Raw genomic sequence first — 57,671 nt, 5'->3', positions numbered from 1 at the left:
GCTTGTTCATGGTGCCGCTGACATTTTATTTTGTGATGAAGGAGAACTGGTCAATGGCGACAGTAGGCGCCGCCCTGACAGCGCTGACTCACCAGATGACCCTGTTATCGCTTGTTGCGGTCATCGCGCTCTACGGAGTATTCCAGCTGGCATATGCGGCATATAAGAAAAAGGACTTTGTCAAGGGTATCAAGTGTTTCATCCCTGTAGTTGCCGCCTGCGCCACATACGGGCTCTGGCAGGTATATTCGCTGGGGACCCTTAACATATTCAATATCGCCCAGGTCGTGAACCGAGAAGGTAATCCCGTGGATATGGGACTTTTCCTCAGGACGGGTCTATTCGTGCTCGTATTCTTCGTGCTTGGGCTGCTTTACATATACCTGAATTCCCGGGCAGGGTCCGATAAAGTCGCAGGTAAAAAGCCTTATCTTCCCGATATCAATATCGATACAAAGCTCATGATAGCGGCATGGCTTATCGCCACTGTGATACTGTCAAAGAATGACCTGTTCGGCATAAGCATCTTTATGGACAGGTTCTTCACGTTCTTTGTCCAGGCGGCCATAATCATCGCGGGTTTCGGCATGTATGCGCTGCTATCGTGGATGGGCCTTGATCTCTTAAAGGAGAAGCCTGAGATATGAAGAGAGAGTACTGGCTTGTCCTGGCGTTCGCCGGGCTTCTCCTGATGATGCCCCTCGGGTGGCTTTCATTTGCACTATTATTGCTATTGCCGGGGCTTTCCGTATTTTTACTGCTCAAGAAAAAATTCTCGGCGGTAGAACTGGCCGCATCCTCTTTCACGCTATCCATCCTGATATTTCCGTTAACTGTCTTTATCACTTCTATGTTCGCGATGCACACGGCGCCCTATCTGCTGGGCATATTCGTGATCGCTACCGGGCTTTATAAGTTTAACAGAAATGACGGCATTGAGCTGGATGTAAATAAAAACGAGTATCAGGTAATGGCTGTTGCCGCATTTATTTTCATCGTCGTTCTCCTGATATCCTTAAAAATGTTCGCGGTGACTGACAACGGGCTAATTTGCGCGACGACACATGCCTCCGACCTTAACTTTCATTTATCAATATCCCAGCATTACATAACCTCGCCTGCAATACCGCCGCAAGACCCGTATCTTCCCGGCACGTCGATAACCTACCAGTGGCTGATGCATGTGTTGTTCGGGGAAATGGGATTCCTCACGGGAGTGGATCTTTTTGTATTGATAAAGATACTGATACCGCTCGTGTCCGCTCTAATCTTTCTTGATACGTACCTGCTTGCCAGGGCTGTTTTCAATTCAGACGTAAAGGCTGCATTCACAGGGGCTATAGTGTACGTGTTCAGCTCCGGCCTTTCCTGGGCTTATATGGCTTATCAGACCATTCAGGGTATCCAGCCGGACGTTTTTAAAGTGCTGGTATACGACTGGCCCGGCATCATGAACCTGAAGTATGACCCGGCTTCATTATTTTTCTTCCTGCCCCAGACTCAGACGTTCGGCATACTGGCAATGATATTCGGGCTATATCTGTATATCCTTACTATACGGGAACGCTCGTTAAAATACGCCGTCGTTGCAGGTCTCGTGCTCGCATCCCTTGTGTTTTTCCACATGATCACCGCGTTCCCAGTGTTCATAACACTGGGACTTTATTACCTGTATATAGTGGCAAAGGAGAAAAAAGCCGACATTGCCATTATAGCAGCCATACCGTTGCTGTTAGGCGGTATTGCAGGCCTTTACCAGGTCGGCATGCTGACGGAAAGCGCAGGGTCGCAGATCATACTGAGCCACCATAAGGATGTAGCTGTTACGCTGCTGGTGACAATAGGTCTGCTGGTGCCTTTCGCACTGTACGGCATGTACCGGCTGAAGGACGTCGACAGCTCGAGGCTTCTGATACTCTTTGCTGCACTGAACTTTTTACTCCTGAACATAGTGGAACTTCCGATGACGGTGAACACGTACCGTTTCCTCGTTTTCCTGGCTCTGCCCGTAGCGCTGTTCGCAGGCTTCATGATGTCGGAATGGCTGTCATCGCCTAAATTTTTGAAAAAGTCGGCGGCTGTGCTTATCATACTTTTAATGGTGCCGTCCACTGCGATACTCGCGCTCTATTACAACGAATCATCTTACACTCATGCGTCGCCGGGGGACATGAAGGCGATGTACTGGCTTAAGGAAAACACCCCGGTCAACGCGATAATCTACGAGGAGCCCAGCCACTTCCCGCGGATACCGGCCGTCACGGGCAGGCAGATAGCATATTCGGGACAACTGTATACCATACAGTATCATAACGTCGACAGACAGGCGGAAATGGAAAGCCTGCTGAAGATGACCGATCCCGCGATGCTATATGGAAAATTCCTGGAGTATGGCGTGAACTATGTGTTCGTCGGCTCAAAGGAATCCTGGCAGCCTTTCACGTCGGCACTGTCCGACGAGTCGTTTTTCAAGGCGGTATACGACCGCAATGGTGTAAAGATCTATGAGGTACTGGGATCAAAGCCCATAGAAGAGGTGAATAACATGGACATAAGCTCTTTTGACTGGCTCGCGTTCGCTGCGGCCTTCATCTACCTGCTGGTATTGCCCGGCGCTAACATAATGAGGACGCTGGGATGGAACCTTAAAAAGTATAACGTCGTAGAGTACATCGTGATAGCTTTCGGCCTTAGCATAGCAGTGCTGACTATCGTGTCGCTGCTACTTGCGCTGCCTTTCAGCATCGGGATAAACTTTTATAGTTTGATAATATTCGTAACTCTTATCATCGTACTTACCAGTAAGGAAGTCGTGAGCAGGGTTAAGCCTGACATTGTAACCGGGTGAAGAATATTGTCGTTAATGGGGTTATTAAAAAAACAAGGCTATCATATCGTAGGCGAACATAGCGCGATCAAGCCATGCCTGTGGCTGGGGCGCTCCATAAAATCCCAGGGGTCTTGCTATAAGGCGCAATTTTACGGTATCAGCTCTCATCGCTGTGTGCAGATGACGCCGTGTATTGCATGTAACCAGAGGTGTCTTCACTGCTGGAGGCCTGTGGAAGAGCCCTACACGGTCGAGTCCTGGGACCGCCCTGAGGTCATTATCGACGGTTGTCTGGCAGAGCAGAAGAGATTTATAACCGGTTACGGCGGCACGAGCGCCACAGATAAGGTAAGATGGAAGGAGGCTTTCGAGCCAAAGCACGCGGCAATATCCCTGGTCGGCGAGCCTACGCTTTACCCGTACCTGGAAGAGCTTGTCGAGATGTTCCGCGCGAGGAACATGTCTACATTTATCGTCACTAACGGTACGAGGCCTGACGTACTGAAAAAAGTTACCCCGAGCCAGCTGTACATGTCGCTAGACGCCCCCGATGAGGAGACTTATTTAAAGACATGCAACCCGGTTGGTGACCTGTGGGGCCGTGTGAACGAGTCTCTCGAAGTCCTCGGATCCAGGGAAGATCTCAGGAGAGCTCTGAGGATAACGCTTGTCAAAGGTTTGAACATGTTAGACCCGGAAGGATATGGCGACCTGATAAAAAAGGCCATGCCGGACTATGTTGAAGTCAAGGCTTACATGCACCTGGGCTACAGCCGGAACCGGCTTCCGAGGGAAGCAATGCCGCACCATGAAGAGGTACTGGAGTTCGCCAGGAAAGTTGCAGATGCATCAGGATACAGGCTGGCCATGGACGTCGAGTTAAGCAGAGTGGCACTGATAAGCAAAGACGGTAATACGAAGCCATTAGATCTTTGATCGCCAAAATTTTTTTGAATAAGGTCTTTAATACCCATCTCCGTTCAACTTAATCAAGCTAATCACAAAGGTAACAAAGAAACACCAACTCCCACCACGAAGCGCTCAAAGGCGAAAAGGTCCACAAATTTTTTTAAAGTATATGATAATCTTCTAAAAAAGTCCTTTGTGTTCCATTATGCCCGTTGAGCGCTCCCATGAAAAACTTTTAGATGGTTTCTTTAAAAGTGGGCATATAACATTTGTTCTGGTATCGATGTTCTGGCGTTGTTCCTGTCGGATGGCAGGTAGACACGTAACCTCACAGAAACACGGAAACACAAAATTTTTTTTAGAATTTAAGGGCACGAAATCTCAAAGATTTACTCACCAAACCACAAAGGGCCCTAGTATCACCGTCAACGCACCAACAGCCCAAACGCTCGGCTCAACGCACCAACCTGCTCTAATTCACCAACGCTAAAACAAGACCCGAACATTCCCCAAACCACAAAAGTCTAATATCCCGGTCTGTGTTCCCCTTGACCTATAGCAGTGATATATTTGTCGTGTAAGCGTCAACCGTGCAGTTAAACCTTCGTGCCCTTGGAGAATGTTCGGGGTTTGTTTTAGCGTTGGTGACTTGGAGAGGTTAGTGCGTTGAGCCGAGCGTTAGGGATATTAGAGCATTGACAGTGATACTAGAGCCCTTCGTGATTTAGTGAGTGAGATTTTGGGGTCTTTGAGCCCTTAAAAAATCATATAAAAAAATTTTGTGTTTCCGTGTTTCTGTGAGGTTATGTGTCTACCTGCCATCCGACAGGCACAAACATAAAAAACTTCATCTCAAAGACCGGGTAAGTACGACACGTTCTTTCATTCTTAAAACCTGAGCAAGACCCCGCTCATCAAAGATTTCGTGGTGGAAACTGGTGTACATTGTTCACCTTGGTGTATTTGTTACAAAAAATTGATTTAATAATGCTCTGCTTTTATGGCACATACATCAAGTAGTACCCGGGGCTGCATCATATTCACGTTTTTCATGGCTAATTGATTAATAAATGCCTATTTTAATCAATCATAAGGGTTTTACAGATGAGATTGTGCAGCATCATTATTGTATTTGCTTTACTTGCAATACTGTTAAGTTCTTCCGGGCCGGCAGCAATAGCTAACGTCCCCGGTATCGCCATCAGTGCCCCTCCCCCTCCGCCAGCGACTAACGTAGCCACGGCGGGGAGCTATCAGATTATAAAGCTGGTCATCACGCACAGGGACACCGGATACCCGCCCATGCATTATGTGGACAGTGTCATGCTTTATGACGGCGGCGAGCTGTTGAAAGAATGGAAATATGATAAAAACACGGCTAAGAAGGAAGAGATATTTACAGAGACTTATTCGAACTACCTCAATAATGACCTTAAGTTAAGGGCGGTAGCGCATTGCACGCTACACGGGTACCAGACAGCAGATGACTATGTTACCGTTTTCCCGGAAGACCTTACCTGGACCGATATGATAAAGATCAACGTCGACCGGGCCGGATTACAATTGTCGGGCTATGCGGATTACAGGAGAGTGAGCGATATTGCCGCAGATCTTAAACAGTTCGTATCCGGACTGCAAAAAGCAGGGATGGAAAACATCATAGCCCATCAGCATGAGCTAAAGAAATGGGTAGCCAGCATCCGTTGATATCCCTATTCCGGGGGAAATCTTTCATATCGATGAACGTCGATTAATCCATATGAGTGATATGAAGGATATATGCGATAAGATCCGGGAAAAGTTCGATGCGATGGATGATGCCAGAGAAGAGTCGCTCGCGTCGTCACGTAAGATCACACGTTACTCGGGAGACGCGATAAAAGCGATACACCGAGAAGAATGGGGCAATGCGGAAGAGATGATAGAAGAGACCAGGAAGCTCATCAAAGAGGTCAACGAGACTTTAGAAGGTTTCCCGGAAATATACTATTCCGGATATGTTGGCAATGCCCAGACCGAGTTTGCCGAAGTCTGCATTCTATATGCTGTGTTGAAGGGGGAGAATGTTCCCGGCCCCAACGAGCTGAATGTCGACAATGCGGCCTATTTGAACGGTATCGGCGATGCGACCGGGGAGTTAAGGCGCCACATACTTGACCTTATACGGAAAGACAGGCCTGAAGAGGGAGAAAAATATCTGGAAGTCATGGATGAGTTCTTTACTGAGATGATGTCGTTCGACTATCCGGACGCGATAACGCGGGGGCTTAGAAAAAAGACAGACGTTGCCAGGTCGATCATTGAAAGGACAAGAGGGGACCTGACCAACGCGCTACAGATCAAAAACCTGCATGAGTCCATGGAAAGGTTCGGGGAAAAATTAAAATAAAAATATGCCGGCCATATCCTTTTATCATTCTATCTTTTCTTTGTTCTTCAGGTACCATATGGTGCCCCAGAATACCCATCCGAGCACAGCCCAGGCGTAAAGCGCGAGCGAGGCAATGATGACTAAAACGCCTATTATCCCTTCGGTAGTGGTCAGGGCTCCTCCCAGCAACCCCTGATCCGGCACCGGCGTCGGATCGACTGACGGAGGCGGGCCGTATTTCGGACCCGGGAAATAGTATGCCATTAATATGATGAAGCCAACGAACCCTTCAACTGTAACGACGACGAGGGCGATAATTGATATCAATACCTGGCTTATGACGCCCGGTATCCGGTTCTTTTTACAGAAGTCGATGATAGACATCGTAAGATAATTAGGGGTTATAAAATATAAGATTAATCATTAAGGGCTTGATCTTTCCAGAGAGTGTATGTGGCATACAACAGGCCTTTCGGAATCAAAGTCCCAGAGGTGCAGGCTATTGCCCCGGCAGAAAGACCACCAGGCACATTTTGCGCACATGCCTTTCTTTTTCCATTCAAGGTTCCGCATCTTCTTGAAGCCGTTATCCCATACTTCCTTAAACCTGTCATTCCTGATATTTCCCTGTATGTACTCCCTGCTCAGGTTGGGGCATGATCCGATACTACCGTCTGCCAGTATGCTGGCTATGTTAATTCCTGCGGGGCAGAAATAAAATCCGTCGCGCACCTTGCCTTCGAACTCCGGTCCGAGGAATCCCTCTTCTTCGAAAGTGGTCTTAAGGCCTTTAAACTTCCTGCGCTCCTTGATAAAGTTCAGGACAGACCTTAGCTGCGCCGGCTTCAAGAATAGTTTCGGGTCTTCCTTCGCCCTGCCTATCGGGTTTATTGTCAGGATGCGCCACTCGTCTATATTGAGATCCTTGAACAGCTCGTAAAGATCAGGAAGCTCGTTGATATTATACTGGCTGACACATGTCGTCGCCTGCACTACCTCGAACTTTCCATCCTTGAAAAGCTTTAAAGCATTTACTGCTTTCTCGAAAGAGCCTTTTCGGCCTCTTAGATGATCGTGGCTGTCCTTTAGTCCGTCAATGCTTACCGTTACTGTGTTCATTCCGGCTTCCTTGCATTTTTTGACGGTCTCTTCGTCTACAAGGGTCCCGTTCGTGACCATTCCCCATTTAAAGCCGAGATCGCTGGCATAGCCCATCACTTCAAAAAGGTCCTTCCTTAATAGCGGCTCGCCGCCTGTGACCGCTATCATGATATTTTTAGGATCGAGATCCTCAGCTATCGATCTAAAAGCTCCTTTGATCTCTTCAGTACTTAACTCGCATTCGGAAGCACTGTCCCTGTCGCTGCCGCAGTCGCTGCCGCAATGTTTGCAATCAAGGTTACATCTGCGCGTGGTCTCCCAGAAAAGATATTTTAAAGGATGCGTTTTTCTCTCCTTATCGATCCTGTCTTGCCACTGTTTTAGCTGTCCCATCAGGATAATATTGTCGAACTTTGGAAGGATCATGATCAGTAAATATATTTATTCACTTTTTTATATTTAAAACTTACATATCGCTTGCTTTATAAGTTTTTGTCCCGGTCTTAATTAAGTTGTAGATTTTCAATATTGTAGAATGAAATCTATTATATATTGTTGTTGACGTCTCATTTTACCCGGTCATATATGCAAATTATTTTATGGCATTATCCGGCCTATGATGCCTTTTTACAGGCAATGGTGTATATTTATGGTATTTATTCATTATTATACAAACCTTTATATCCTTAGTGTGCCGTTGTACTGAGAGCGTGGTCCTATGAAGGGGAATATATTTTCGAGGTATGACAGGCAGATTTGGGTACTTGTCATAGGCTCTTTGATAAACGCTTTCGGCTTTTCGATAGCCTACCCTTTCATCTCGCTTTATCTCTACGGCTATAAAGGAATACCCATGGGAAGCGTAGGGTTCGCACTTATGGTGGCGGCAGTGGCAGGTGCCTTAACTCAGGTCGTAAGCGGAGAACTATGCGACCGTGTCGGCCGAAAAATAATGATGAACATAGGGCTGCTCATACAGATGGTAGCTTTTACCCTGCTGGGGTTCGCTGTGATCTCCGATGCGGGGTACGATGAATTCCTGATATTGTTGACATTGAGGGAGATCGCAGGCGGGCTTTATCGTAACATCCCCCAGGTCATGGTGGCCGATGTCGCAGGGCCCGGAGAAAGGATCGGGGCTTTTAGCCTGATCCGGATAGGAGCTAATCTCGGTTTCGCCATAGGCCCTGTTATTGGCGGAATAATGGCGATGCACTCATACTCGCTGATGTTCTTCATGACTGCCGTCACCAGCGGGATATACATGATAATATCACTGGTGATCTTGAGGGATACGCTGCCCGGTATCACGGGAAAGTTGATACGCCTGGAACATATGTCTCCCTGGATGGACAGGCCATTCATCATATTCTGCGCTGTATCGGGACTGATCATGCTGGTATACTCGCAGATGATGACCACCTTCAGCTCATATTCGGGTATATTCGCAAACGTGCCGGAGTCGCAGATAGGCCTGCTGTTCTCGCTGAACGGGCTTATGATAGTATTCTTCCAGTACCCTGTGGCGCGATATCTTGAACATTTCAGGCTGACGACGTCCCTGGCCGCAGGGTCGTCCATCTATGCGATCGGGTTCGTGATAGTGGGCTTCTGTACGGACTTCCGGGGGCTGTTGTTCGCGATGTTCATCATAAGCGTCGGAGAACTGGTCATCACCCCGCCGTCGATGGCTATCGTCGCGCAGATGGCACCCTCCGATATGCGGGGGAGATATATGAGCGTGGCAGGAGTGCTGAGCAACGGCGGAATAGCGTTCGGGCCGATGGTTGGCGGGTACCTTATGGACTTTTACTCGGCCCGGATAGAGATGATGTGGATCATACTGGGCGGAATAGCTATCCTTTGCATGGCCGGGTTCATATTCCTGCGATCGAGAGTATCATTCGAAGTTGACCGGCCCACGGCCATTTAAGATGGCCGCGCAGGCCATCTTTACGGCATAAAGATCTTTATGATCAGGTATATTACCAGCACGGGGACGAATATCGCTCCCCATTTTACCTTATCCCATTTCAATACTTTATTCCCGTCCATCGGGTCAAATGGCATAAGGCTGTATACGGCGGACAGCAGGTTCATCGAGAATCCCAGCATTCCTATCTCCCAGAATATCCCGCCGAGCGCTGACGCGGCCAAAAATACCAGTGCGATGACGAAGCTCACTGCGGGTCCCGCGAGGAATATGGTGCCCAGTTCATTTTGCTTTAGGTCTTTCTGGTTATTGATCACGGTCCTGGCAGGCAGGGCATAAACTATGCCGAAGAAGAACGCGGTCAGGAACATGGCTATGGTGCCCAGTCCCCAGAACTTGTACTCGGACACAGCCCTGTATTTGTGTGCGAAATACCTGTGTGCCAGATCGTGAAGTATCAGCGCCACTCCGCCTGTGAACACATATATTGCTATAAAGTTCGGCAGAAGCGCCTCGCCTTTAGCTATCATGTATGAAATGCCCAGCATCACTGACGCTATGGCAAAAATGAGCAGTTCATATGAGGAAAAACCTAATAAAAAGGCATGTCTCTGCGTTGCCTGGACTTTCCTCATCTGTGACTCCTTTCGGAATAATAGCGCCTTAACGTGCGTTTTCACGTATCCGAAAACGAAGTCATATACCTTTTTGAAGATATCCGATAACCTACCCTCTATGTTTAACGCGCCCGATATCTTACCCCATAATAGCCCCAGCAACCCTACGCTCGAACCTACCACAACTGCCGCGACGGGTGCGACCGGATCGACAGGGGCGGACGTTTCTTGTTCCTGTCCGTATTTCACCAGAAGCGCATTCGCTGTCGTATTATCGGGACGACTTAGTCCGGTAAGGGCTATCGTATTTTCATCCGCATAGAAACCTGCGCATGCGTCCTCGTATTCAAAACCATATGTGAGGTCCCATATCTGGTTGCCGTTCCCGTCAATCCTGAACACGTAATAGTCCGAACCTCCGTTCCCTTTTGAGGAAGTACTTCCTGCTACTATGAAATGATCTTTAACGGGCATAATGGTACAACCGACATCGGTACCGGCACCCCCGTATGTCTTTTCCCAGATGACGCTGCCGTCGTTCTTCCTTATCTTCAGGAGGTAAATATCATCCATGCCCGCTCCCATGGATGCCGTGTGCCCGCCGATAAGATATCCGTCCGATGTCTCGATACCGCAGTATCCCATATCATTGGCAGTACCTCCATAGTTCTCCTGCCACACAAGGTTGCCATCCTTATCTGTCTTTATGACATATACGTCACGGTCCCCTGTGCCGAATGACTCAGACCAGCCGGTGATGAGGAATCCTCCTTCAGAGGTCTGTACTATGTATTTACCCCAGTCGATCGAACTTCCGCCATAGGTCTTTTTCCATATCTGGTCGCCGTTCTTATCAACCTTTATCAAAATGACCTGAGAATCTCTGTTGTTACGGGGATCCGGGTAGATATATCCCGTGACAACGTAATTATTATCCGAAGTTTCTGCGACGTTAAAAGCTACCTCGATATAGTCGGTATCATATTCCTTTTGCCAGATGATGTTCCCGTTATCGTCGAATTTTATTAACAGGACGTCCCAGGTGGCGGCGGGTTTAGAGGACATGGCGGTGCCCGCCAGCACATAATTTCCGTCAGAATCCCTGATGAGATGATAAACCCACTCATGCCTGGGCCCGCCTATTGTCTTGTTCCATATAATGTTCCCGTCGCTATCTGTCTTTAAAATAAATATGTCAGTAGAGCTGCTGCTGTCCTTGACTGTCGTTCCGACACTGACATAACCCCCGTCAGGTGCTTTTACTATGCCGAAACCCCTGTCTTCGTAAAGCCCGCCGAAGGTCAGGTCCCATGCCTTTTCAGGAACTGCCTGGCTATATGCCACTGATACCCATGAGAATAAGATTATAAAAATTATTACCGGAATAAGTGCCGATGATCTTTTCATGATTACTTGCCCCACAAAGATAAACGCTTTCTAATCTGAATTATTGTGTAAAATTTAAACCTTTCGATATTATATTATCCTGGAAACGCTCCGGTCATGTTATTGTATTTATGATGTGAAAGGCATACATTGGCCTGGTAATTAAAATGATAGGTGAAAGGATCTATCTAATAAAATTAAAAATATAATTTTTAAAACGTGTCATAAAATCAATTAAGACTATTCGATATCTGTAATAATAACAAATAATTATGTTATGTGATTTTTATAAATTGTATAATATCGACTTAAAATTATTTGTATATTTTTTAATTTATTAAATTAAAAACGGATTGCGTAAGTGCTAAATTCTTTAAATATCAAAATTTTTCTTTCACCTCTTTAGGAAAATTATAAATAAGGTCAGGTTTAACGTTCATGAGACGTGGAGGTCAATATATGGAAATTTTTTCAAACACACAGAAAATGATAGCAAAGAAAATCGATGCCGACACGGTCATTTCTAACTGGAAAGACTGGAAGTGGCAGGTAAGGCATACGATACGCGACATCCCCACGTTCGAGGAATTACTCGGAATAAAATTTGACGATGAGGAAAGGGCGGAGCTGGAAAAGACCATTAGTATATTCCCGCTCAGCATAACCCCCTATTATCTTTCGCTGATCGATGCAGCCGATTACAAAAACGATCCCGTGTACAAACAGAGCTTTCCCTCACCTTCGGAACTTCTGGTCGAACAATGCGATATGGAAGACCCACTGGCTGAAGACAAAGACAGCCCGGCTCCATGCATCACCCACCGGTACCCGGATCGTGTGCTGTTCCTCGTCAGCAATGTCTGCTCAATGTATTGCAGGCACTGCACGAGAAAGAGAAGGGTGGGGAACATCGACTCGATACCAGATAAGTCTGAGGTCAGGAAGGCCATCGAATACATTAAAGACCATACGGAGATACGAGATGTTCTTCTCTCGGGAGGGGACCCGTTCATGCTCCCCGATGATCATCTTGACTGGATACTGACCGAGCTGGATAACATACCCCATGTTGAGATAGTGAGAATAGGCACAAGGATGCCCGTCGTATTGCCTTATCGGGTGACGGACGAGCTCGTTGATATGCTAAAAAAGCACCAGCCATTATGGATTAACACTCACTTTAACCACCCCAAGGAACTTACGAACTCTTCACGCGAGGCGCTGAGGAAGCTTGCCGATGCAGGTATCCCTCTCGGGAACCAGACAGTGCTGCTGGCAGGTGTAAACGACTGTCCGGTGATCATGAAACAGCTTTGCAGGAAGCTCGTCAAGAACCGGGTCAGGCCATATTACATGTACCAGTGCGACCTATCGGAAGGGCTGGCACATTTCCGCACGTCCGTGGCCAAAGGGATAGAGATCATAGAGAACCTTATCGGTCATACAAGCGGCTTCGCTGTCCCGACATACGTTATAGATGCGCCGGGAGGGGGCGGAAAGATACCTGTGATGCCCAACTACCTGATATCCTGGTCTGCCAACAAGGTCGTGCTCAGGAACTACGAAGGTGTCATAACCACCTATACGGAGCCTGAATCATACAAGCCCCCATATTGCGACGGCCACTGCTCTGGCTGCAACATGCACATGAGCATTGAAGGCGGGGATGAATCAAAGTCCGTAGGCATAGCGAAGCTGATGTGCGATCATGATCCGGTCATCTCTCTTGTCCCGGAAAACACGGCACGCATGGAGAGAAGGGCAGATGAGTGATACTGTTACGACGATAGGTAAGAGCGTCATACAACACGGCCATTATAATGACCGTATATATCTGATGAAGCTTTCATTTGAAGACATTCCTGATATAATACCCGTACTGGACGGGCTCGCAAGAAATAACGGCTATACGAAGATATTCGCAAAGGTGGTAGGTCTTGCCATTAATAGATTTTTGAAGAACGGATATGTCGTCGAGGCCAGGATACCTAAATTTTACAATGGCAGGGAAGACGGATATTTTCTCGCCAAATATCTGGATCCAGGCAGAGCAAGGCTTTCCGGGGATCCTGCCATAAAATCTTCACTGTCGACGGCTTTAAAGGTCGCTTGTGAAGCCAGGCCCCGTTCGCTGGACCCCGGCTATACATTCGGACTGGCGGAGCCCTCCGATGCTGACGACATTGCCGGGATCTATAAAAAAGTGTTCGAGACTTATCCCTTCCCTGTATTCGATCCTTCCTATATTCTAAGGACAATGCAGGAGAATTTTAAGTATTTCTGTATAAGGGAGAAAGGTAAGCCTGTCGCAGTATCTTCTTCAGAGATGGACATTAAGCTAAAGAACGTGGAAATGACTGATTTTGCGACACTGCCGGAGCACAGGGGAAAAGGGCTCTCCACATATCTTCTCGGAGCGATGGAAGATGACATGCGAAAAATGAGTATGAAAGTGGCTTACACTATAGCCCGTGCCGTATCGGGGCCCATGAACTGCACCTTCTCAAGGTCAGGATATAGGTATGGCGGGACCTTGATCAACAATACTAATATATGCGGCTCATTCGAAAGCATGAACGTCTGGTATAAATCATTATAAGCTTCGTATCTATACCCGATAGCATAGTAACCTTTATACTATACTAGCCACGTATACTGGATTTAGTTCGTTTATAACTGATCAGTATCTTAATGACATAAACATATAGAGGAGAATATTAATGTCAAACTTCCCTTGCAAACAACCAGTATTGGTGACCTGCGGGCTGCCGTACGCCAACGGCTCCTGTCACATCGGCCACCTCAGGACGTATATACCGGCTGACATGTTCGTGAGGACCTTAAGGAAGATGGGCCAGGATACGGTTTTCGTTTGCGGTTCTGACACTCATGGCACCCCTATCGTGGTCAATGCGGAGGAACAGAAGATCACGCCGGCTGAACTGGTTAAAAAATATCACGTTCATTTCGATGAGATATTTAAAAAGATGGGTATAAATTTCAACAGGTATGGCAGCACCGACGATATTACCAACCATGAAAGGACCCGTTCCATCGTCCTTGACCTGGAGGAGAACGGCTACGTCTATCCTAAAAACATCAGCATAGCATACTGCCCCAAATGTGCCAGAGGGCTGCCTGACCGCTACGTCGAAGGCATATGCCCGTACTGCGGCCAGACCGCCAGGGGCGACGAATGCGATATCGGCTGCCAGCGCCATCTGGAGCCCGGAGAGATCAAGGATCCGAAATGCAGGGTATGCGGCTCAAATGCAGAAATGAGGACACAGGAGCATTTCTTCTTTAAGTTATCCGAGTTCGGGCAGTTCCTGACGGAGTATCTTGATACGCTGCACGCGACACCCAATGCAGTAAACTATGCGAAGGAATGGGCGAAAGACCTTAAAGACTGGTGCATAACCAGGAACCTTGAATGGGGTGTCAAATACCCCGGGCATGATGAGCTTGTCGTATACGTGTGGGTGGATGCTCCGATAGGGTATATCGCCTTCACCGAGGAATATATGAGATCGGCGGGCAGGAACTGGGAGGAGATCTGGAAAGGCGACTCCCGTATCATACATTTCATAGGCGGGGACATAATCTACCACCACTGCATATTCTGGCCCGCGATGCTAAAGGGGGCGAACTACACTCTTCCGTGGGGTGTTGTCGCTTCGGGAATGATCAAGGTCAACGATAAAAAATTCTCTAAGAGCAGAGGCTACATAGTATGGGTCCAGGACGACTATCTCGCACACGGTTTCCATCCCGACCTTCTCAGGTACTATATCCTTAGCTACACGTCCCATACCAAAGACATAAACTTCTCCTGGAAAGAGTTCCAGATGAAGGTCAATAAAGAGCTTGTAGGAAGCTTCGGCAATTTCGTGAACAGGGTGCTCACGTTCATCGAGTCTAAGAACGTCGACATCAAGGGAGAGATAGAGCCGGGCGTCATGGACGCTATAAAGATCGCAGCGGATGTGACAAAGTCAGAGCTGGATAACTACGAGTTCAAGAAGATCTGCGACTCGATAATCACTCTGGCGGACTTTGGAAATACCTATTTCCAGAGCCATGAGCCCTGGAAACTCATAAAAGAGGATCCCGCGGCTTGCGAGGCAGTACTGTATAACTGTATGCAGATAGTAAAGGCACTGGCTATACTTGCAGAGCCGACCATACCTGAAAAGGCAGAAGAGATATGGACGATGATCGGCTATGAGAAAGGCTCGCTGGTCAACGCTACGATCGACGATGCTTTAGTTCCGTATGATGCCGGCTTAAAGAGAGGCAAGCCTGCCATTCTGTTCTCAAAACTGGAGGATAAAAAGATAGCGGAGATGGAAAAAATACTCGAGGACAGGGTCAGGGCGGCGGACGCGAAAGGCGCAGGCAAGAAGGCCGAAGAGGAGCAGAAGCCGGAGATCATAACCATCGACGATTTCGCGAAGATGGACCTTAGAGTGGGTAAGATATTAGCGAGCGAGCGTGTCAAGGGAAGCAAAAAGCTCTTGAAGAACATGGTCGACCTCGGTGAGCCTCAGCCCCGCCAGATACTGTCGGGAATAGCAGAACAGTACACGCCGGAAGAGATGGTCGGCAAGACCGTGATAGTCATCGCCAACCTGAAGCCTGCAAAGATCATGGGCATTGAATCGAATGGCATGATACTCGCGGCTGATTCCCATGGCGCGACTCTGCTTGTGCCGGAGAAGTCTTCAGAGCCGGGCGCTAAAGTAAGGTAAAATGTTGGGCATCTCTTGATGCCTTTATTTTTTATTATAGTCTCATTTTCCACTTTTCTATCAAAAGAGCAGGTCATAGAAAATGCAGTGAAAAATGAAAAAGCGGTACAGGACATCATTAAAGAGTCAATCACCCGGATACCTGAGATCAGCTCCTGCAGGTGCCAGAGCGCGCTCTGCGGTGCCATAGCCACGAGCCCTGATGCGATACCCGTTGAGACCAGGCGAAAACTATCAGATATATTAGATAAATATCATTAAATTCCTTAGAACATGTCATAGTGTAAACGCTGAATATTTGCATAAGCGGGGGAAGTATCACGACAGCTGAGATAGATACAAAGACCGACACGACGCTTTATATCATGGAGCGTCATGATAAGAGTGCCCGTATCACCTGTACGATCGGCAAGGTCACGATATATCTCAGGAAGGATGTCGAAAGGGACACCCTCGCAAGCATCCTTTTATCATTTTCAAAGGTCGATTCGACACTTTTCTATGAGTATGAGACTATCTGCCCTTACTCAGACATTAACCGCTACCGGATGGATGATTATGTCGTGGTCTCCTATTCAAAATCCGATGAGGGCTATAAGACGATATTCAATGTGCCTTTCTCCAGGAAAAAAGCACTGAGAAGGCTTGCGATAAGCATCATCGAGAAACTGAAGGCCGCCGACACTGACCTTTCCCTGCTGTGGGACGGTAACGAGCCAAAGATAAACCAGCTGTTTGAAGAGTTAAGCGCATGCAATAGCTGGCGGCTTCAGGTGATAGAGGCTAACAAGGAAAACTAACGGTCTATTTTAGAAGCGTTACGGGAAAATAATTTACAATAGATTATAAATGTGCGTCTATTTTATTCGTTTGTCCTGCAGGGTGTTTTTATGGAAAAGCTATTTAAAGGAGTTCTTCAAATAATTGCACAACCATCGACGCACCCTAAACGATTAGAGGCCGTAATATGCAAGATTTGACCGTTAAAGCACCTCAAGACCCCAAGTATATTGATAATAAATCATTAGATTCTAACCGGATAATGCATGCGACTATTAATGTACTGGCCGATCATCTCAGGAATATGTCCGAGTCCATCGATGATGAGACCATGGATGAATTTGCGAACCTTTTAAACTCCGCCAATCGTATTTTTGTAATGGGGGCCGGGAGAAGCGGCCTTGTAGCAAAGTCCTTTGCCATGAGATTGATGCATATCGGGTACCAGGTATATGTCGTAGGCGAGATCATAACCCCTGCTGTATCGGCAGGCGATGTCGTGATCGCGATATCCGGCTCAGGTAACACCCGTACAATATCCGAGTTCGGAGAGATATGTAAGAAGCTAAATGTAAAGGTCATAACGGTAACGTCTAACAGGGAGTCCGTGCTCGGAAGGATGTCAGACCTTGTCGTATTGGTCGACTCAAACTCCAGGCGCACTAATGAGACGGAGTATATGGAAAGGCAGCTAAGCGGCGACCATAAATCCCTCACTCCGCTGGGGACCGTTTTCGAGCTCACGACAGCAGTATTCTTAGACAGTTTCATAGCAAAGCTGATGATCGTCAAGGGCGTTGACGAATCTCATCTAAAGATGAGACACACTGTTCTTGAATGAGCATCTTCTATTCATCTTTTTTACATATATTTTTGAGCAATTGATACAGAATCTATAAATTGTCGATTTATTATAATCCAAATTTAATCGATAAATGCTGTTATCGTCGATATAATTAATGATTACTTATATATCCATACCAAATATACACTAAATCATGGAATTAAATAAAAATTTGGAAATAATTTTTATCGTTCCATTCTCAATAACATCATTTAGGATATTCCCGGCACCCCTGAGGGCCATATGCTTTAAGTATGTTTTTTCGGATATTCAAAAATTTCTGGCAACGGTCAATGGATGCGCCCATGACCGGGTTTAGCCGATACCGCATGGTCTCATGAAACAACGTCCCAAAAACATGTATTACGTGTCCTTTGCCTGTCCGGGGATACTAAGCCGGGTGAAAAACACGAACACGATAAAATGATACGGGTGGTATGTTGGAATGAAAAAATGGAAGCTTACGGCATCTCTTATCGCATTGATGCTCATTTTACCGGGCGCATGCATCGCATATGAACAGATAACGGCTCCTGCGTATAATGAAAATTCCATAGTCTTTATCGAGCATTTAAACCATACCCGGGGTAAGCTTATCAGCGGTGATTATCCCCGCCAGGCTCTTGAAGGTTCCATATATCATTATGATGCCGGGAATCGGTCATTGACGGGAAATATAGGGTTATCGGATAAAGGCTCTTTAAAAGCATTACTCGGTGTCGGGGAAAATATGGTCCAGGATGCCGGCTACGGAGTTTCGAACATGATCTTCGGGGTATATTCGACACCTGAAAAGTTCGGGGACCTCATAGTGGAAGATATCATGGATAACGGTACGATCAAGCTGAATTATGGCGGCTCTTCTATAGTGCTGGCTCCGGGGGAGCGATGGGAAAAAATATCTTCGGAGATACTTGAATGTCCCGATTACCGGATCAGGATGATAAGTTCTGATTCCATAAGGAATAACGGCATTATTCCTATCTCAAATATTAAAACGATTTGATGAAAAAAACTGTATCAAATAACTAATTTCAAAATTGTAAGTCCATAATAGACAATATCACATAAAAATGTTCCCTGTCACCCTATCATATGCATAAGGCGCTATTTTTACTCCCTGGCTTATTTGCCTCAATTATTGTAAAGTAAATGAAGCAATTGGCGCAGAGATCTTCCTGACAGAAAATGTCAGGGTCATGAGGACAGAACTCACCTTTGTACGACATGATTTGGTTCCTTATAGCTCCTCAGGAATTAATACCATTTTTTAACATATATATTCTTTCCATGTCATGAAGGAGCTTTACACTATAAATCCAGTATTTAAAGATAAAAATGAACGGCTTGCCTAATAACGGAAAATGATTTTTATCATAATGATTTTAGCGATTTTTGAGTTACTTATAGAATTATTAGTGGTCGCTTAGAAGGATGCAGAGCGCCTCAAAAGTTTTATGTGAATACGGTCCTTTTAAAAGTACGGATGAAAAATGTTATCGTGATCGGCGGAGGCATAACCGGCGCCGGAATAGCCAGGGACCTTACCTTAAGAGGCATGAGCGTTACTCTCATAGAAAAGCATTCACCTGCGGCGTCCGCCACAGGAAGATGCCACGGCCTGCTTCATTCCGGGGCAAGATATGCCGTAAAGGACGCCGGCTCTGCCAGAGAATGCGCTGAGGAGAACCTTGTCCTGAAAGACATCGCTTCGGAATGTATCGAAGATACCGGAGGCCTTTTTTTAGCGATAACAGAAGATGATGCCGCATACGGGGATGTTCTTATCCCATCGTGTAAAATATCGGGAATACCTGTAGAGGAGATATCCCCGTCAGATTCCCCTAACTCTGCCGCCATACGATGTATCCGGACCAATGACGCTAGAATTGATCCGTTCCTTCTGACACTAGCGAACATGTACGACGCATACAAGAACGGGGCTGAGATCATCATCGGTAAGAGCGTCATCAATATCGATGAAAGCTCAGTGATCCTGGACGACGGGAGCAGGATAACCGGCGAGATCGTAGTTAATGCTACCGGCCATGAATGTGAGAGGCTGCTGAGGTCTTCAGGTCGTAAAACGTTACCTGTACAGCCAAATAAGGGAACCTTACTCGTTACCGAGAGAAGAGTCAGCGATATTATCCTGAACCGGATGAGGCCGCCGACTAACGGCGATATTATTGTCCCATGCCATACGACGTCCTTGATAGGCACAACATCTTCAAACTCGATAAGCACAGTACCGACGAGGGACGAGTTTAAGGAATTGATACGAGAAGCTTCGATGCTTCTGCCTTCAGTGAAGTATGCCCGAGTCATCAGAGCTTTTTCGGGTATCAGGCCTCTGCTCGGCAGCGGTGACGGCAGGAGCCTTTCGAGAGACTATCAAATACTGGAGGACGGCGGGTCGATCACGGTCGCCGGCGGAAAATTGACCACTTACAGGCTTGTCGCGGAGAAGGTCTCGGACCTGGCGATGCGGCTTCTCGGAGCCAGCGGAAAATGCAGCACAAAAACGCCGTTGCCTGACGTTTTTAAGAAGGATCCACCGACAAAGATCATTTGTAACTGCGAGAGCGCTGTCGATCGACTCATACCTATGGACTTTTTAAACGGCGTAGATATCTCTAAATATAATCGCGTCGGGTTCGGAGCATGTCAGGGTATGAGGTGTTTACATAACTCCCCGGCAGGCATTAGTTTCCTGCAGGAAAGGTGGAAAGGGGTCAAGCCTGTGATCAGTGAAGGCCAGTTCCAGCAGGCATACTTATCCTGGGCCTCATATATGTCCAGGCTGGGACGCATCTAATATCGTTAAGCTTTAAATCCATTGATAAGATACATCTTATTATGAAAAACTCTCTGAAAGTGATAGTTATCGCTTTTATTGGAATTATTATATTGATAATGGCGTTTCAGTTCGTCTCATATGGATGGGAGTCCGTCACTCCTAATGCCGTAGTATACACTTCGGATAATAAGCCTGTTAAAATAAGCCTGGAAGTTGCCGACACTCACGAGAAAAGGATGGAAGGGCTGATGAATCGTACTTACCTGGATAGCGATTCCGGGATGATATTCGTTTTTGACTATCCTGCAAAGCACGCCTTCTGGATGAAAAACACCTTGATCCCGCTTGATATGATCTATATTAACGATGACGGGACCGTTGTAGATATAAAATATAAGGCAGTACCCTTTGATACTACACCGCTGGAGCCATGTGATGAATGTATATGTGTGATAGAGGTCAATGGCGGTTTTTGCGAGGAACACGGGATAAAGATAGGGGATAAAGTGAAACTAATCCTTGACTGATCTTTTTAATCCATACCTTTTATTTCAAAATATTAACGATTCTCATGATCGTCGAATATTACATTACAGAAAATTTATTTAATTTCCTACCTTTTTATAGACAATGATCCATCTTACCTTCGATAAGGGCACAATTCTCATAAAGGGGAGTATCAAGGTCCCTAACTCATTCTGGGACAAAAGGGTGGAAGCGTACCGTGCCCAGGCCCTGTACTACAGGGATATTAAAACATACCTGGACGCATCCGGTTTTTCATATAAGGACGATGTCCTCGACCCGGTGCCCTGCCCGGAGCTCAGGATGAATACGGTCCTTCGCGATTATCAGGATAATGCTATCGCAGCATGGCTGAGGGCTGAAAAATGGGGTGCCCTGGTATTACCGACAGGCTCCGGAAAGACCCTTATTGCATTAAAAGCGGTCTCCATATCAAATCCTGCTATAATCATAGTGCCGACGCTGGATCTACTAGACCAGTGGAAGGCGAAGATCGAGGATGAGTTCGGCATCGAGGCAGGAACTTATTGCGGCGATGAGCATAAGCTGGGCCCTGTAACGGTCGCGACTTATGATACGGCATATATCCGGGCATCAGAGCTCGGGAACAGGTTCAGGCTTATCGTTTTTGACGAAGCGCATCATTTACCTTCGCCGGGATATTCCAGTATAGCCGAGATGTTCGCATGTCCCGCGCGGATGGGGCTGACGGCCACCTATGAAAGGCCTGATGGTCTTCACAAAGAGCTTTCCAGGCTGATAGGCGGTAAGATTTTCGAGATTAGCGTGGAGAGCATGGAGGGCGTCCACCTCGCGAACTTTGACCTGAAGCGTATCCATGTAAAATTACTCCCCGATGAAGAGGAACAATACCGCACGAACTATGACGCTTACAGGAAATACCTGAGCGATAATAATATCATACTCAGGACTCCCCGGGATTTTGAGAGACTTGTCATGAGAAGCGGAAGGGACAGGGCCGCTAGAGATGCCATCCTGGCCAGGCACAGGGCAAGGCTTACTGCTTTAAATTCCTCGTCCAAACTTAAGACCCTGTCGGAAATACTCAGTAAGCATTCGGGCCCGGATGACAGGGTGCTGATATTCACGGAACATAATGACCTGGTCTATCGCATTTCTCGGGAGTTCCTTATACCTTTCATCACCTATACCACACGAAAGGATGAAAGGACAGCTAACCTGTCAAAGTTCCGGACCGGGGAATATCGGGTTCTCGTAACGTCAAAAGTGCTTGACGAGGGCGTCGACGTTCCTGACGCTAATGTAGGCGTCATCCTGAGCGGAAGCGGCAGTAAGAGGGAGTTCATACAGAGGCTAGGACGTATACTGCGGAAAAAGGGCGATAAAAAAGCCGTCCTGTATGAGATAATATCGAAAAGCACGATGGAAGAAGGCTCTTCAAGAAGAAGAAACGAGGCGGTGGATAAATAATGCTGCCGTCGGAACTTTTAAAGACAAAGGTATGGAGAGGCGAAATATCCCCTATCTTCATCGAGCCCTCGGAAGAGTACCTTGAGCTTGCCGGTGATATGATCGGCATCTTCAAAGACAGCACGGGAAAGAAGCTGGGCGAATTGAAGGATATTCTTGAGGAAATGGAGGACCAGGGATTCGACTACCGGCTTGTACGAGGCCTTGTCGCGCTGCTGGAAAGAAGATGCGAGCTTGTCGTGGAAAGCTCTCTGGACCCCGTAGAGATACGCCAGACCGTCTTCAGAGTAGCAGCCAGGCAATTCCCTGTGATATCAGATGCACAGAGGTCATCGGCCATAAAAGAAGCTGCAGGAATACTGGAAATGACTGAAAAGGAAGTCGAAGCGTCCATGTATGCCGATCTCGAGAACGAGCTTCTTCTGAAACAGTTCACGCCTTTGACTCCTGCAGAGTTGGTATACAGGTATAATCTTTCCATAGCTCAGACATTATTGTTTAAAGCCGTAGATCTCAGATTCACAGCATCAGGGAACCATCAAGACATATTACGCAACGTTAAAAGACTTGGCCTGATGTATGATGCGAGATATCTGGACGGCCGTGTTGAAATATCCCTAGACGGCCCTGTATCCGCCCTGAAAATGACGGAACGATATGGGACCTCTTTAGCAAGGCTGCTGCCGTTTATTGTGATGGCTCCGGGATGGGAGATGGAAGCTTCCATCGTTAGAAAGGACTATTCCGGAGAGCCCCGCATATATCATTTCCGCATGTCAGAAAAAGGCTGCCGACACCTTTTCGGTGACCTGATGTATCAGGAGGATATTAGTTTTGACAGTGAGCCAGAAGAGCGGTTTTATGAATCGTTCGTCAACGCCGGCACCGGCTGGAGCATAATAAGAGAACCCGAGCCTTTGATAACGGGAAAACGTCTTTACATACCCGACTTTTTACTTGAGAAGGACGGAATCAAAGTATACATAGAGATAGCCGGCTTTTGGACAGCGGATTATCTCAGGAAAAAATCCGAAAAACTCCATGAGATAAAGGATAAGAACCTGATAGTCCTAGTAAATTCAAAGATGGCATGCGATGCTCTAAAAGATATCATCGGGGACGTCATATTCTTTGATAAAAAGATACCGTTAAAACAAATTTTGGACCGGCTAAAAGAGTTTGATGATGTGCTGATAAGAAAGGGGCTGGAAAAAATTGCGGGCATGGAATTAACTCTTACAGGTGATGTCATCTCTGTCGCAGTTATTGCAGAAAGGGAACATATCCCCTCGGACTCGATCAGGATATATGCGGAGAGCCCCGGGATTAACGGATATGTGATCGCCGGCGATGAGCTCGTCAGTAAAGTGTTGATTAAAGGACTGGAAACGTCCCTTAAAAACACAATGCCGTATCATGAAGCTGTAAAGACCATCAACTCAAAAGGCATATCTGCTGCCGATCCTGTATTAAAGCTGCTTGGTTATACTGTAAAGTGGAGCGGCCTTGATCCTGAAAGCGCAGTGATAAATAAAAAGTGATACGGAAAAACGCTCATAATTTGAAACGACCTGGCTTATTAAGGTCCGTTTTATCTCATGATGATCTATGTTAGTTTCTCCCTGACCAGGTCATAGAATTTGTCGCCAAACTTTACGAAAATGGCTGGCGACTCACATTTCGTAAAAGTCAGTACGTCGTTTTTCGTGATATTTGCGGTGTACTGCCCGTCGATGACCACCATAGACTCCTTTTCTTCCCTTAACAGCTCCAGCCTTATCTCGCTGGATGCGGGCACTACCCACGGCCTTGCCGAGAGCTTGTACGGCGCGAGCGGCACGATTATGAAAGCGTTGACACGGGGATCGACTATCGGCCCTCCCGCGCTCATGGCATAGGCAGTAGAGCCCGTCGGCGTAGCTATGACAACACCATCGGCGCGAATATCTTCCATAAGCTTATCATCAATATATATCCTGAACCTCGATATCTTTGCCGGCCTGGAGGTTATGATGACCGCCTCGTTCATCGCGCTCGGAAGCTCGAACTCGTTCAGCTTTACGGCAAGTCTTGACCTTTCCACGATCTCAAAGTTCTCGATAATGTCATCGATCATGTAAAAAGCGCTTTCCGGGTCAACCACTGTTAAGAACCCTACCTCGCCCATATTTATCCCGAGTATCGGTGTCGGCTTCGGGAGTAGCTGTAAAGTTCTCAATATCGTGCCATCGCCGCCGAAAATAAGGATAAGGTCAGCATACATTTCATCGACCTCGGTGACATCCTTTATGCCTGTCATTGCGGCAGTCACCGGATCGACAAATATCTTTACCTTAAATGATAAGTGCTTGACGAAGGACGAAATGATGTTCTTCGGGTCCTTAACATCAAGCCTTGTGATAATGCCGACCGAATTCGCTTTCATGAAAGTAACCTTGATTTAGTGCTGGTAAATATTTTGCGCTTATGGGCTATATTCTCTTTGCGGTTTAACATTTGGATTGAGGTATTTATGATTAAAGCTCCCTTATCGATCAAAGGACGAACTCTATATTTCTCCGCTTTTTAAGTATTTAATGGATATCCAGTTATTTGCTACATTTGCGATAAAAGTATAATAAGACGCTAAACTTATTTCTTTATGGGCTTACTTATCGATACTTGCATTAAATATTTATACGGGATTGTGTTAATAGTTAGCCTAGCCGGCTTTGTCTACTGTTATTAAAAGAGTGGTCAAGGCCTTTGAAATTGGATATTAGATCTATTCAATGCTTATTAATGTTAATAAATCACGGAGGAAATTTCAATGAAGCAGCAATCAGAATTGGGTAGCGTTAAGGAAGGAAAGTACTTACTGATCGATGAAGAACCATGTGTCGCAGTGTCGGTCCAGCACTCCAAGCCCGGAAAGCACGGTGCAGCAAAGGCAAGAGTTGATGCAGTCGGCATATTCGACGGATCCAAGAGGTCCATTGTCCAGCCGGTCAGCGCAAGGATATATGTGCCGGTCGTAGAGAGAAAGTCCGCACAGGTACTTTCCATATCGGGCGACGTAGCCCAGCTCATGGATACTTCTGATTTCTCGACCTTCGAGCTTCCAATACCAGAGGACTTAAAGGACAAGGTCGTCCAGGGTGAGGAGATACAGTACATCTCCAGCATGGGCAAGATGAAGATCCAGATGAGATGATCCTGCAGGGATAAAAAACTATGAACCTTAATCTTTTCGCCGAGGCGAACGAGTCATTTGACGAAGCGGAGTTCGTGATCTACGGCGTGCCCTACGACAGGACCTCATCCTTCAGGATGGGTTCAAGATGGGCGCCGATGACTATGCGGAAAGTATCTTACAACTTCGAGACATATAACCAGGACCTTGACGTCGATCTGGATGACGTCCCCATACACGATATGGGCGACTGTGATACCTATGTCAACGTGGATGAGACTCTCGAGGTCGTGTACGAGCGCGCTTCGGAGATAGTGAAAGCGGGCAAAATACCCATCATGATGGGCGGAGAGCACTCGCTTACCTATCCTTGCGTTAAAGCCTACAATGAAAAGATAGGGTTCGTCGTAATGGATGCCCACTGTGACCTGAGGCCGGAATATGGCGGCGTCAAGCACAGCCATGCCTGCGTATCGCGGCATGTGATCGAGGACCTGGCCGATAAATATGTCTCGATAGGCATAAGGAGCGGCCCGAAGGAAGAATGGGACTATATCAGACAGAATGACTCCATTAAAGTATTCACCGCGAACCAGGTAGATTCCATGGGCATAGATTCGATCCTTGAGGAAGCCGATAGCTATCTGGCTGGCTGTGACAGGATCTATCTTTCACTTGATATGGATGCCATCGACCCGGCATATGCTCCTGGTCTGGGGACGCCTGAGCCTTTCGGCATGACGCCGAGGCAGGTCAGGACCGTCATCAGGCACTTCGCACCGAGAACTGTGGGCTTTGATGTCGTGGAGATATCGCCGGAATATGATAGCGGCGACGTGACATCCGTCCTTGGCGCAAAGCTGATCAGGGAATTCATAGCGGCGAAATGGAAGTCGATGCAGCAGGCTAAAAATATATAAGCTATTTTTGTCCGCTTCAAGTAGGGGGTACAGGAAATGAGCCAGGTAATATCCCGGCTCTCCAATATTCCATCTGCTTTTCACGTTTGTCAACCCGGTGCAGTGTCCCGTATGATGGTTAAAACATTTATTGTCGTGTAGTATGTTAATGGTCGGGCAGGTAGCGTATCATATCGATGTGCAGCGTATTACTTCACATTAATATTCGACAATGATCGTACGCACAAGTGAGCTACTGGATACACAGCTTAGAATTCATAGTCGTATAAACGTGATCAGCATAATGACCCGGCATGTATGATAAAATTATGTCCCGGTATTGGTCCTATTGCTCGTTCTCTGGCAAAAATTATATATGCTAGGCCACATATTAAACTACATCTTCGCCACGTATTGAACTGTAAATTCATCACTATACAGAGATATTAAAAAATTTAAGATTATTAGAGGGTTATTATGGCTAAAATGCATACTCGCAGAAAGGGAAGGGCAAAATCAACAAAGCCTGTAAGGAAAGCCTCTCCCGCATGGTTAACAATGAAGAAGGAAGAAGTAGAGAAGTTAGTTACGGGCATGGCGTCCCAGAACGTTCCGACCAGCGTGATCGGCATAACTTTAAGGGACAAGTATGGCGTTCCTGACATAAAGCAGGTCACAGGCAAGAAAGTATCAAAGATCCTGAAGGAAAACAACGTCGGACCCAAGTTACCGGAAGACCTGACGAACCTCATAAAGAAGGCTATCGGCCTGCACAAGCACCTTGCCGAGAACCACCACGATCTTCACAACAAGAGAGCTTTACAGCTTACCGAGTCTAAGATAAGAAGGCTCGTAAAATACTACCACGCATCCGGTGTATTACCGATGGACTGGGTATACTCCCCGGCAACCGCAGAGATCCTTATATCGAGATAAGGCTTCAAACGGGATCGCGATGTCAAAGCTCGCTGAACTTTCCGGTATCGCGAAACCTGCAGCGGAAAAGATCAAAGAACATAAATTCATACGAGTTGTGTCCCATCACGATGCTGATGGGATCACAGCTTGTGGAATTATATGTCAGGCCTTACAGCGCCTTAACATTAATTTTCAAGCGACCATTATCAGCAACCTTGACCATTCTATCATCGATAAGCTCGATCCGTCAGAGCCCGTCATTTTTTGTGACATGGGTTCCGGGCATCCCGATATTGTAAATATGTTCGATGCCGTGATCCTTGACCATCACGTCCCTCATGGCGAGCATAAGAACATTCAGGTAAATCCTCACATGCTGGGACTGGACGGTGCGATAGAGGTATCCGCTTCCGGCGTCACCTATTCTCTGGCAAGGATACTCGGGGACAACGTAGACCTGGCAGGACTTGCGATATCCGGCGCCATAGGCGATAAGCAAAAGATGATCGGTCCCAACAAGGACATTCTAGACGAAGCGATCAAAAGCGGCGTGATCTCAGTAGAAAAAGGCTTAAAGCTGGGCAGAGGGGACCTTGATAAAGTCCTTGAATATTCCATAGATCCTTATTTTGATTTTTCGGGAAGTCACAAAGATACCGTGAAATTTTTAAGCGAACTGCAACTATCCGGAAAGATTGAGACGCTCAACGGTGAAGACCTTAAGCGTCTCAGCAGCGCGCTATCCCAAATGCTGCTTAAAAGATCCCCGCCGGATTCTTTAGAGGCGTTGTTCGGGGACGTTTATCTCCTGAACAAGGAACTCATTAAAGATATTTACGATTTTACTAATACGGTTAATTCATGCGGCAAAATGGATGAGCCTGCACTGGGGCTGTCGATATGCCTGAGAGACGAGTCCGCTATGGCCCAAGCAGAGTCAAAGAGGTTTGACTATTCCCGGCAGATCCTGGATGCCCTTAGCGACGCAATAGGCCGTATAAAAGATATGGGCTCTCTACGTTACATCGATATAGAAAGCAGCGATGTCACCGGTGCCATAGCCTCGACGGTTATCCGCTATGTAATGACGGATAAGCCTGTCATAGTCCTTAACCGGGAGAATGGAAAGATCAAAATATCGGCAAGAGGCACTGCAGAGCTAATAAGGAACGGCCTGGACCTTTCAGTCGCGGTCCGCGAGGGCGCAAAAGCCGTTGGAGGCAACGGCGGCGGCCATAACATTGCGTCCGGCGCTTCAATACCCGCCGGCCAGGAACTGGAGTTCCTTAACGCTGTCAACAGGATTGTGAGGGGGCAGTTAAGTGGTAAAGTGTAGGGCGTATATGGTCATCGAGACCGATAACGCGGAACTCACTTCCCGCGCCATCAGCGTGGACAACCTGGAAAATATCAAGACAGTGCCTGAAAAAGGCAGAGTCATCACCACTGTTAGTTCTGACAGTCTGGGTTCAATGCTAACGACGCTGGATGATCTTCTTGTTAACTTAAAAGTAGTTGATGATGTTCTCTGCGGCCGTGAAGATGTACTGCCGTCAGAAGACTAAGTTCATTGTAAAGCGCTCTATGGGCTCGAAGGTCCACTATTTTTCACCACGAAATCTTTGATGAGCGGGGTATTGCTCAGGTTTTAAGAATGAAAGAACGTGTCGTACTTACCCGGTCTTTAAGATGAAGTTTTTTATGGTTGTGCCTGTCGGATGGCAGGTAGACACGTAATTTCACAGAAACACGGAAACACAAAAATTTTTTATATGATATTTTAAGAGCTCAAAAAGCACCAAAAATGCTCACCAAATCACAAAGGCTCTAGTATCACCGTCAATGCTCTAACACCTCTAACGCTCGGCTCAACGCACCAACCTCTCTAAGTCACCAACGCTAAAACAAGACCCGAAGATTCTCCAAGGGCACGAAAATTTAATTGCACGGTTGACGCTTACATGATCGATATAATCCTTGATGGGATCAGGGATACACAAACCGGGATATTAAATTTTAGTGCCTTGGAGAATCTTCGGGTCTTGTTTTAGCGTTAGTGGATTAGAGCACTTCGAGCATTAAGCCGTGCATTTGAGACTTTAGCGCGTTGACGGTGATACTAGAGCCTTTGTGATTTGGTGAGCATTTTTTGTGATTTAGAGATCTTAAAAGATCATATAAAAAAATTTGTGTTTCCGTGTTTCTGTGAGGTTACGTGTCTACCTGCCATCCGACAGGAACAACGCCAGAACTCAATCACAGAACAGATGTAATATGTCCATTTTAAAAGAAACCATCTAAAAGTTTTTCATGGGAGCGCTCTATGGGCTCGAGGGTACTCAAAGGACTTTTTAGAAGATTAACATATACTTAAAAAATTTGTGGTCCTTATTCGCCTTTGCGCCCTTCGTGGTGGAAACTGGTGTACCTTGTTCGCCTTCGTGCGCTTTATGGTACATGGCGATAGAACATCCAGTTAAAAAAGAATGAAAGGGACCGTAATGTACGGTCACTGTTTTTTGATCTCTGTCGCCCCGCCCATGTACGGCCTTAAAACCTCCGGGATCTCGACGCTACCATCCTCGCGCTGGTAGTTCTCCAGGATGGCGACGACAGTCCTTCCTACGGCGAGGCCTGAGCCGTTAAGCGTATGGACGAACTCGGGCCCTTCAGGCGTCCTGTACCTGATGTTGGCGCGGCGCGCCTGGTAGCTTTCAAAGTTAGAGCAGGACGATATCTCCCTGTATTTTTCCTGCGCGGGCACCCATACTTCAATATCATATGTCTTTGCGGCCGAGAAGCCAAGATCCCCGGTACAAAGGCTGATGACCCTGTACGGGAGCTTTAAAAGCTGTAATATTTCTTCCGCGTCCGCTGTGAGCTTCTCATGCTCGTCATAGGACGTTTCAGGCCTGACGAATTTGACAAGCTCGACCTTGTTGAACTGGTGCTGGCGGATGATGCCGCGCGTATCCTGGCCATGCTTTCCGGCTTCGCGGCGGAAACAGGCTGTGTAAGCTGTCATGTATACCGGCAGGTTTTCCATGTACTCGTCCATGAAAAGGTTAGTTACGGGCACTTCGGCTGTAGGGGCCAGGAAATATCCGTCCGTACATGCATACATATCTTCTTTGAACTTCGGAAGCTGTCCCGTGCCTGTCATAGCCTTTTCGTTCATCAGGACCGGGGGGAATACCTCCGTATATCCCTGCCTTATATGTACGTCCAGCATGAAGTTAATGAGAGCTCGCTCGAGCCTCGCTCCCATGCCCTTATAAACGGTGAACCCTTCGCCCGATATCTTCGCGGCACGCTGGAAATCAAGTATGTCGAGGTTTTCCCCTATATCCCAGTGCTGCTTCGGGGTGAAATCAAACTTTGTCGGCTCTCCTGCCACCCTGATGACAGGATTATCATTTTCGTCTTTGCCTATTGGGGTAGTCGCGCTCGGAATGTTGGGGATATTCAAAAGCTTATCCTGTATCCCGGATTCGAGGGATCTCCTCTTCTCATCTATCTCCTTTATCCTGTCGGAGATGACGCGCATCTCCTCTATGTGGGACGTCGCGTCCTTTTTCTCTTTTTTCAGGCTCGCTATGACCTGTGTGACCTGGTTTCTCTGATACTTTAGCTTATCGCCCTCGACCAGCAGCTCTCTCCATGCCTTATCGTCATCCAGGAGGCTGTCGAGGAGCTCTGTGCCCATGTTCCTGTTTATCAGGGCCTGTCTTACGACATCCGGGTTGTTTCGAACGTACTTTAGCTCCAACATTTATAAGACCAAAGTATCGTGTATTTTAGTCGATATATATCTTTTTATTTATGTGCGCTTTTTTCGTGTTCAGCACAGGAATGACCGGCATATGATAAAATAGTGAATTACCGGTATTTTAGACCGGGTTACAAAGCGATGATCTCTGTCTCCGGTTTTTCCATTATGCACATTTTCACTGCCTGGAGGAACTCCGATATTGAAAATGGCTTCTGGATTATACACGATCCGGAAAGTTCCGGGGGCAGGTCTTTATTGTATATGTAGTCAGAGGTCGCGAATAATATTTTTGTCTTGCATCCCCCATATCTCAGGATCTCGTCAGCTGCAGAAATACCGTCAATGCCGGGCATGTTGACATCCATTATGATAAGGTCGGGCTTTACCTTCATTTCCCTGTATAGCTTTATCGCGTCATCGCCTCTATGCGCAATGCCTGCTATCGTATACCCGCCCATCATGACGAGCACGCGTTTGTAAAGGCTTACCAGTTCGATATTGTCATCTACCAGTAAAATGCTTCTCATCCCTATCCATCCCCTTATTATGTTAATATAAGCGCTTGGTATTTATATACATTACTTATATAGTTTATAAAAATTTTCGTATGATTATTATATATTTGAAATTTGTAAATGATAAGCAGATGGCACCGTGTCGATCCTATGATCTGCCAATAATGGAATTAAGCTACAAGTATGGCATATTCGCAATTTTTAAATCCGGATTATTTCCGTTTTAAAACATTGTATCCGTTATGTACACAAAAATCAAATAACGTCCTGTTATTTCATACCGCATGATTAATCTTAAGTACGAAAAATGCGTAAATGTGACAAACTTCATATGACTTAATGTGATACTGATGGCATCCGGAAAAAAACGAGTGACAGGCATATCTGCAGAGACATTGAATTTGATACTTGAGGTGAGCCGGTCCACACACCCGAACGAGTTCGCCGGATTATTGAGGGCTACAAAAGGTGTAATATCGGATGTCATTCTGGTGCCCGGGACCACTTCGAACGATACGTCCGCCAGGATGCTGCTCGACATGATGCCGCTGGACCTGTCCATAGTAGGCTCGGTCCACAGCCACCCGGTGCACGATCTGAGGTATTCGAGCGCGGACCTTAACATGTTCGGGTGCAAAGGGCCTTATAACATAATAGTCGCATATCCATATACAGAAAAAGACTGGGTATGCTATGACCCGTCAGGTAAGATCATCGAGCTGCAGGTAGTCGATGAAGAGCAGGAGAGTGCGTAGTCTGAAAAAGGTCGTGGCGACCGGGACGTTCGACATATTACACCCGGGCCATGTGTTATATCTCAGTGAGGCTAAACGGCTTGGAGACGTACTATACGTAATAGTCGCCAGGGATAGCACGATAAAGCATAAGCGCAAGCCAATGATACCGGAGGAGCAAAGGCTGTTCATGGTCAGGTCGTTAAAATGCGTGGATTGCGCGATCCTGGGCAGCGATGAAGATATGTTCAAACCCATACGCGAGATCGACCCGGACATCATAGCACTGGGATTCAACCAGCACTGGGATAAGGAAGAGCTGCAAAAAAAGCTTAAGGAACAGGGTATTCGTGCTGAGGTCGTCAGGATCGACAGGTCTGACCCGTCGCCTTACGCGTCCAGCAGGCATATCCGGCAAAAGATACGCGAAAGCGACCCATAACATTCATTATATTTTCTAATATTATATGTATTATCTGGAGGATACATGTTAAGAGTAGGCATTATTGGCGGCACCGGGTATACGGGCGGCGAACTGTTGAGGCTTCTCTCTCTTCACCCGAAGGCAGAGATCGTGGTCGTGACATCGAGGAAACAGGCAGGCAAGCCGATCGATACGGCGCACCCTAACCTTAAGGGCCTTGTCGACCTCTGTTTCGAGGATGTAAACCCTTCACAGATCGCCGAAAAGTGTGATGTGGTATTTACGGCAGTGCCTCACGGGGCCGCGATGGCAGTCGTCCCCGAACTATTGGGAGGCGGAACAAGAGTAATTGACCTCAGCGCCGATTACAGGCTGCCCGTGGAAATATTTGAAAAAGTCTACGGGAAAAAGCATGAGGACCCGAGAGAGAACATGTACGGGCTCCCTGAGATACATCCCGAAGTGCGCGATGCCATGCTTGTAGGTAATCCCGGATGCTTCCCGACCGGTGCGATACTTGCGGCAGCCCCGCTGGTGGCTGCAGGTGTCGTGGAAAGGGCCGTCTTCGACTCCAAGACCGGCATATCAGGCGCGGGACAGGACCCCTCCCCGGTGACACATTATCCCAACGTTGCCGAGAACGTGAATCCTTATAATCTGACCAGGCACAGGCACAGGGCGGAGATCGAACAGGAACTAAAGGCGTTCGACGAAAGCGTAAAGACCAGCTTCACCCCGCACATAGTGCCTTCTACGAGAGGAATACTGACCACGGCCCATATATTCGTGAACCAGGAGCTGACCTCTGATGAAGTATCGGCTATCTACGAAGAGTTCTATAATGGCAAGTATTTCGTACGGATGAACAAGCCGTCACTGGCAGCGGTCAGGGGTTCGAACTTCTGCGATATCGCTTTCGAGATCGACCAGGGGACGGACAGGATAGTGGTCGTATCCGCGATCGACAATATGGTAAAAGGCGCGTCCGGCCAGGCCATACAGAACATGAATATCATGTTCGGGCTTGACGAGAGGACGGGGCTATGGACAGGCGGATTATCGCCTTAAGGAGATCAGGATCATGAAAATTGAAGAAGTGATGACAAAAGAAGTTGTGACATGCTCCCCATCCGACTCTATAGAGAAAGTCATTAAACTGATGGGAGAACAGAACGTTAGCGGCTTACCTGTTGTAGAAGAAGGAAAGGTCGTAGGTATTATCACGGAGGGAGACATATTAAAGCTCCTTTCCGTCCCTGAACACTCCAGCACATTATGGCTTCCAAGCCCGCTCGAGGTGATCCTTGAGATACCGTTCAGGGATCTGATGCAGCTGAGAGAGTTGCAAAAATCCTATAACGATATCGGCGAAAAGCCGATAAGCAACATCATGAGCAGGAACGTAAGGTCGATATCGCCGGATAAGGACATCGAGGATGCGGCCTCGCTGATGATGAGGTATAACATTAACAGGCTGCCCGTGGTCAAAGACGGGAAGCTCGTGGGGATCGTCGCGCGCGAAGACATAATACACGGACTCGGAGGAACTGTCGAGGAATGAAAGCTATCGAAGGGGGCATCTGCGCCGTCAAAGGCGTTAAAGCGTACGGTACAAAGGAAGGAAAAATGGGACTTGCTATAATGCTTGCGAAAGGCCCCGCAGCAGCAGTCTTCACAAGGAACAAGGTTAAAGCGGCACCTGTCGTAGTTTCCGGGGAGCACCTGAAGGAATGCGGGCAGATGTTCAACGGGATCATAGCAAATAGCGGTAACGCTAACGCTTTCACTCATGAGCAGGGAATAAAGGACGCTATCTCAATGGCAAATCTGCTTGCCGATAAGCTAAAAGTGGACCCGCACACTATAGGCGTATCCTCTACCGGTGTCATCGGCAGGCCGATGAACATGAAGTGGTATACTGACCATTTCGAGGAAGTCTTCAAGAACCTCGGTAATACGCCGGAATGCAGCGAAAAGGCAAACCGTGCCATTATGACGACCGATCTTGTGCCGAAGAGCTATGCAGTTGAGCTCGAAGGCGGTATCAGGATCGGAGGCATCGCCAAAGGTTCCGGAATGATCGAGCCCAATATGGGGACAATGCTCTCGTTCATTTTTACCGACGCGAAATTATCCCACGACGAGCTTCAGGAACGCTTGAAGATCGCCGTCGATAAAAGCTATAACATGATAGTCGTGGATGGCGATACCAGCACGAACGATAACGTGTTCATTATCGCTACGGGAGAGTCCGGCAGGCCGGATATGAGCAAGTTCCAGGAAGGCCTGGAAAAGGTATGTATGGAACTGGCGAAAAAGATAGCCCGCGACGGTGAAGGCGCCACCAAGCTGATCGAAGTGACGGTCGAGGGCGCAAAGAGCGTTGAAGACGCGAGAAAGGCTGCAAAGGCAGTCGTCCGCTCGCCATTGTTCAAGAGCGCGGTGTACGGTAAAGACCCGAACTGGGGCAGGGCAGTATGCGCGGTAGGATATTCTTCATGCGATGTAGATCCCCGGAAGGTCACGCTGGAGTTCTCAAACGGTAAAGATTCGATCAAGCTGGTAGACGCCGGCATCCCGAAGAGCGATGAGGCGACCCTGGCTAAAGCAAAGGAGATAATGGGCTTCGATCCGCTGTATGTCAAAGTGAGCCTGGAGCTTGGCGACGCAAAGGCTACGGCATGGGGCTGTGACCTCACGCACGAGTACGTTAACATAAACGCGTCCTATACAACATAAAGTGATGATAAAATGAGATTTCAGTCATTGAAAGGTTTCAGGGATTTCTATCCGGAAGACATGGCGGCGCGCCGTATAGTGTTCGATAAGATACTGGACACCGTTAAGCGTTACGGCTTCAGGGAGGTCGACGCGCCGAGCGTCGAGTCTCTCGACCTTTTCCGGATAAAGAGCGGCGATGAGATACTCGGACAGACATTTAACTTTAAGGATAAGGGCGACCGCGACATCACTCTTATACCCGAGCTCACTCCCACAGTCGCACGCATGGTCGTCGACAGGGAAAAAACGCTGAGAAGGCCTATAAAGTGGTACTCTATGCCCAAGCTGTGGCGATATGAGGAGCCGCAGTCAGGCAGGCTGAGAGAGTTCTACCAGCTTAACGTGGATATATTCGGCGTAAGCGGTCCCGAGGCAGACTCGGAGGTCATTGCATCGGGCATCGACATAATGCTCTCGCTCGGGCTTGAAGGCGAGTTCGTGTTCAAGATCAGCGACAGGAGGCTTATGCAGGGTGTCCTTGAGGCTCTTAACGTACAGAACGCGCCCGCGATATTTTCCGCTATAGATAAAAGGGGCAAGGTCTCTCATGACGAGTTCAAGAAAATGTTGTATGACGCGGGAATGAACGATATCCAAATGGGCCATCTTATATCGATACTGGATACTAAGGGCCCTCTTGCGGAGGCTCTACCGAAGCTTAAGCCGTTGCTGGCGAGAAACCCGCTTGTCATGGAAGGCTACGAGAACCTTGAAAAGATCCTTGACCTTATGAAAATGTATCGTATGGAGTACTATTGCGAACTTGACCCGTCCATCATCCGCGGTCTTGCATATTACACCGGCACAGTTTTCGAGTGCTTTGACACTAAAGGCGAGCTTCGCGCCATTTTCGGCGGAGGAAGATACGATAAGATCATAGGGCTTTTCGGCGGGGCGGACATGTGCGCCGTAGGCTTCGGCATGGGCGATGCCGTCCTTGAAATATTGATGAGGCGTGCAAACGTGTGGCCCCATGAGAAGATCATGACCGATTACTATGTCCTTACGACATCCCCTGACTACAGGGAGGTCGGCATATTCCTGGCTCAGTCCCTCAGGGAGAAAGACTGTGTCGTAGAGACCGATATGCTTGGCAGGAATTTTAGCAACCAGATGAAGTATGCGAACAGCATCGGCGCTAAAAAAGTCCTTATACTCGGCGAAAAAGAAATGGCCGGCGGTAAGGTCTCCATAAAGGATATGACCACCGGGGAGCAGGAGACCAAAGAGATAATAACGTTCCTGGAAAGCTTATGAAGGCCAATCAGGTCTTCTTTTTTTATTTTGAATGAATTTTTAAGTCAGGTATTACTTGTAGAGTTTATAAAACTTAATTATCCGATCCTTAAAGTAATTCAATACATGCGAGTTCATCATTATCAACCACATCACAAAGGCGAATAAGGATTACCAGTTTCCACCACGAAGCGCACGAAGGCGAGTAAGGTACACTAGACTGTTAACCACGAAGCGCACGAAGGCGAACAAGGAACACAAATTTTTTTTATAATATACTAATTTTCTAAAAGAAGTTCTTTGTGTTCCTTGTTTGCCTTTGTGCGCTTTGTGGTTAGCAGTTTAGTGTTCCTTGTTTGCCTTCGTGCGCTTAGTGGTTGAAAAAACCGTGTCCTTTGTTGCCTTTGTGTAAAAAAGATGATATTCGGGACCTAATACTCAATCATTTTAATCTTCTATTTTCCGGCGATGTCGCATTTATCTTCCGCGTGCAGGTGCTCGTATGTCGCCTCGCAGAAAGGACAATAGTCGGGTTTTTCATCGATCCCGAACTTTTTCCCGCAGGTATCGCATGTGAACACACATTTAGCGGGGGTCTCCACATAATCGATGACAGGGGTAGTTTTTGTATACTTGTCAGGGCCCAGGCTGCATACGTCTTTTTTGAATATTATAGAGTTAATATAATCGATCTGCTGTAATGTAGTATACTTATTATTATACTTTTTTTGTCCGCAAATCGGGCATATAAGCTCTTCGACGTTCAGGTCTTCCGACTTGATCTTAAAGTAAGCCTTGCAAGCCCTGTTGGGGCATTCCCGGCCGACCATGCCCTGTGGGTCAGTCTTTAAAGTATACTTAACCGCGTCAGTCATACCTATACCTGTATTAAAGACTCTTATCCGTATCACTTTTAAACTTTTGCCCCGATGAATGAACCTGGTAATGAGCAAAAATGTCAACCATAAAAATTTTAAATTTAGAATATAGAAAGTTAAATTTAACAAGAATTTAATTATTTTAATAATATAAATATACTTCAAAAAGTGGTTACAATGAATATCGATCAACTGGAAAAAGAGTTAATGGAAATGGCAAGACAGCGTAACTCCAGCTTGCATCGTATCCGCCCTTCCGAGATCGAGATAGGCGAATGGGTAAGGTGGAAGTGCCAGTTTGGCTGTAAAGGGTACGGGAAACACCTTAACTGCCCCCCTTACGTTCCCGGGCCATCGGAGACGAAAAAACTTTTAAAAGAATATGAAACGGCATATATCGTACGGTTCCCCGGGATACCGGGCATGGAAGACCTTGATCCCGATACTATCCCGGTCAACTGGCATTCGTTCTTGAAAGACCTTATAGTATGGATACATGAGACCATGTACGACCTCGAACAGCATGCCTTTTACCAGGGGTATTACAAAGCCCTTGCATTCGGGGCTTATCCGTGCATATTTTGCGAGGATTGCATACCCGAGGAGACAAAAGGGATTATCGACGTATCCTTAAAAAGAGAATGCAGGCATATGGAAAAGGTCAGGACATCCATGGAGGCAGTGGGCATCGACGTGTTTGCCACGGTACATAAGATGGGATTACCGCTGGAAGTCGTTCCATGTAAGGGAAATGAATATGGTAAGATAATGCATCCGAATATAAACTCATATGGATTATTGCTGGTCTGCTGATGTTAAAAAGATATAAGGAAATTTTGCAAGGGGCGCCCGCCAGACATACTCTGTTAAAAATGGTAGAGGTAGATAACGAATTTTACCGGCTTGACGATGACGGGTTATGGGCCTTGCATGATGACCGTATCAAAGAGTACAGGGACTTGCTGGAAACCGCAGAAATAAAAGGTCACGGGCTTGAGCCTAAAAGCACTTTGCTGAACGTGAAAATAGAGATAGCGAAGCGCATGCTGAAGAATTGTTATTATTGCGAGGTCCGGTGCGGCGCGGACAGATATGTCCGTCCGGGAGCGTGCGGGGTAGACTTCGTATCAAGGATATCCTCCGAGTTTTTACATTATGGCGAAGAGCCAGAACTTGTGCCGTCGCATACGATATTTTTCGAAGGCTGTAACCTGAAATGCGTATACTGTCAAAACTGGCAGATATCGACCATGGTAAGCGGTCCAGTAGCCGAGCCGAAAAGATTATGCGAGGCAATAGAGCGAAGGCACCGCCAGGGCAGCAGGAACGTAAATTTTGTCGGAGGGGACCCGATACCTCATCTTCACACGGTCCTCGAGACGATCGATTGCACCCGTATTGGCATTCCGATGATATGGAACTCTAATATGTATATGACCACTGATACGATGAAATTGCTGGAAGGAGCCATAGATGTTTATCTGGCCGATTTTAGGTACGGCAACGATGAACACGCGTTAAAATATTCCAAAGTAAAAAACTACTGGGGTGTCGTCACCCGTAACTTTTTAGAAGCGCAATGCCAGGCTGAAGTGCTCGTAAGGCAGCTTGTGCTGCCGGGCCACGTTGAATGCTGCACCAGGCCTATAATAGCGTGGTGTGCCGAGAATCTCGGAAGAGGTGTCCGCTTTAACTTGATGTTCCAGTACCGGCCAGAATACAGGGCTGAAGAATACCCTGAGATCGATCGTCCGCTGACCATGGCGGAGATCCGCCGGGCAACCGAGATAGCCAAAGAGTATGGTCTTACCGATCTTGTATAAATTAAAGAGGATTAGATTTATTTAAGTTTAATGATAATATTTTTATGATAACATATGACGACACCACCCGAAACTCCTGAGAACTATGATGCTTGCATTTGCAGCAGCTGCCCAAGTTATCCCGGCGATGATAAGGTTCTGTATTGCGGCAGAGGAAAAAGTGATAAAAAAATAAATCCCGAAGGATGCATCTGTCCCCAGGGATGCCCCATATTCTCTCAATATAAGCTAAACAGCATGTATTACTGCATGGGCGGTAAGGCAAAATAATTTTTTTAATTTTTTCTAAAAATCTATATAAAAACTATTGGCCTATTTAGATATATGGATAATCTTTAGAAAGAATATAATTACTCTGTTCCTAGAAACCTTTTTTGTGGCAGTTTAGAATGCCCGGGAAGAATTCTTTCATGCCAGACGAATGTTATGTGTTAGAACATAAGGAAATATCCTCTCTTATCAGATCGCTGGCCGATCATAATATGAGCGAGAGGTCTGCCGAGTCTTTGATCAATATGGGCCGCCAGGCGGTTCAGCCGCTAATTGTTGCGCTAAAGGATCCGAACATGGACGTGCGCGGCAACGCTGCATGGATACTCGGTAGCATCAGGGACGAAAGAGCGATCGAGCCTTTGATCGGAATGCTGAAGGATGAGGAGCTGGAAGCGAGAGTCGTCGCCGGGGTAGCTCTTATCAAGATAGGCATGCCCGCAGTGGAGCCGCTCATCGCCAGCCTGAAACGCTGTGACAGTAAATTAAAAAGGACAACGGCTAACGTTCTGATGGGGCTATGTAAGGAAGATCGTGTCGATACCGGGTCAAAGCAGAAGATAATGAACACTTTAAGGTCGATATAAGGGGCGATATAAGAGATTCAGCCCGAATATCGATGGGTCACTTTCCGGTCTATTCTTATAAAAGCCCACTCACTTTTTTAATAAATAAAATAAAGGCCTTTTCTACCAGCTTAATCTTATATCTATTTTATAATATACTATAATACATGCCTGAAATGTTACCTTCCCGCGCCCCCGTAAAAGTCCCGGACCTAAAAGCATTAGGGGAATCCGATCTTCAGGTAATGTTCGATAAAAAAATTTACGAAAGAGGTAAGGCGTATTATAAGGAAGGTCGTATAAAGAGGCCGCTGATATACGGCAATATGATCATCGCCGAGTGTGAGGGGTCCACCCCGGAAAATTATACCGTGAAAGCGGAGCTGACCGATAAGGGTATCACCGCATCGTGTAGCTGCCCTTATCCTGGGTATTGTAAACATATCGCCGCCGTGATGTATGGATGGGTAAAGATGCCTTCTATGTTCAGGGACCTGAATAACGCGGAATTAGAGTTGATGAAATTTAATAAGGACGATCTCGTCGAACTTATCATGGACGTGGTAAGGTACGAGCCAGGTATACTCCCGATAGTCAATACCCGGCTTATGTCTGTCCGCGACCTTTCGGGCTCTATACGCCAGGAGCTTGATAATATCTTTTCAGGCGATGAACATGAGCATCCGGATGTGTCAGAGATCTTAAAAAGGCTCGATGTCTTCCGCCAGTATTCATCCGAGCTGCTGGATGACGGTTATATCAGCAGGGCAGTGAGCGTCATCAGCCCGGTGATCGATGGTGTGATTTCACATTATGGCTCTATAGAGGATTATGCCGGTGATCTGAGAAATTTCCTTGCTTTAGCCCTCGGGACCTACGGCAAAGCGATGTCATTGATGCCGCAGGATCTTCGCAGGGATATGATGGTCGAGGAACTGGACTGGTATCTCGAGGCCGAGTTCGGTCTGGAAGATGTATTGTCAGGGCATTTAAAAAGTATGATATTGGACCTTAAGGAAAGAAAATTCATGCAGGAGAATGTCGAGCGCAGGATATCGGATTATAAGAAGAGCCTTATTAAAACGGCACCTGAATATTCGGATGAGTACGATTTCCTCAATGAGCGTATAAGCAGGATGACAGCGTTGTTGCACGAAATAAGGGCATAAAAGGATATTTTACATTTTTTAGGGGTTTTTTATTAGTAATATCCCAAAAATTTGCGTGTGAACCGACTGTTGCCGGGACTTATGCAAACTATTATTAGGCTACGTATTAAAATTTTATCTGCCTGATTTAGTATTATTTGAAATTTTTTCAATATTCTTAATTTAAAACCAGTTTTTACAAAAATATTTTGTAATTCAATAAGTTTTATATACTTTTATTGGTATTTTACCAAATATCTACTAGAAAAGGAGAAAATCAGATAACTATGGGTAGTAGTTTCGATCTCGACGAGGTCGATTATTCCATACTCAGGCTCCTGAAGGAAAACTCGAGGATGAGCTATCAGGAAATGTCGCGTAACACCGGCATACCTGACGCCACGATACAGCACCGGTTCAAGCGCATGAAAGAGCATGGCGCCATAAACAAGTTCACTATCATGGCGAACAATGACGCGACCGGATATGCCGTGACATCCATAATGCTGATACAGACCGATACGGAGAGACATGACGAGGCCAAGACGGCGCTCGCGGAGTTTCCCGAGGTATCCGAAGTTTACGGCGTTTTGGGCGAATATGACCTTATGATCAAGGTATGGGCAAAAAGCCTCGAGGAACTTAACCGGTTCATAAATGACAGGATCAGGTCCGTAGAGGGCATTGAAGACCTGCAGGAAATAGTCCTTGTGGAGAGAGTGAAGGAAGAATCGCCTCCTGTATAGGGGTGTAAAAATGAAAGAGCCTAAGAACTTCACTAAAACGGACACGGGCAACCAGTGGTCAGAATGGTACAGAGAATTATCCGTCCAGGGCATCGAGAATCCCCGGTTTTTCAGCCAGTACGAAAACACTAAAGTATTCGATAATACCGGGGTGCTGCTGGGGCGGCTGAAGGATATGGCCATAAGGTCGGGAGAGGCCATGCTGGAGGTATCCAGTATAGTCTATGCCACCAACATTCTCGGAGAAAAAGTCATAATGCCCATGTCTAACGTAGGCTCTTTTAACGGTAGTATAAATCTGAACATAGCGAAAGAGGTCATTCCACCCGGCAAGCTATCAGAAAACGAGATGCTTATGACGGAGACCATCCTGGATAAGCAGATCGTAGATATTGACGGGCTTAAGGTCGTACGCGTGAATGACGTGATGTTAGCCCGCGTAAAGGGTATCTTAAGCGTCATAGGGGTCGATGTCGGCTTTAAAGGCATCCTGAGAAGGTTATGGGCTCCGTCGATCACAGAAAAGCTATTCGCAAAGCTTCCTAACCAGATCATCCCGTGGTCGTATATCGATCCACTGGACCCGGAACTCAGGAAGATACACCTGAATATTTCCAGAAAGAATATCCAGGACCTTCACCCGGCAGACATCGCGGACATTCTCGAAGAGCTTGATAATAAGGAGCGGCTTCTTATACTGGGGTCGCTGGACGATGAGACTGCAGCCGAAGCCCTGGGCGAGATAGAGCCTGACGTGCAGGACACCGTCATCAACAATATGGAGAGCGAGAACGTAGCAGACCTGCTCGAGAACATGAACCCGGATGACGCTGCGGATATCCTCAGCAGGATGCCGGAGGAGAGGGCGACCGAGGTCCTTGAAAAAATGGATGCCGAGGACGCCAGCGACGTCAAGGAACTGATGGAGTATAGTGAAAAATCCGCGGGAGGCATAATGACCAATCTGTTCTTAAGCGTCCCGTCAGGCACTAAAATATCTGACGTATTCTCCATCATAAGGGAATCGTGCCACGACATAGACATGATCTACTATGTATACGTCCTCAATGGCGAAGAGCATTTAATAGGCGTCCTTTCTATCAGGGACCTTTTACTGGCAGGATCGGACCAGATCATCGACGATGTAATGGAAACCGAGGTGCTTAGCGTCTTGCCTTCGTCGTCGACAGATGAGGTGGCTAACCTGCTATCAAAATATGACTTTTTAGCGCTGCCTGTAGTGGACGAGAATGGAGTGATGCTCGGCATCATCACGTTCGACGATGTAATGGATTACATCATTCCCGGGGATGTGAAGAAGCACCTGCCGAAAAATTACCCTAAATCAAGGCGTATGCATTAGGGGGCAGGGGCAATGAAGTTGAATATTCTCAATAACTTTAACACCGGGCTATCTAAGTTAAAGATGAGGAACATCGCCTTATTCCTCGCGGTGATCGGACCGGGTATCATAACGGCGAGCGTCGATAATGACGCCGGCGGCATAACGACATATACTCTTGCAGGAGCCCACTTTGGCTACGGGCTATTATGGACGCTCATCCCCATAACCATAGCTCTGATAGTGGCCCAGGAAATGTGCGCAAGGATGGGTGTCGTTACGGGGAAAGGGCTTGCGGACCTCATACGCGAGAACTTCGGCGTTAAGGCAACTATCCTTTTGATACTGGGTCTTGTTCTGGCTAACTTCGGGAATACGATGGCCGAGTTCGCCGGGGTGGCGGCGAGCATGGAAATATTCGGGGTAAGCAAATACATATCAGTCCCGATCGCCGCGTTACTCGTATGGTTACTCGTCGTAAAGGGGACCTATAGCGTCGTTGAAAAAATTTTCCTGATGGCCAGCGGTTTCTATATCACCTATGCCATATCCGGCCTTCTCTCCGGCCCGAACTGGGGTGTTGTCGCAACCAATCTTGTAGTCCCGACAATAAACGATAGCCCGGAGTATCTACTACTGTTAGTCGGTATGGTGGGCGCCACCATCGCCCCGTGGATGCAGTTCTATATACAATCGTCGATAGTCGACAAGGGCATTAAATTGTCAGATTACAAATTTACCAGGCTTGATGTGATAATAGGGTGTTTAGTGACCGATATTGTGGTATTCTTTATAATATTGACGTGCGCCACTACAATTTTTTCGAACGGGATAAGGGTGGATACTGCAAAGGATGCAGCACTGGCATTATTCCCGCTTGCCGGTAATTATGCGGCGTCATTGTTCGCCTTTGGCCTTTTCAACGCCTCGGTTTTCGCGGCCTCCATCCTGCCGCTATCCACGGCATATTGCGTGTGCGAAGGCATAGGCTGGGATTCCGGGCTTGATAAAAGCTTCAAGGATGCCCCGCATTTCTACACTCTCTATACCCTGCTGCTTGTGGTCGGAGCTTTGCTCATACTGGTCCCTAACGCGCCGTTATTGATTATCATGTGGATATCGCAGGTCATGAACGGAATGCTTCTACCGTTCGTGCTGATATTCATGCTCGTGCTTATCAATAATAAGAAGCTGATGGGAGAATACGTTAACAGCAGGCTGTTCAATATCGTTGCATGGAGCACGAGCATTGTAATGATACTCCTGACTGCCATGATACTGCTGATGGAGATATTTTAAGCTTAAAATATTGGCCGCTGAGCCGCAAATCTATCATGCATCATGACTATGCAGGATCATGATACTTTCGCGGCTCATAGATCTTATCAATGATCTATGCCAGTCTTACCGGCTCTATGGTCCCTGTCTCCTTTTCTACGACGACAGCGGTCCCGCAGGCCAGTACCTCGGTCATCGACTGCCCAAGTTCAGAGGAATCAAAGTCGACGCTTAATACTGCGTTGGCTCCCATGCTTTTTGCATGGTCCTTCATGCGCTCAAGGGCTTGCTCTCTTGATTGGTTTAAAAGCTCGGTGTACTCGTGTATCTCTCCTCCGAATATCGTCCTAAGGCTGGCCACGATGTTCCCTCCGACGCCGCGGCTTCTGACGATAAGGCCCCATGTGAACCCGATAGTCTTTGTGACACGGTATCCGGGAATGTACGGGGTGCTGACAATTATCATATCATCGTTCATGAACAAAAATAGCAACTTGATAATATATATTGGATTCGATAATCATGGCTTTCTGAATAATCGGTAGCTAAAATAACTTAAATGTTATTTATTTTAAAAAACTTAGCCTACTTCCCAAATTTCAACGGTAATTACCTTTTTTCATAATATTTTTTGCGTTTAAAGATATAATCGTAGATTTCCCATATTTATTGGGACTAAATGAGATATATCTCCATTAAACTCCAGGCAATGATATTATTGTTAATACTGCTGACACTGCCTATCATATCCGTAGGCACGATCAGCAGTATTTACTACAGGGACCAGATAAGGCAGGATATATGGGATACTAATCTTGCGCAGGCAAAGGCCATTTCTATTCTCACTTCCAACTATGTGGGTTCCGCTACAGTATATCTCGAAAGCCAATCCGTAAGGCCTTCCGTAATAAGGGCACTGGATGATGGTGACATAGCATATCTGAATGAAGTCCTCGAATTCATACGCCAGACCAGCCCTTTTTATGCCGCATATATTATTGACGATAACGGCACTATCGTCGCCAGTTATCCGTTTTCCGATCTTGTCGGGAAAAATTATTCGGAAAAGCCTCATGTTCTCAATCCTTTAAAGACCGGGAGTTCATACGTCACGGACGCATCGATCAGCCCGATCGTTAATAAGCCGACCATATACATAGGAGTCCCGATAAAAAAGGATGATAAGACCATTGGCGTGATCGTCGGGACTATCGACCTTACAGAATATTCGGCATTTGTTCTCGAATCACAGACGAGGAACAGGGAATATACATACCTTGTGAACAGGACCGGTCATATTTTTGTCCATTATAATAAAGGGTATATGGACACTATGAAAAACTACTCCTATGTCCCTGGAGTCCGAAACGTTCTCCGCGGCGAAGAGGGGGTCATTGAGCAGTATAACCCGGTAGAGAATGACATCCGTCTAGCGGCATATTCACCGGTATCCAAATACGGTTGGGGGGTTGTCGTAGCTTTACCGGTTGACATCGCGTATCAGCCCATTACAGAGACTACGAACGCGTTTATAATCTTTATTCTATTCCTGATCTTATTATCGTCGGTTATCGCGTACCTGATAGGGAAATACTTCGTAGACCCGATAATAAAGATGGCAAGGGCTACGATTAAAATGCCCCGGGGCGATTATCGTAAATACCTGCCTATTGAACGTAATGATGAGATAGGCGAACTTGCCAGGTCGATGGATGCTATGGCCCAGGAGATAAGGACCGACCAGGAAAAGATAGTCAATGCAAAGAACCATGCCGAAGATGAGAGAAATCGTGCAGAGCTCTACCTTGATATAATGGGCCACGACATCAATAATCTTAACCAGACCACGCTGAACAGCCTTGAACTGTTAAGGGAAGACGAGACTCTTACGGATGAACAGCGGAAAAAGCTAATGGATAATGCCATAGCGAGCATTCAGGGAAGTGCCGGAATAATAGACAATGTGAGAAAAATACAGAGGATCACCAGCGAAAAACTAGAGCTTGAGATCGTTGACATCAATAAAATGATCCTTAGCTGCATTGATGAGGCTCCCCATCCCCCGGGTAAAAAGGTAGCAATACATTATACTCCACATGAAGGCCTGTATGTGCGGGGAATATCATTACTTAAGGAAGTTTTTTGCAATATAATAGATAACTCGGTAAAATATTCCGGCGACGAGGTCGATATCAATATCGTTACCGGTGAAAAATATATCAACAGTAAATTGTTCTATACGGTGACCATCTCAGATACAGGGTACGGTATACCTGATGATGTTAAGCCAAAACTGTTCAGGCGGTTCCAGCGAGGTACCACTAAGGCCCATGGTAAAGGGCTTGGCCTGTATATAGTTAGAACGCTTGTCGAGCGGTTCGGAGGCTCTGTAGAGATCAGGGACAGGGTGCCCGGGGATCATAAAAAAGGAGTGAGCTTTATCATATCTCTTCCGGCGGCTGATGAGGAATATGGATAGAAAAGACCATGCGGCAGGTATTGCGATAGTTGAGGACGAGCAGGAGCTCATCAATATCTATAAGCTTATCCTGAAAAGGATGGGCGTACCGATCATATTCATAGCCTATGATGGCCATGATGCGGTAAAAAAGTTTTCAAGTTCTGAACAAAAACCTGATATCATCATCATGGACCATAGACTGCCAATAATGACCGGACTGGAGGCGACGGAAGAGATCCTGAAGATGAAGCCCCAGACAAGGGTGATTTTTATCAGTGCCGACGAAGATATCCGGGATAAAGCTTTAGAGGCCGGTGCCGTTGCATTTATTAAAAAACCCGCAAGCTTGAGCGTTATAAATGATACCGTGGATGCTGTCATTAAAGGATGCCAGCATCCAGCTTCTTAAAATTTTATATTAGATTTTGAACCGCGTATGACACCGCATTTCTCCAGATCTTTATGCCGTCGCCTTCTTCCGGAAGGGGCATATTTTTCCTGGCGTGCTCCTCGCGTATGCGAGTGTAATGCGGATGGTTCGTAATGTGATTGAAAGCTTCCGGATGCGGCATCAACCCGAATATGCGGCCCGTCTCATCGCATATGCCCGCTATAGCATCCACCGACGCGTTGGGGTTCATCGGGAACTCCATCGTAGGCCTGTTGAACTGGTCAACATACTGCAGGACGACATGCCCGCCGTCCCAGAGCCTCTTTAGTGCAGCGTCGTTTTCAGGGATGAACTTTCCTTCACCGTGCCTTATAGGCGCATACAGGCTTTCAATGCCTTTCGTGAATATGCATCTGGAATCCTGGTTGACCTTCAGGTTGACCCACGCGTCCCTGAATCCCTTATCGTTATAGAATAATGTCGTTGTCTGCGTGGTGTAGTTTTTATCAAAAGCCGGCAGCAGCCCCATCTTCACGAGTATCTGGAAACCGTTGCATATGCCGATGACAAGCTTGCCGTCGTCTATGAACTTGAGGATGTGATCGACCATTGGCCCTTTCGGGGTCTTCGCACATAGCAGTTTGTTCGCGAAAACGATTCCGCTTCCGAGGTCGTCTCCGAACGAGAACCCTCCGGGGAAGTTAAGTATGTGGAAATCTTCCAGGTCATACTTACCGTCTATGACGTCGTTGATGTGGGCTATCGTGGCCTCCGCGCCTGCGAGCTCGTTCGCATATGCGGTTTCCATCTCGCAGTTAATTCCGTATCCTGTCAATACAAGCGACTTTACCTTTGCCATGTTTACCACCTCAGCGGGTATTGCCACGAATCTTTCAATGCTCCGATGATCGTGTCGATCATGCGAATACCTGCCAGTCCTCTTACAAGGAAGCGGTCATCGTTCCTGGTCATGCCTATCTGCGCGCATGTGACCCCGTCCATCATTCTTTCGAACTCCTTAGCCTTGTCGGGTGATACTGTCACGACGAACCTGCTTGCGCTTTCCGAGAAAAGGACCTGTGCGTCCTTGCCGATCCTTTCCGCCGGCACCTTTGCCAGCTCGATGTCCGCGCCATATCCTCCTGCGAAGCAAGTTTCCGCAAGGGCCACTCCAAGGCCTCCGTCAGAGCAGTCATGGCATGAGGCCACGAGACCGGCCTGGATCGCGGACGATAATGCCTGATAGGTCTTTTTAGCTGTCTTTGCGTCCACTTTAGGCACCTTATTACCTTTATACCCCAGGCTGGCATAGAACCTTGAGCCTCCCAGCTCGTCTTTCGTCGTGCCTATCACGTAAATATGGTCTCCCGGAGCCTTTGCGTCCATCGTTACGCACTTTCTGACGTCCGGTATCACACCTACTGCAGAGAAGAGCACCGTCGGAGGTATGGATATCTTATACTCTTTGCCGTCCTCGCCCTTAAGCTTATAATCGTTCTTCATCGAGTCTTTGCCCGAGATACAGGGCGTGCCATAAGCGACGCAATAATCGTAGAGTGCCATGTTAGCCCTTACCAGCTGCGCCAGCTTGTAATGGCCGTCAGGAGTCTTTTCAGGATCATAGACCGGATCGCACCAGCAGAAGTTGTCGAGCAGGGCTATCTGGTCAAGGCTTCCGCCTACCGCTATGATGTTCCTGATAGCCTCATCGATAGCGTTGGCCGTCATATGGTAAGTGTCAATGTCCCCATAGAACGGGTTTATTCCGTTGGATACGGCTACGCCTTCCATCCTTCCGAGCACAGGCCTTATCACTCCGGCATCGCCGGGGCCGTCATTATACTTGCCCGTGAGCGGTTTTATGACAGAGCCTCCCTGCACTTCATGATCGTACTGCCTGATGACCCATTCTTTGCTCGCGACGTTCAGGTCCGAGAGCATTTCGTGAAGGATCATCGTGAGTCCCTCGTCCGATATTTCCGGCTCCGGGTATTTCGGCTCTTTCCATACTGCTTCAAGCTTCATCTCCGGAAGTCCGTCATGCAGGAAATCCATATCCAGATATGCGACTGTATCGTCGCCGTAAAGCGCATGGAATTTTTTGCTTCCTGTGAATCTGCCTAGCACCGTAGCCTCTACGCCGCGGCGTTTGCATAATTCCATCAGCTCGTCTATCTTTTCCGGAGGCACTGACAGTGTCATTCTCTCCTGAGCCTCAGATAACAGTATTTCCCATGGGTCAAGCCCGTGGTATTTGAGAGGGGCTTTCTCAAGGCGGATCTCGCATCCGCCGGAAAACTGCGCCATCTCGCCTACAGAGGATGAAAGCCCTCCTGCACCGTTGTCCGTAATGCACTTATATAATCCCATGTCCCTTGCTTCAAGGAGTAGATCAAGCATCTTTTTCTGGGTTATGGGATCACCTATCTGCACCGCAGTTGCAGGCGAGCCTTCATGTAATTCCTCCGATGAGAATGTGGCGCCATGGATACCGTCCTTTCCGATACGGCCTCCCATCATGACTATAAGATCTCCCGGGTCGGCGTTTTTAACTTCAGAGGGCTGTCCGTTTATCTTTGCCGGCATGATGCCTAGCGATCCGCAATATACGAGCGGCTTTCCTCCATATCTGTCGTCGAACAAAATCGCCCCGTTGATGGTCGGTATGCCGTTCTTGTTACCTCCGTCCTTGATGCCTCTTACGACACCCTCCATAATCCGCCGGGGGTGGAATATCCTCGGCGGAAGTTTTCCTTTATAGTACGGCGAAGCGAAGCACAGCACATCCGTGTGCGCGATGACCTTTGACCCGAGGCCTGTGCCTGCGGCATCCCTGTCCACGCCGACTATGCCCGTGATCGCGCCTCCGTACGGGTCAAGCGCTGACGGGCTGTTATGAGTTTCCACTTTGAATGCGATGTTATTGTCCCCGGTAAACTTTATGACCCCGGCATTATCTTTGAATACCGAGACCAGCCAGTCTATGTTCTTTGATATTTCTTCCGTGGACTTTCTGATATATGACTTGAAAAGGCTGTTCACTGTCAGCTGCCGGTTGCCGTCCCTGTAATCTATGGTCGCGTTAAAGATCTTATGCTTACAGTGTTCGCTCCATGTCTGTGCCAGAGACTCGAGCTCTACGTCAGTAGGGCGCTCACCAAGGCCAAGTTTCTTTCTTTCGGCAATTATCTCCGGGTCTTTAAAATAGTCCCTGATGCATTTCATCTCTTCCAGGGTTAACGCAAGAGTACCTTTCTTGCTGATCTCGATCAATTCGGAGTCGCTAACGTCAAGGTTTATCTCGACGACTTTTGGCTTGTGCGTATCCCTGACCAGCGGGACATAAGGCTCGATCCCTTTTCGCGAGTCCCAGGAACGGCCGTCGACTATCTCAAAGCGCTCTATAAGCTCATTTCCGAGCAATTCCTTACTGATGCTCTCTACCTGCTCTCTCGTCAGCTTTCCGCTGATAAGGTACTGCATCGAGGTATGTACGGACTCGTTACCTGCGAGCTTACGTCCAAGCCTGTCCTCGATGGCCTCTTTACCGGTCTTTCCTTCATTATCTGTGACACCCGGCTTGAACCCTACTTCGACGAGCCAGTCGAAACCGCTCGCCAGCGGCCTGTCTATCGAATGTTCCTGGACTACCTGGTCAGAGAAAGGCCCGCTTGCCACGGCTTTTTTCTCCACGTCCGTAAGTCCGGCGTTGACCGTGTACACTTTTATGGTCTTGACGTCGCCTACATTGATGTTAAGATGATCTTTAATTGATCGTTTAATGCTCTCTCCGAGAGCGTCCTTGAATTCTGGCTTTAGCGCCACCTCGATCCTGAAAGGCATTTAAACTCCTCAAATCCTGTATAATTGATTATCGTCATCAGTATAATTAAGCTTATTGACCCGTCAATATATGACGTTTCCAATCGTTCTAGAGCGCTTAAGATATTTAAAATCTCTCGATGCAGGAGTATTCTTCGCTTATGGATTAAATAGCTTTATCATTAAGGATAACCCCTGTCAGGGAAAAGGCGCTAAAGATACTGGCCATGAATGTCCGTTCATTCCCTCGGATTTTTTGATAGAATTATCCCGGGGGCTGTACTAGATTAGCCAATGTGCTAATCTATGAAAATGAAGCTAACCAATTGTAAATTAAAGAAAAATACTCAACTTAAGCTGCTTGAATATTTCGTGCTGGAAGTTACCGCCAGATCAGCAGCTGATTTGCTTGATATTCACCCCAATACGGCAGCTCTTTTCTATAAAAAGATCAGGCAAATTATCTCCTTTCATCTGGCGCTTCAGGCCAGTGAAGTTTTTGATGGTTGTATTGAACTAGATGGGGGCTATTTTGGTGGTGTGCACAAAGGTAAAAGTGGGGAGAGATGCGGCTGGGAAAGTAGCTGTATTTGGTATCTTAAAGCGAGGTGGCAAAGTTCATACTGTCGTTGTTGACGACACTAAAAGCTCAACGCTTATGCCTGTGATCATTCGCAAAATAGCGCCCGACAGCATTGTCTATACAGATACTATAAGAGTTACAATGCGTTGGATGTCGGTAGTTTTCACCATCAGCGGATTAATCATTCAACACACTTTTCCAGGGGTAAGAATCATATCAATGTTATTGAAAATTTTTGGGATCCGGCCAAAAGAGTGCTGAGGAAATATATGGAATCCAGACGGATTCTTTCCCACTGTTTTTGAAAGAGTGTGAGTTCAGGTTTAATTACCGAACATCAAAGCAACAACTCGAAACGTTGAGGCTGTGGTGTGATATGTAAAACCCTTATATACAACAATCACAAAGGGTATATTCCAGTTATTACACAACTTAGTAAAAGGAGTTTTTACATTGGACATCCCACGTATCTTCAACATTACCGAAAGTGCTCACCGCATCCATAACCCGTTCACACCAGAAAAGCTCGCCACTCTCGGCGCGGCGTTGCGCCTGGAATCGGGGACTCGTGTGCTCGACCTCGGCAGCGGTTCGGGCGAGATGCTGTGCACCTGGGCACGCGATTACGGGATCATCGGCGTCGGCATCGACATGAGCCAGTTGTTCACCGAGCAAGCGAAACTCCGCGCCGAAGAACTCGGAGTCGCCGATCGAGTCGAGTTCATCCACGGCGACGCTGTCGGCTACGTCGCCGACGAAAAGGTCGGTGTGGCAGCCTGTCTCGGTGCCACGTGGATCGGTGGGGGAGTCGTCGGCACCATCGAGCTTCTGGCGAAGAGTCTCCTCTCCGAAGGGATCATCCTCATCGGCGAGCCCTACTGGCGGCAGTTACCACCGACGGAAGACGTTGCTAAGGGATGCAATGCCGATTCTATCTCCGACTTTCTCATGCTTCCAGACCTTCTCGCGTCTTTCGGCGACCTCGACTACGACGTTGTGGAAATGGTTCTGGCTGACCAAGATGGCTGGGATAGGTACGAGGCGGCCAAGTGGCTCACCATGCGCCGATGGCTCGAAGCGAATCCCAACGACGACTTCGCGAAAGATGTTCGAGCCAAACTGACTTTGGAACCAAAACGCTATGCCGCGTACACGCGTGAATACCTTGGATGGGGCGTGTTCGCGCTGATGGCGCGGTGATGTGAGGCAGCCGGGATATTCGGCGGATCGTCAACGGCTGGGGCGGCTGAGCTACACTCGGTGGCTCGTCGAAATGTGAGTTCATCTTTAATTACGGAACACCCAGGCAACAACTCGAAACGTTGAGGCTGTGGTGTGATACATAAAACTCTAATCTAGTACAGCCCCTTATCCCAGCTTCAGATATGTGATCTCATATCCCTTGTCAATATAATCCATAACAAGCTTGCCGCTGGCCTCATAGCTTTTTGTCGTGTCGTCGATGTCGAAAGACCTCACGACAAGGTTCGTTTTGGATTCCTGTATCATTTTATTTCCGTGGCATTCCATCTCCATTATTTTATGTAGATGAACTTCGCCGTTCAGCGTCTTATCCATGGTCATGGAAATGACTGCCCGGGGCTGTAACACTATCTTTTTACATATCCAGCAAAAATGCTCTACGTCGTATTCGTCAATGTTTATCCGCACGATATTGACCTCGTCATGCTGTGATGTTTAAGCGTCCCGGGCGGGGCTTACGAGATATGTTGATCCTGGTATTATATGATTGTTATGCATCTGCTTTCTTAATATGCATTAGATTCGCCATAAACAGGCTGTAACAGGAAAGATATATACAATAACCGGCAAATCTTATAAACATATATAAAATAACACAATCAATAAATAATGGCGAATAAACATATTTACATAAAAATATTCAAATAAAAAGCCATCATGATAAGGGGGAGAATGAAAATTATAAATAAGCCTTTATCATTCGTACGAACGATCACTTTTATCATAGCGCTATCGTTGATCAATACGATATATCCTCTAAGAGCTAACATTAAAAACAGGGCCGGCGGCAGATCAAACCTTTCTTTACTTCCATTGCCTCAGGTCTGCCAGAGCACTTCGCACTCCTGCGGGGCTTCATCGCTCCAGTCAGTCCTTAATTACTGGGGAATAAGCAAGCGTGAAGATGAATTGATGAAGCTGTGCAACACTTCGACTGACGGCACTTTTCCTTATGATATCGTTGAAGTGGCCCAAAAGCTGGGCCTTAATGCCGAGCTAAGGCAAAACCTTACTGTAAAAGACCTTGAGATGTCTGTAAGCAAAGGTATCCCTGTCATCGTGCTAGTCCAGGCATACAAGGACGACAAAGGGTTATCATGGGCAGATGACTGGGACGACGGGCATTATATGGTCATAATAGGTGTAGACCAGAGGAATGTTTACCTCGAGGACCCTGAATTGCTGGGCAGCAGAGGGTTCATACCAAGGGACGAGTTTGAGGGTAGATGGCACAGCCGCGAGAGATCGCATGACGGAAAGCTAAAAGAAAAGTTCATACGTACAGGCATATTCATACGGGGTAAAAAACCTAAATATCCCCGCCCCTTCGTACGCATATGTTGACTATTGTATGTCCTGTGATCGGTAAAGCCTCCAGTCTAATGTATAACTGCGTACAAGCCTCAGCAATTATATACTTAATGCGGGGCACATCAATTTTCTTCATCGAAAGCCTTATACTTACGCAAAGATACATTTCAAAGGTTAAACGACCTTGTTAACGACCGTTAAACATATTCTATATCAACCTTAAAACAAAGGCGGGTCAAATTCATGAGAGATATCGATTCGATCAGAGCGGACCTCGAAAAGTTCACTGAGGACATCGAAAGGGAACAGTACGAAAATTTTTCGGGGCAGAAGGACGATTTCGACACGTCGAGCATATACGCCCGGTATGATAATATTTTCCAGGATGCCGGGCTGCTCGAGGAGATAAGGTCCAAGAAATATTCAGTATCCGGCTCGGAAAGATCGAGGCTGAGCTACCTGTATTCATTTTTAGTCACGAACTATATCGATAGAAAGACATCGGTATTGACCGATAATATACTGACGCTGGAGGCAAAGACCGAGGTCGAGGTAGACGGCAGGAAGATGCCTTTCAGGTACTGTTCGGTGGCTCTGACAAATGAGGCCGACCATGATAAAAGAGAAATGATCGATAAGTCCAGAGAACCCGTATTCGATCAATTGAACCCGCTGATGACAGAACGGCTTAACAGGATATATGACATAACCGAAGGACTGGGTTATTCTAACTACGTGGAACTTTGTGAGGACATTACGGGTATTGACCTGTACGATCTGCGTTTAAAGATGCAGAACATATTGTATCGTACGGACAGGCTTTATACTCGCTATTTCCGTATGGCCTGTAAAAATATCCTCGACCTTAACCTCCCGGATGTCAGAAAGCACGATATAGCATTTCTTTTCAGGGCAAAAGGGTTCGACCCCATCTTTAAGAAAGATAATATGATGAAAGTCGTAGACAATACCCTTTCAGGAATAGGGCTGTCCCTGAACAATAATTTGAACATAAAGCTCGACACGGAAGAAAGAGAGAAAAAGAGCCCGAGGGCGTTTTGCAGCCCGATCAAGGTGCCGGATACTGTCATGCTGTGCATAATGCCGAAAGGCGGTATGGATGATTACCGGGCGTTTTTCCATGAGATGGGCCATTCACAGCATTTCGGGAACGTGAACCCCTCAATGCCGTTCGAGTTCAAGTATCTTGGCGATAACTCCGTGACGGAGTCTTATGCTTTTCTATTTGAGCATCTGGTGTCGAATAAGAACTGGATCGGCCAGAACTTTGAGGTCACTGATGAAGAACTGTACCGGATAGTACAGTTCACGTCTTTCCATACCCTGTACATGCTCAGGCGATACGCCGCAAAGCTGCTATACGAGATCGAACTTCACAGCGGCGCCGATAATCCGGAAAAAATATATTCCCAGTTACTCGGGGATGCGCTCAAGTTCAAGCATCCGGAGAACCAGTACCTGTATGATTGCGACCCCGGATTCTATTGTGCCAACTATCTGCGCGCCTGGATGTTCGAGGTCCAGCTGAGGAATGCGCTCGTCGACGACTTCGGGACTGTGTGGTGGAACATAAAGGATTGCGGAGAGTATCTGAAGGATATCTGGAGTATCGGGCAGAAGTTCAATTGTGACCAGATGGCTAAGAATCTGGGATATTACGGTATTGACGAGTACCCACTGATAAGAGAGCTGGAGAAAAACCTGAGGTATTAGTATGAATGGTATTGCGGAAAAGCTTAAGGATTCGCTTATCGAGATCATGGATATTAAAAGCGGGGACGTTGCCCTGATAGTTTATGATGAGTATGCAAGAGAAGTGATGGAGACCACTAAGAAAGCCCTGGAGATGGTGGGCGTAAAGGTGTCCGGCTATAAGCTTCCTGAAGCGGGGAGGCCGTTGAAAAAGACGCCTGCAGAACTTAATAAGCTTTTAAGCGAACTGAAGCCGAACCTTGTGTTCAACCAGTTCAAGGGAATAGGCGAAGAGACGCCGTTCCGCATTAACCTCCATCATGAAGAATCACAGTATGGGGCAAGGGTAGGCCACTCCCCGAGCATAACTATCGATATGATAAAGTACCCGATGACCGCTGATTTTAAGGCGATAAAGGCGAACTCGGAAAGATTAAAAGAAAAATTCAAGGGTGTAAAGACTGTAAGGCTGACCACTAAAAAAGGCACCGACCTCATGTTCAGCATCGAAGGCCGCGACTTCCGCGATGACATCACCATTCACCCGGGAGAAATGGGCAATCTTCCTTCGGGCGAGATGTGGTGCGCCCCGGTAGAGCATAGCATGAACGGCACTATTGTCTGCGACGGAAGCATAGGGGACATCGGACAGGTAAAGGAAGACCTCACCATCAAGGTTAAGGGCGGATATATCGTATCGCTGGAATCAAAGGACAAGGACCTTATCAGGCGTGTTGAGGAGCTTTCAAGCGTCGATGATGAGGCCAGGCTCGCGGGCGAGTTCGGCATCGGCCTGAACCCGAAAGCAAGGCTGACCGGCATCCTCCTTGAGGACGAGAAAGTCGGAGGTACCTTGCATATCGCTTTCGGTGCGAACGAGGATATGCCCGGGGGACAGAACCATAGCATGACACACCGGGATTATCTGTTCAAGGAGCCTTCTATCATAAACGTCGATACCGGCGAATACATAATGAAGGACGGAAAGATACTGATATGATCAGTATCCTTTTAATTAATCCAATTTTTAAACAAAATTTTAAATTCCTTTTGTTGATAGCTTTTTAACTTTACTTCAGGCACCAGGGCAACTAAGGTCCACCATTTTTCACCACTAAGCGCACAAAGGCGAATAGGGTCCGCAAATTTTTTTATAATATGATAACTTTTTAAAAAAGTCCTTTGTGTACCCTTGAGCCCCAGTAGTTCCGTTGGTTTGCTTGTGGTTGTTTGGTTAGGGGTTGTGTTTTTTTGTTTTTTGTGTGTTTTTTTGTTTGTGTTGTTGTTTGGTGTTTGGTGTTTTTTGTGTTTTGGTGTCTTTTTTAG

The 57,671-nt window shown here is 47.0% G+C and carries 55 protein-coding genes and 1 pseudogene (1 of these 56 running past the window's edge); 44 read left to right on the top strand and 12 right to left on the bottom strand.

Annotated elements, in window-relative coordinates; translation table 11 throughout:
• The 5 genes from CUJ83_RS11050 to CUJ83_RS11030 all read left to right on the top strand — a co-directional run.
• Nucleotides 1-647 carry the 3' portion of a glycosyltransferase family protein gene (locus CUJ83_RS11050; protein ID WP_230742375.1) on the top strand. Its footprint begins 451 nt before the window's first position, so the window shows 647 of its 1,098 coding nt (coding positions 452-1,098); the start codon falls outside the window, past its left edge; it ends in the stop codon at nucleotides 645-647.
• Entirely contained in the window at nucleotides 644-2,848 is a 2,205-nt protein-coding gene (locus CUJ83_RS11045; RefSeq protein ID WP_230742374.1) for a hypothetical protein, read from the top strand. Before CUJ83_RS11050 ends, CUJ83_RS11045 begins: the two co-directional genes overlap by 4 nt.
• Before the next feature lie 15 nt (nucleotides 2,849-2,863).
• Nucleotides 2,864-3,766, top strand: coding sequence for a 4-demethylwyosine synthase TYW1 (twy1, locus tag CUJ83_RS11040; protein ID WP_230742373.1), 903 nt, complete (start codon nucleotides 2,864-2,866; stop codon nucleotides 3,764-3,766).
• Between the two features lie 1,077 nt (nucleotides 3,767-4,843).
• Nucleotides 4,844-5,446 carry a hypothetical protein gene (locus tag CUJ83_RS11035; RefSeq protein WP_230742372.1) on the top strand — a complete coding sequence of 201 codons (603 nt, stop codon included), beginning with the start codon at nucleotides 4,844-4,846 and terminating at the stop codon, nucleotides 5,444-5,446.
• A gap of 52 nt (nucleotides 5,447-5,498) precedes the next feature.
• Nucleotides 5,499-6,128, top strand: coding sequence for a translin family protein (locus tag CUJ83_RS11030; protein ID WP_230742371.1), 630 nt, complete (start codon nucleotides 5,499-5,501; stop codon nucleotides 6,126-6,128).
• Between the two features lie 24 nt (nucleotides 6,129-6,152).
• On the opposite strand, the gene CUJ83_RS11025 is transcribed toward CUJ83_RS11030, so the two are convergent.
• Complete coding sequence (locus CUJ83_RS11025; protein ID WP_230742370.1) at nucleotides 6,153-6,494, bottom strand: hypothetical protein; 342 nt, start codon at nucleotides 6,492-6,494, stop codon at nucleotides 6,153-6,155.
• A 39-nt stretch (nucleotides 6,495-6,533) separates the two neighbouring features.
• Nucleotides 6,534-7,637, bottom strand: coding sequence for a radical SAM/SPASM domain-containing protein (locus tag CUJ83_RS11020; RefSeq protein ID WP_230742369.1), 1,104 nt, complete (start codon nucleotides 7,635-7,637; stop codon nucleotides 6,534-6,536).
• 292 nt (nucleotides 7,638-7,929) lie between these two features.
• Here CUJ83_RS11020 and CUJ83_RS11015 point away from each other — a divergent pair, with 292 nt between their 5' ends.
• Nucleotides 7,930-9,144, top strand: a complete 1,215-nt coding sequence (locus CUJ83_RS11015) for an MDR family MFS transporter (protein ID WP_230742368.1) — start codon at nucleotides 7,930-7,932, stop codon at nucleotides 9,142-9,144.
• Nucleotides 9,145-9,164: 20 nt separating this feature from the next.
• Here CUJ83_RS11015 and CUJ83_RS11010 read toward each other — a convergent pair whose 3' ends face one another.
• Nucleotides 9,165-11,168: a M50 family metallopeptidase gene (locus CUJ83_RS11010; protein WP_230742367.1), complete on the bottom strand. Its 2,004-nt coding sequence runs from the start codon at nucleotides 11,166-11,168 to the stop codon at nucleotides 9,165-9,167.
• A 438-nt stretch (nucleotides 11,169-11,606) separates the two neighbouring features.
• Here CUJ83_RS11010 and kamA point away from each other — a divergent pair, with 438 nt between their 5' ends.
• The 12 genes from kamA to CUJ83_RS10950 all read left to right on the top strand — a co-directional run bounded on the left by kamA (nucleotide 11,607) and on the right by CUJ83_RS10950 (nucleotide 23,840).
• On the top strand, nucleotides 11,607-12,920 hold the full coding sequence (gene kamA, locus CUJ83_RS11005; protein ID WP_230742366.1) for a lysine 2,3-aminomutase: 1,314 nt from the start codon (nucleotides 11,607-11,609) through the stop codon (nucleotides 12,918-12,920).
• Nucleotides 12,913-13,746 (top strand): putative beta-lysine N-acetyltransferase, encoded by an 834-nt coding sequence (gene ablB / locus CUJ83_RS11000; RefSeq protein WP_230742365.1) that lies wholly within the window; start codon nucleotides 12,913-12,915, stop codon nucleotides 13,744-13,746. Before kamA ends, ablB begins: the two co-directional genes overlap by 8 nt.
• 121 nt (nucleotides 13,747-13,867) lie before the next feature.
• Complete coding sequence (gene metG / locus CUJ83_RS10995; RefSeq protein ID WP_230742364.1) at nucleotides 13,868-15,898, top strand: methionine--tRNA ligase; 2,031 nt, start codon at nucleotides 13,868-13,870, stop codon at nucleotides 15,896-15,898.
• An 18-nt stretch (nucleotides 15,899-15,916) separates the two neighbouring features.
• Complete coding sequence (locus tag CUJ83_RS10990; protein ID WP_230742363.1) at nucleotides 15,917-16,159, top strand: hypothetical protein; 243 nt, start codon at nucleotides 15,917-15,919, stop codon at nucleotides 16,157-16,159.
• A gap of 104 nt (nucleotides 16,160-16,263) precedes the next feature.
• The gene (locus CUJ83_RS10985; RefSeq protein ID WP_230742362.1) at nucleotides 16,264-16,698 is read left to right on the top strand and encodes a hypothetical protein; all 435 of its coding nucleotides are present in this window, start codon (nucleotides 16,264-16,266) and stop codon (nucleotides 16,696-16,698) included.
• Nucleotides 16,699-16,940: 242 nt separating this feature from the next.
• The gene (gene hxlB, locus CUJ83_RS10980) at nucleotides 16,941-17,519 is read left to right on the top strand and encodes a 6-phospho-3-hexuloisomerase (protein ID WP_230742361.1); all 579 of its coding nucleotides are present in this window, start codon (nucleotides 16,941-16,943) and stop codon (nucleotides 17,517-17,519) included.
• A 157-nt stretch (nucleotides 17,520-17,676) separates the two neighbouring features.
• On the top strand, nucleotides 17,677-17,841 hold the full coding sequence (locus tag CUJ83_RS10975; protein ID WP_230742360.1) for a hypothetical protein: 165 nt from the start codon (nucleotides 17,677-17,679) through the stop codon (nucleotides 17,839-17,841).
• Between the two features lie 126 nt (nucleotides 17,842-17,967).
• Nucleotides 17,968-18,528, top strand: coding sequence for a hypothetical protein (locus CUJ83_RS10970; RefSeq protein ID WP_230742359.1), 561 nt, complete (start codon nucleotides 17,968-17,970; stop codon nucleotides 18,526-18,528).
• Between the two features lie 480 nt (nucleotides 18,529-19,008).
• A complete protein-coding gene (locus tag CUJ83_RS10965; protein ID WP_230742358.1) occupies nucleotides 19,009-20,340 on the top strand; it encodes an FAD-dependent oxidoreductase in 1,332 nt (443 codons plus the stop codon).
• Nucleotides 20,341-20,381: 41 nt separating this feature from the next.
• On the top strand, nucleotides 20,382-20,849 hold the full coding sequence (locus CUJ83_RS10960; RefSeq protein ID WP_230742357.1) for a DUF192 domain-containing protein: 468 nt from the start codon (nucleotides 20,382-20,384) through the stop codon (nucleotides 20,847-20,849).
• 103 nt (nucleotides 20,850-20,952) lie between these two features.
• The gene (locus CUJ83_RS10955) at nucleotides 20,953-22,299 is read left to right on the top strand and encodes a DEAD/DEAH box helicase family protein (protein WP_230742356.1); all 1,347 of its coding nucleotides are present in this window, start codon (nucleotides 20,953-20,955) and stop codon (nucleotides 22,297-22,299) included.
• Nucleotides 22,299-23,840 carry a DUF790 family protein gene (locus CUJ83_RS10950; protein ID WP_230742355.1) on the top strand — a complete coding sequence of 514 codons (1,542 nt, stop codon included), beginning with the start codon at nucleotides 22,299-22,301 and terminating at the stop codon, nucleotides 23,838-23,840. The genes CUJ83_RS10955 and CUJ83_RS10950 overlap by 1 nt, the downstream gene beginning before the upstream one ends.
• A gap of 65 nt (nucleotides 23,841-23,905) precedes the next feature.
• Here CUJ83_RS10950 and CUJ83_RS10945 read toward each other — a convergent pair whose 3' ends face one another.
• Complete coding sequence (locus CUJ83_RS10945; RefSeq protein WP_230742354.1) at nucleotides 23,906-24,724, bottom strand: NAD(+)/NADH kinase; 819 nt, start codon at nucleotides 24,722-24,724, stop codon at nucleotides 23,906-23,908.
• 384 nt (nucleotides 24,725-25,108) lie between these two features.
• Here CUJ83_RS10945 and CUJ83_RS10940 point away from each other — a divergent pair, with 384 nt between their 5' ends.
• The 5 genes from CUJ83_RS10940 (at nucleotide 25,109) to CUJ83_RS10920 (ending at nucleotide 28,853) form a co-directional block, all read left to right on the top strand.
• Nucleotides 25,109-25,492, top strand: coding sequence for a translation initiation factor IF-5A (locus tag CUJ83_RS10940; protein WP_230742353.1), 384 nt, complete (start codon nucleotides 25,109-25,111; stop codon nucleotides 25,490-25,492).
• A gap of 20 nt (nucleotides 25,493-25,512) precedes the next feature.
• Complete coding sequence (gene speB, locus CUJ83_RS10935; protein WP_230742352.1) at nucleotides 25,513-26,391, top strand: agmatinase; 879 nt, start codon at nucleotides 25,513-25,515, stop codon at nucleotides 26,389-26,391.
• A gap of 456 nt (nucleotides 26,392-26,847) precedes the next feature.
• Nucleotides 26,848-27,306, top strand: a complete 459-nt coding sequence (locus CUJ83_RS10930; protein WP_369424183.1) for a 30S ribosomal protein S15 — start codon at nucleotides 26,848-26,850, stop codon at nucleotides 27,304-27,306.
• 19 nt (nucleotides 27,307-27,325) lie between these two features.
• Nucleotides 27,326-28,624: a RecJ family nuclease gene (recJ, locus tag CUJ83_RS10925; RefSeq protein WP_230742350.1), complete on the top strand. Its 1,299-nt coding sequence runs from the start codon at nucleotides 27,326-27,328 to the stop codon at nucleotides 28,622-28,624.
• Complete coding sequence (locus tag CUJ83_RS10920) at nucleotides 28,611-28,853, top strand: KEOPS complex subunit Pcc1 (RefSeq protein ID WP_230742349.1); 243 nt, start codon at nucleotides 28,611-28,613, stop codon at nucleotides 28,851-28,853. Before recJ ends, CUJ83_RS10920 begins: the two co-directional genes overlap by 14 nt.
• A gap of 944 nt (nucleotides 28,854-29,797) precedes the next feature.
• Here CUJ83_RS10920 and serS read toward each other — a convergent pair.
• A complete protein-coding gene (gene serS, locus CUJ83_RS10915) occupies nucleotides 29,798-31,060 on the bottom strand; it encodes a serine--tRNA ligase (RefSeq protein WP_230742348.1) in 1,263 nt (420 codons plus the stop codon).
• A 128-nt stretch (nucleotides 31,061-31,188) separates the two neighbouring features.
• Nucleotides 31,189-31,587, bottom strand: a complete 399-nt coding sequence (locus CUJ83_RS10910) for a response regulator transcription factor (protein WP_230742347.1) — start codon at nucleotides 31,585-31,587, stop codon at nucleotides 31,189-31,191.
• A gap of 338 nt (nucleotides 31,588-31,925) precedes the next feature.
• On the opposite strand from CUJ83_RS10910, the gene CUJ83_RS10905 reads away from it, so the two are divergent.
• Genes CUJ83_RS10905 through hisS form a run of 6 tightly spaced genes read left to right on the top strand, consistent with a single transcriptional unit; the run spans nucleotide 31,926 to nucleotide 36,771 of the window.
• Nucleotides 31,926-32,330, top strand: a complete 405-nt coding sequence (locus CUJ83_RS10905; protein WP_230742346.1) for a Mov34/MPN/PAD-1 family protein — start codon at nucleotides 31,926-31,928, stop codon at nucleotides 32,328-32,330.
• 1 nt (nucleotide 32,331) lies between these two features.
• Entirely contained in the window at nucleotides 32,332-32,751 is a 420-nt protein-coding gene (locus tag CUJ83_RS10900) for an FAD synthase family protein (protein ID WP_369424231.1), read from the top strand.
• A 45-nt stretch (nucleotides 32,752-32,796) separates the two neighbouring features.
• Complete coding sequence (argC, locus tag CUJ83_RS10895; protein ID WP_230742344.1) at nucleotides 32,797-33,801, top strand: N-acetyl-gamma-glutamyl-phosphate reductase; 1,005 nt, start codon at nucleotides 32,797-32,799, stop codon at nucleotides 33,799-33,801.
• A gap of 13 nt (nucleotides 33,802-33,814) precedes the next feature.
• The gene (locus CUJ83_RS10890; protein ID WP_230742343.1) at nucleotides 33,815-34,294 is read left to right on the top strand and encodes a CBS domain-containing protein; all 480 of its coding nucleotides are present in this window, start codon (nucleotides 33,815-33,817) and stop codon (nucleotides 34,292-34,294) included.
• The gene (gene argJ / locus CUJ83_RS10885) at nucleotides 34,291-35,472 is read left to right on the top strand and encodes a bifunctional ornithine acetyltransferase/N-acetylglutamate synthase (protein ID WP_230742342.1); all 1,182 of its coding nucleotides are present in this window, start codon (nucleotides 34,291-34,293) and stop codon (nucleotides 35,470-35,472) included. Before CUJ83_RS10890 ends, argJ begins: the two co-directional genes overlap by 4 nt.
• 12 nt (nucleotides 35,473-35,484) lie before the next feature.
• Entirely contained in the window at nucleotides 35,485-36,771 is a 1,287-nt protein-coding gene (hisS, locus tag CUJ83_RS10880) for a histidine--tRNA ligase (RefSeq protein ID WP_230742341.1), read from the top strand.
• A 434-nt stretch (nucleotides 36,772-37,205) separates the two neighbouring features.
• Here hisS and CUJ83_RS10875 read toward each other — a convergent pair whose 3' ends face one another.
• On the bottom strand, nucleotides 37,206-37,625 hold the full coding sequence (locus CUJ83_RS10875) for a hypothetical protein (protein WP_230742340.1): 420 nt from the start codon (nucleotides 37,623-37,625) through the stop codon (nucleotides 37,206-37,208).
• A 180-nt stretch (nucleotides 37,626-37,805) separates the two neighbouring features.
• Between CUJ83_RS10875 and CUJ83_RS10870 the strand changes: the two genes are divergently transcribed.
• The 8 genes from CUJ83_RS10870 (at nucleotide 37,806) to CUJ83_RS10835 (ending at nucleotide 44,822) form a co-directional block, all read left to right on the top strand.
• The gene (locus CUJ83_RS10870; protein ID WP_230742339.1) at nucleotides 37,806-38,441 is read left to right on the top strand and encodes a DUF2284 domain-containing protein; all 636 of its coding nucleotides are present in this window, start codon (nucleotides 37,806-37,808) and stop codon (nucleotides 38,439-38,441) included.
• Nucleotides 38,441-39,451, top strand: a complete 1,011-nt coding sequence (locus CUJ83_RS10865) for a radical SAM protein (RefSeq protein ID WP_230742338.1) — start codon at nucleotides 38,441-38,443, stop codon at nucleotides 39,449-39,451. Before CUJ83_RS10870 ends, CUJ83_RS10865 begins: the two co-directional genes overlap by 1 nt.
• 54 nt (nucleotides 39,452-39,505) lie before the next feature.
• Nucleotides 39,506-39,721 carry a DUF2769 domain-containing protein gene (locus tag CUJ83_RS10860; RefSeq protein WP_230742337.1) on the top strand — a complete coding sequence of 72 codons (216 nt, stop codon included), beginning with the start codon at nucleotides 39,506-39,508 and terminating at the stop codon, nucleotides 39,719-39,721.
• Nucleotides 39,722-39,861: 140 nt separating this feature from the next.
• Nucleotides 39,862-40,308: a HEAT repeat domain-containing protein gene (locus CUJ83_RS10855; protein ID WP_230742336.1), complete on the top strand. Its 447-nt coding sequence runs from the start codon at nucleotides 39,862-39,864 to the stop codon at nucleotides 40,306-40,308.
• Between the two features lie 146 nt (nucleotides 40,309-40,454).
• Entirely contained in the window at nucleotides 40,455-41,456 is a 1,002-nt protein-coding gene (locus CUJ83_RS10850) for an SWIM zinc finger family protein (protein WP_230742335.1), read from the top strand.
• Nucleotides 41,457-41,722: 266 nt separating this feature from the next.
• Entirely contained in the window at nucleotides 41,723-42,181 is a 459-nt protein-coding gene (locus CUJ83_RS10845) for an Lrp/AsnC family transcriptional regulator (RefSeq protein ID WP_230742334.1), read from the top strand.
• Nucleotides 42,182-42,191: 10 nt separating this feature from the next.
• Complete coding sequence (locus CUJ83_RS10840) at nucleotides 42,192-43,544, top strand: magnesium transporter (protein ID WP_230742333.1); 1,353 nt, start codon at nucleotides 42,192-42,194, stop codon at nucleotides 43,542-43,544.
• A gap of 12 nt (nucleotides 43,545-43,556) precedes the next feature.
• Nucleotides 43,557-44,822, top strand: a complete 1,266-nt coding sequence (locus CUJ83_RS10835) for an Nramp family divalent metal transporter (RefSeq protein ID WP_230742332.1) — start codon at nucleotides 43,557-43,559, stop codon at nucleotides 44,820-44,822.
• Nucleotides 44,823-44,916: 94 nt separating this feature from the next.
• Here the strand turns inward: CUJ83_RS10835 and CUJ83_RS10830 are convergent, their stop codons facing one another.
• The gene (locus CUJ83_RS10830) at nucleotides 44,917-45,279 is read right to left on the bottom strand and encodes a heavy metal-binding domain-containing protein (RefSeq protein WP_230742331.1); all 363 of its coding nucleotides are present in this window, start codon (nucleotides 45,277-45,279) and stop codon (nucleotides 44,917-44,919) included.
• A 201-nt stretch (nucleotides 45,280-45,480) separates the two neighbouring features.
• Here CUJ83_RS10830 and CUJ83_RS10825 point away from each other — a divergent pair, with 201 nt between their 5' ends.
• Complete coding sequence (locus tag CUJ83_RS10825) at nucleotides 45,481-47,280, top strand: sensor histidine kinase (RefSeq protein ID WP_230742330.1); 1,800 nt, start codon at nucleotides 45,481-45,483, stop codon at nucleotides 47,278-47,280.
• Entirely contained in the window at nucleotides 47,273-47,671 is a 399-nt protein-coding gene (locus CUJ83_RS10820) for a response regulator (RefSeq protein ID WP_230742329.1), read from the top strand. Before CUJ83_RS10825 ends, CUJ83_RS10820 begins: the two co-directional genes overlap by 8 nt.
• Nucleotides 47,672-47,675: 4 nt before the next feature.
• On the opposite strand, the gene CUJ83_RS10815 is transcribed toward CUJ83_RS10820, so the two are convergent.
• On the bottom strand, nucleotides 47,676-48,512 hold the full coding sequence (locus CUJ83_RS10815) for a phosphoribosylformylglycinamidine synthase subunit PurQ (RefSeq protein ID WP_230742328.1): 837 nt from the start codon (nucleotides 48,510-48,512) through the stop codon (nucleotides 47,676-47,678).
• Nucleotides 48,513-48,514: 2 nt separating this feature from the next.
• Nucleotides 48,515-51,496, bottom strand: a complete 2,982-nt coding sequence (purL, locus tag CUJ83_RS10810; protein ID WP_230742327.1) for a phosphoribosylformylglycinamidine synthase subunit PurL — start codon at nucleotides 51,494-51,496, stop codon at nucleotides 48,515-48,517.
• A 291-nt stretch (nucleotides 51,497-51,787) separates the two neighbouring features.
• Between purL and CUJ83_RS10805 the strand changes: the two are divergent.
• Nucleotides 51,788-52,440: pseudogene (locus CUJ83_RS10805) on the top strand (IS1595 family transposase).
• A 71-nt stretch (nucleotides 52,441-52,511) separates the two neighbouring features.
• The gene (locus tag CUJ83_RS10800; protein ID WP_230742326.1) at nucleotides 52,512-53,258 is read left to right on the top strand and encodes an SAM-dependent methyltransferase; all 747 of its coding nucleotides are present in this window, start codon (nucleotides 52,512-52,514) and stop codon (nucleotides 53,256-53,258) included.
• A 168-nt stretch (nucleotides 53,259-53,426) separates the two neighbouring features.
• Here CUJ83_RS10800 and CUJ83_RS10795 read toward each other — a convergent pair whose 3' ends face one another.
• The gene (locus tag CUJ83_RS10795) at nucleotides 53,427-53,729 is read right to left on the bottom strand and encodes a hypothetical protein (protein WP_230742325.1); all 303 of its coding nucleotides are present in this window, start codon (nucleotides 53,727-53,729) and stop codon (nucleotides 53,427-53,429) included.
• A 264-nt stretch (nucleotides 53,730-53,993) separates the two neighbouring features.
• Between CUJ83_RS10795 and CUJ83_RS10790 the strand changes: the two genes are divergently transcribed.
• The 3 genes from CUJ83_RS10790 (at nucleotide 53,994) to CUJ83_RS10780 (ending at nucleotide 57,345) form a co-directional block, all read left to right on the top strand.
• A complete protein-coding gene (locus CUJ83_RS10790; RefSeq protein WP_230742324.1) occupies nucleotides 53,994-54,665 on the top strand; it encodes a cysteine peptidase family C39 domain-containing protein in 672 nt (223 codons plus the stop codon).
• Between the two features lie 210 nt (nucleotides 54,666-54,875).
• The gene (locus tag CUJ83_RS10785) at nucleotides 54,876-56,366 is read left to right on the top strand and encodes a hypothetical protein (RefSeq protein WP_230742323.1); all 1,491 of its coding nucleotides are present in this window, start codon (nucleotides 54,876-54,878) and stop codon (nucleotides 56,364-56,366) included.
• A 1-nt stretch (nucleotide 56,367) separates the two neighbouring features.
• Nucleotides 56,368-57,345 (top strand): aminopeptidase, encoded by a 978-nt coding sequence (locus tag CUJ83_RS10780; protein WP_230742322.1) that lies wholly within the window; start codon nucleotides 56,368-56,370, stop codon nucleotides 57,343-57,345.
• An 11-nt stretch (nucleotides 57,346-57,356) separates the two neighbouring features.
• On the opposite strand, the gene CUJ83_RS10775 is transcribed toward CUJ83_RS10780, so the two are convergent.
• A partial coding sequence (locus CUJ83_RS10775; protein ID WP_230742321.1) for a hypothetical protein occupies nucleotides 57,357-57,671 on the bottom strand: 315 nt, incomplete at its 5' end.

Source organism: Methanooceanicella nereidis, from assembly GCF_021023085.1.
Taxonomy (GTDB): Archaea; Halobacteriota; Methanocellia; order Methanocellales; family Methanocellaceae; genus Methanooceanicella; species Methanooceanicella nereidis.
Note: the sequence above shows the minus strand (reverse complement) of the source record. Positions and strands in the feature narration are given on the sequence as shown.

Bases quoted from the DNA above. Each gene is read 5' to 3' on its own strand.
- CUJ83_RS11025 (WP_230742370.1), bottom strand. From the start codon at position 6,494: ATGTCTATCATCGACTTCTGTAAAAAGAACCGGATACCGGGCGTCATA.
- argJ (WP_230742342.1), top strand. From the start codon at position 34,291: ATGAAAGCTATCGAAGGGGGCATCTGCGCCGTCAAAGGCGTTAAAGCG.
- CUJ83_RS10905 (WP_230742346.1), top strand. From the start codon at position 31,926: ATGGCATCCGGAAAAAAACGAGTGACAGGCATATCTGCAGAGACATTG.
- hisS (WP_230742341.1), top strand. From the start codon at position 35,485: ATGAGATTTCAGTCATTGAAAGGTTTCAGGGATTTCTATCCGGAAGAC.
- CUJ83_RS10845 (WP_230742334.1), top strand. From the start codon at position 41,723: ATGGGTAGTAGTTTCGATCTCGACGAGGTCGATTATTCCATACTCAGG.
- CUJ83_RS10975 (WP_230742360.1), top strand. From the start codon at position 17,677: ATGGAATTAAATAAAAATTTGGAAATAATTTTTATCGTTCCATTCTCA.
- CUJ83_RS10835 (WP_230742332.1), top strand. From the start codon at position 43,557: ATGAAGTTGAATATTCTCAATAACTTTAACACCGGGCTATCTAAGTTA.
- CUJ83_RS10840 (WP_230742333.1), top strand. From the start codon at position 42,192: ATGAAAGAGCCTAAGAACTTCACTAAAACGGACACGGGCAACCAGTGG.
- kamA (WP_230742366.1), top strand. From the start codon at position 11,607: ATGGAAATTTTTTCAAACACACAGAAAATGATAGCAAAGAAAATCGAT.
- CUJ83_RS10910 (WP_230742347.1), bottom strand. From the start codon at position 31,587: ATGAGAAGCATTTTACTGGTAGATGACAATATCGAACTGGTAAGCCTT.
- CUJ83_RS10875 (WP_230742340.1), bottom strand. From the start codon at position 37,625: ATGACTGACGCGGTTAAGTATACTTTAAAGACTGACCCACAGGGCATG.
- CUJ83_RS11020 (WP_230742369.1), bottom strand. From the start codon at position 7,637: ATGATCCTTCCAAAGTTCGACAATATTATCCTGATGGGACAGCTAAAA.
- recJ (WP_230742350.1), top strand. From the start codon at position 27,326: ATGTCAAAGCTCGCTGAACTTTCCGGTATCGCGAAACCTGCAGCGGAA.
- CUJ83_RS10990 (WP_230742363.1), top strand. From the start codon at position 15,917: ATGCCTTTATTTTTTATTATAGTCTCATTTTCCACTTTTCTATCAAAA.
- CUJ83_RS11030 (WP_230742371.1), top strand. From the start codon at position 5,499: ATGAGTGATATGAAGGATATATGCGATAAGATCCGGGAAAAGTTCGAT.
- CUJ83_RS11010 (WP_230742367.1), bottom strand. From the start codon at position 11,168: ATGAAAAGATCATCGGCACTTATTCCGGTAATAATTTTTATAATCTTA.
- CUJ83_RS10930 (WP_369424183.1), top strand. From the start codon at position 26,848: ATGGCTAAAATGCATACTCGCAGAAAGGGAAGGGCAAAATCAACAAAG.
- ablB (WP_230742365.1), top strand. From the start codon at position 12,913: ATGAGTGATACTGTTACGACGATAGGTAAGAGCGTCATACAACACGGC.
- CUJ83_RS10940 (WP_230742353.1), top strand. From the start codon at position 25,109: ATGAAGCAGCAATCAGAATTGGGTAGCGTTAAGGAAGGAAAGTACTTA.
- metG (WP_230742364.1), top strand. From the start codon at position 13,868: ATGTCAAACTTCCCTTGCAAACAACCAGTATTGGTGACCTGCGGGCTG.
- CUJ83_RS10860 (WP_230742337.1), top strand. From the start codon at position 39,506: ATGACGACACCACCCGAAACTCCTGAGAACTATGATGCTTGCATTTGC.
- CUJ83_RS10965 (WP_230742358.1), top strand. From the start codon at position 19,009: ATGAAAAATGTTATCGTGATCGGCGGAGGCATAACCGGCGCCGGAATA.
- CUJ83_RS10945 (WP_230742354.1), bottom strand. From the start codon at position 24,724: ATGAAAGCGAATTCGGTCGGCATTATCACAAGGCTTGATGTTAAGGAC.
- CUJ83_RS10850 (WP_230742335.1), top strand. From the start codon at position 40,455: ATGCCTGAAATGTTACCTTCCCGCGCCCCCGTAAAAGTCCCGGACCTA.
- CUJ83_RS10820 (WP_230742329.1), top strand. From the start codon at position 47,273: ATGGATAGAAAAGACCATGCGGCAGGTATTGCGATAGTTGAGGACGAG.
- purL (WP_230742327.1), bottom strand. From the start codon at position 51,496: ATGCCTTTCAGGATCGAGGTGGCGCTAAAGCCAGAATTCAAGGACGCT.
- CUJ83_RS10855 (WP_230742336.1), top strand. From the start codon at position 39,862: ATGCCAGACGAATGTTATGTGTTAGAACATAAGGAAATATCCTCTCTT.
- CUJ83_RS10780 (WP_230742322.1), top strand. From the start codon at position 56,368: ATGAATGGTATTGCGGAAAAGCTTAAGGATTCGCTTATCGAGATCATG.
- CUJ83_RS10960 (WP_230742357.1), top strand. From the start codon at position 20,382: ATGAAAAACTCTCTGAAAGTGATAGTTATCGCTTTTATTGGAATTATT.
- hxlB (WP_230742361.1), top strand. From the start codon at position 16,941: ATGCATGCGACTATTAATGTACTGGCCGATCATCTCAGGAATATGTCC.
- CUJ83_RS10815 (WP_230742328.1), bottom strand. From the start codon at position 48,512: ATGGCAAAGGTAAAGTCGCTTGTATTGACAGGATACGGAATTAACTGC.
- CUJ83_RS10955 (WP_230742356.1), top strand. From the start codon at position 20,953: ATGATCCATCTTACCTTCGATAAGGGCACAATTCTCATAAAGGGGAGT.
- CUJ83_RS10790 (WP_230742324.1), top strand. From the start codon at position 53,994: ATGAAAATTATAAATAAGCCTTTATCATTCGTACGAACGATCACTTTT.
- CUJ83_RS10865 (WP_230742338.1), top strand. From the start codon at position 38,441: ATGTTAAAAAGATATAAGGAAATTTTGCAAGGGGCGCCCGCCAGACAT.
- argC (WP_230742344.1), top strand. From the start codon at position 32,797: ATGTTAAGAGTAGGCATTATTGGCGGCACCGGGTATACGGGCGGCGAA.
- CUJ83_RS10825 (WP_230742330.1), top strand. From the start codon at position 45,481: ATGAGATATATCTCCATTAAACTCCAGGCAATGATATTATTGTTAATA.
- CUJ83_RS10950 (WP_230742355.1), top strand. From the start codon at position 22,299: ATGCTGCCGTCGGAACTTTTAAAGACAAAGGTATGGAGAGGCGAAATA.
- CUJ83_RS11045 (WP_230742374.1), top strand. From the start codon at position 644: ATGAAGAGAGAGTACTGGCTTGTCCTGGCGTTCGCCGGGCTTCTCCTG.
- CUJ83_RS10870 (WP_230742339.1), top strand. From the start codon at position 37,806: ATGAATATCGATCAACTGGAAAAAGAGTTAATGGAAATGGCAAGACAG.
- speB (WP_230742352.1), top strand. From the start codon at position 25,513: ATGAACCTTAATCTTTTCGCCGAGGCGAACGAGTCATTTGACGAAGCG.
- CUJ83_RS11035 (WP_230742372.1), top strand. From the start codon at position 4,844: ATGAGATTGTGCAGCATCATTATTGTATTTGCTTTACTTGCAATACTG.
- serS (WP_230742348.1), bottom strand. From the start codon at position 31,060: ATGTTGGAGCTAAAGTACGTTCGAAACAACCCGGATGTCGTAAGACAG.
- CUJ83_RS10985 (WP_230742362.1), top strand. From the start codon at position 16,264: ATGGAGCGTCATGATAAGAGTGCCCGTATCACCTGTACGATCGGCAAG.
- CUJ83_RS10970 (WP_230742359.1), top strand. From the start codon at position 17,968: ATGAAAAAATGGAAGCTTACGGCATCTCTTATCGCATTGATGCTCATT.
- twy1 (WP_230742373.1), top strand. From the start codon at position 2,864: ATGGGGTTATTAAAAAAACAAGGCTATCATATCGTAGGCGAACATAGC.
- CUJ83_RS10785 (WP_230742323.1), top strand. From the start codon at position 54,876: ATGAGAGATATCGATTCGATCAGAGCGGACCTCGAAAAGTTCACTGAG.
- CUJ83_RS10890 (WP_230742343.1), top strand. From the start codon at position 33,815: ATGAAAATTGAAGAAGTGATGACAAAAGAAGTTGTGACATGCTCCCCA.
- CUJ83_RS10830 (WP_230742331.1), bottom strand. From the start codon at position 45,279: ATGAACGATGATATGATAATTGTCAGCACCCCGTACATTCCCGGATAC.
- CUJ83_RS11015 (WP_230742368.1), top strand. From the start codon at position 7,930: ATGAAGGGGAATATATTTTCGAGGTATGACAGGCAGATTTGGGTACTT.